A 55,552-nucleotide genomic window follows, 5' to 3' on the forward strand; every position below is an offset into this window, starting at 1 on the left:
GAGCCAGCGCGGGGTGCCGGGCGTGATCTCGCTGGCCTTCAGCCACGCCTCGTAGCTCGCGGCCGGGATGCGCACGCCGCGCTTGCCCGCGCGGACCGCGCCCTCGAACTCGCCTGCGTTGACGGCCCGGTAGATGGTCATCGGGGCGACGCGGAGCTGTGCGGCGATCTCGGCGACGGTGAGGTACTTGTCTTCGCGCGCGGGCTCGTCAGCCAACGTTGTCGGTGCAACGTTTTCCGTTTTGGAAATTGTTGATTCAGAAGAGGGGTTTGTCGTCATGGTGCGCCTCGGTTTTCTCTTCGGGAAGCTGGATAAATGAGGCTAGGGGTGTTCCGCATTTGTGGGTGGCGAATACGGAATATCGGCGTTTTTTCGATATGAAGTGCGGGGTGCGGATGTGTAGTTCGCGGCCTGTTTTTGCGGGGAGGAGGTCGTAGGTTGTGCGGCCTTGGAGTAGTGCGGCGGCTTCTCCGAATTCGGTGAGGGGTGTGGGGTCGCATCGGATGGGGAGGGCGGCGCGGTCGGCGTCGAGGCCTGCGAGGACCGTGGCTTTGCATTGGGGGCAGGTGCGGAGGTTGGCGGCTCTGGCCCACTCGATGCGGCGGGCTTGGAGCCATGCGGCGGTCACCGTGGTGTCTCGGTGGGGGTGAGGTCGTCGGGGTGGAGTTCGCCGGTTCGGGGGTCGACGCGTTGGCCGTCGATGATCGTCCAGGCGACTAGGTCGGTGGGGTCTCGGGGGTCGTGGGCGGGGGCGTGTGCGTCAGTGCGTCGGCCCCCTTTAGGGGGACGCACTGACGCACTCCCCGCCCTGTGCGTTGACGCACTGGGACGCACTGACGCATTGGGGCTGTGACCTGGGGTTTGAGTGCGTTGCAAGATCAACGCACTCGTTTCAGTGGGAAGATCGTTTTCAGCTATTGACTGCGAGTGCGTCAACGCACTCGATTCCATATCGCTAGCTGCGGAAATGCTATTGACATGATCGACAAGCCAGTGCAGGTTCGCCTTGCGTGAGCCCGGCGACGTCTTCACCCGGCCATCGGCGATGAGAGCCTTCAGCGCCTCCCTGACAGCCTTCTGGGGGTGCTGCTCGCCGCTCACCGCATCCTCGATCTGCCGGCCGGAGGCGCCGGGGGACAGGACCAGGAAGTCGATGATGGCGCCCGCGGCGCCGCGGTGCTTGGCGTCCTTCCGAGACCCGCCAGCGAGCACCAGGCGCCGCGTGGACGGGTCGAACGACAGGAGCCCCTCGGCGATGTCAACGTCACGCCCGAACGCGGAGAAATAGCGGGGTGCGTTTGGTTCGGATTCTCCCTCGTCATTCTTTTCGCGCACGAGCCGCCATTCCACATCGGGCCAGTCGCGCAAACGTGACGCACCCCGTGCGCGCTCCCCGCTATGCCCCATGTGGTGAACCAGTACGGCCTCTTGGACGCCTGCTTCTTTCAGCATTTCGTCGAATGCGACGAGAAACCGTCCGGCTTCCTTGTCCTCAGAAAGGCCGAGGGCGTCGAGGATCGGCGCGAGGCAGTCGAGGACCACCACCGTGGCACCGGAGGCGCGGAGGTCTGCGGCCCATTCGGAGCGGGTTTCGGGGTCGAGCAGGTCGAAGGAGGACAGGCGTCCGCGGAGGCTCACGACGGCGGCGGCCTGCGTGTGCTGGATGCCCTGGTCGCGAAGCCAGCGGCGCACCATGGTCTCGTCGAGTTCGTCGTCGAGCAGCACCACCTTGCCGGTGAACGGCTCCACGGCGAAGGTGTCGAGGAACGGCACGCTGTCTACGAGGGCGCGCATGAGGTTGCCGACGAGGGTGGTCTTGCCCGCCTTGTACTGAGCGGACAACACCACCCGGCCGCCCTTGGGCCACAGCCGGTCGATCCGGTACGCCACGGGTTCGTCGGGGACAGCGAGGAAGGCGTCCAGGGCGATGATGGGCGGGCGCGGGGCGGCGGCCTGGCGGGCTTTCCGGGCGCGCCTGGCGGCTTCCTCGCGCACCTTGATGCGGCGCACCTCGTGGGCGACTTCCCGCTCGAACGCCAGGGCCTCGAGGTCGACGCCGTCGACGGGCGGCTCGTCACCGTCCACGGCGGTCTCGAAAGGGGGTGGCGCCTGAGGGTGGCCAGGCGGCAGCAGGTCCGAGAAGTCGTCGTCGCGTGGTGCACGCTCCTCAACCGCGTCGCGGATCGTGCCCGGGTCAGCGTGGCTGGTCTGGGCGATAGCCCAGGCGAGGATGCCCTGGTACTCGGCGTGCGCCTGCGAGGGTGTCAGGGTGCGTTCGTGGCCGTCGCGGGAGGTCTGCATGGTGAGGCCGAACGCGGTTGCGAGGGTGCGGGCGGCTTCGATGGCGGGGTAGAGGCCGGCGGCGGCTTCGCGCATGGCCCAGGCGGCGGCGGCGAGCATGCTGCCGTGCCGGGACTCTCCGGCCTGTACGGCGGTGTCGAAGCGGCGCAGGACGCCGTGGAGGAGCGCGGGGCGTGCGGATCCCTGGTGGGTGTCGAGGAATGCTTTCACTTCGCGGTCGGTGGCTGCGTCGGAGGAGTCGCCGGTGTCGGGCAGCTGCTCGGCCAGTACGGCGGGGAGTTCGGGGAGCGCGCCGGTGCGCGCCCACTCGTACCGGCCGCCCTGGGCCCGCTTCTCGTGCTCGGAGGGCGCGACGATGATGATGCCGTTCTTCCCCCGCACCTCTCCCCACGCCTTGCCGAGGTGCCCGTTCGAGTTGCCGAGCGTGCGCCCGGGCGGGACGGCGTACAGGTAGTGCCCGCGATCGGGGTCGTGCTCGCGTGTGGATTGGAATGGGCCGGGGACGGTGAGGAGGGCGGCGCGTAGGAGGGGCGGGAGGTCGGCGGGCCGGTCGACGTCGAGCACCACGGCGCCGCTGCGGCCGACGTGGAGGGCGAGGGCGTGGTCCTGTCCGGCGAACCACGCGATCAGCGTCTCGGGGTCACGTGAGGTCTTGGCTGGCCAGCCCTTACCGAGCACGCTCCCGGCGTGCTTCGTGGCCTGGTTGACGGGCAGGACGTACCAGCCGTCGCGGGCGTAGGCGAGGGCGGCGGACAGGGTGTCCTGGTCGGGGGTGATGGCGGGCACGGACAGGTTGGTCACGCGGTCGCCTCCCCGAGCTTGCACAGGCACCTGACGCGGCCGTCGACGACGCCGAGTTCGCGCCAGGCGTGGAAGGGGCAGCCGGGCACGAGGGTGGGGCCGGGCGGGTGGTTGGTGAGCCCCCATCGCGGGTTGTAGGGCCCGCCGGAGGCGCGCATCGGCGTGACGGCTCCGCAGGCGAGGCAGCGGCCGACGTTCCATGACAGCTCCTCGCACCACGTGGTCCGCGATCCGGGGCAGCGCTTCGGTGGAGTGAGCCGCATGGGGGAGAAGACGAGGGGGTTGGCGGTGCCGGGCCATGTGTCTTGGCCAGCGCCGATCGCGCGGCCTTCACAGGTGCCGCATAGGGGCTCACCGGCGGGCAACTGGTCGGTGGTGAGGAGGGATTCGTGGCGGGCGTGCTGGCCGCACCACAGGCTGTAGGAGTTGCCGCCGTTGCGGTGTACGCCTGAGCGGGGGCGGTGCCAGCGGGTCCCGTTCGGGGTGCGGACGTAGCGCGGCCCCGTGGTGAGCGGTGTGCCCCAGTCGATGGCGCGACCGGCGAGGGTGACGCCGGAGCGGGTGAGTGGGGGTTCGAGGGTGACGCTCATGCGGGGGCCTGCTGGGGGTGGTTCATGGTGGGCCCCTCTCGTCGTGGTGTTGGTGCGGTGGTCCGAAGTGCCGTCCTCCGGGGCTCGAACCCGAGGCGCCTGCCAGTACGGCTGGGTGGTGTCGCCCAGCGCCGGGGAAGGGCGCTGGGCGACAGAGGGGTTAGGCGTAGCCGAGGGCGGCGCGCTGCTCGGGGGTGAGGGCGGCGAGCGCTGCGGCCTGGGCGGGGTCCATGCCGGTCGGCGGCGTCCACACCCCCGATGCGGCGGGCGCCGCCGGCTGCGGGGCGGCCGGGGCGGGTGCCTGAGCGGGCTGCGCCCACTGCGGCGCGGGCCCCTGGTTGGCGGGCGTGAACCCGCCCGGGTGCGCGGCCGGGGCCTGCGGTGCGCCGCCGTTCAGGAACTCGTTCGCCTGCGCGGCCGACGGCGGAGAGTAGGTGGCGGAGTACAGCTTGGGCGGGTTCTTGCCTGCCTTCTTCTTCTCGCCGTCGCCGGTGTAGGTCAGAGCCAGCATGCCGCCGACCTCCAGGCTCTTGGCGCCGGACCGGCGCACCGCGTCACGGACGGCCTTGAGGCTGTTGGCCTTGATGTAGAAGGCGCGCTGACCGTCGTCGTCCGCGACCGCGGGGTCGCGGAGGTCGGTCTGGACGGTGACGATCATCTGCATCATCGGCTTGCCGTCGTTCCAGAACTTGAGCTCGCCGGTGTCGAGGTCCTTCTGCTGCTCGACCCTCGGCGGCTGCGTGATGGGACCGCCGACGGTGGTGCCGTACGCGCCGTCGGGGAACTTGGCGGAGGTGATGCCGCCGCCCATCAGGAAGTCCTGGGCCGTGATGTCGATGCTCATGCTGTGCTCCTGTGATGTTGGGTTACTGGGCGATGAGGTCGAGCAGGTCCGACGACGCCTCGGCGGCGACGTCGGGGTCACCCGGGCAGCCCCGGGCGAGATCGGTGGACCCCGGCAGCAGCCAGGGGCAGGACCGGCACCACGAGGCGCGCCGCTTGAGCAGCGGGAACGCCTGGGGGCCGAGGGCGGCGACGAGTTTGGCGATGCCGTCCGCCCGGGAGAGAGCGTCGAGTGCCCGCTGCCGGTCGTAGGGCGCGCTCCAGAGGTAGCGCTGCTTCCACTCCTGGTCGCGCGGCAGCATGTAGATGGCCACGTCGGTAACGGGGTAGCCGCGTAGTTCCCAGCCGAGCCCGTACGTGTGGGCCTGGACTTCGTACTGTTCGCCGGGGTGGTCGTCCTTCTTGTACTGGCGCAGCGTGCTGCCTCCCGGGATCTTCCAATCCCAGACGACGCCGTCGATGTACAGGTCGCTGTTGCCGGAGATGTCTTCGCCGTTGACTTGGCCGACGGTGACGCGCTGTTCCAGCTGGTAGCGGTCGACGCCTTCTTCGGTCCAGCCGGGGGTGTTCATGTTGGCGAGGGTGAGGAGCTCTTCGAGGCCGCGGTGGACGTTGGTGCCGATCCACGGCTTCCACGGCAGAGCCTGGCCGGTGTTGGTTTCGGGGTGGCCGGCGAGCTTGTAGCCGAGGCGGAGGTCGCAGGGGATGCCGAGCTCGGATGGGCCGGGTTCGCGTTGCAGCGAGCGGGGCTGGTTGAGGATGTGCTGTTCGATCAGCTTGTCGAGCTCTTGCTGCTGGTCGAGCACCTTGCGCGAACTATTCATTCCGGGTCTCCGGAGGTCTGGCGTTCGCGTTCTGCGCCCGGTCCGTTGAGGAGGCCAAACGTGATCTTCATAAAGGGGATAGGGAAGATCCTGATCATGGGGAAGCGGCGGTCCTTGTAGAAGCCCCACCCGATGTGTTCTCCCGCGAACTCCAGCTTGATGACGCAACGTCGGAGCCACGCCGGGCCCCAGTTGCCTCGGTAGCCGATTCGTGCCATCACTGGCCCGTCCTTCTCGTCACAGTGCAGATCTCCAACAGGTTGTGCGGCGTGTACCAGGGGCATTCGCCGCAGTAGCAGCGCTTGGGTGCGCAGTGTCCGCCGGTGGGTTCGGGTCGGCCTTCGAGGGCTGCGGGGGTGTGTGCGGGGCAGCGTGGGCCGGGGAGGTAGGGGCGTGTGGGGGTGGCGCCGCAGTGGGTGGCTGCGGCGCCGTTCCAGTGGGTGCAGGGGGTCATCCGGCGGCCGGGGTGCCGCGCATGATGACGACGCCCAACTCCTCCTGGAGATGGGTCACGACCTGCTTGACGGCGTCGCGGCGGACGCTGTCGGCGTTGTCGAGCAGGTATCCCATCTGCAGGGCGCCGCCCTGGATGCGGTAGCGGAACCGCGCGGTGACCACGTACGGCTCGCTGTCGTCGAACGGGGTGAGCCCGAGCTCCAGCTGGCCGGGAACCTCGATCTGGCCCTTGGCGCCGGCGCCGGCGTCGGTTTCCTCGGTGAAGACGAGCCGCTTGTTTCCGTTGGCCAGCACGGTCGCGCTGTTGAAGGTGACGCGGGTCTGGGTCTGGAAGTGCTGGACGAGCTCCAGCATGTCGGCGGCGGTGGGCTTGCGGATGTCGGCGCGGTTGTCGTCGATGAAGTCGGCGAAGTCGGCCTGGCGGATCAGTTTGCGGTCGTGGTAGGTCCAGCGCTTCCAGGCGTCGGTCTCGGCGAGGGTGAGGATGAGCTGGTGGTCGCCCCAGCGAGCGGAGGCGTCGGCGTCGAGGTTCTCGGTCTCGCAGTGGGCGTTGAGGACTGCGGTGATGGTGCCCGCGTCGATGTTGACGTAGGTCTCGGAGTAGGGGTCGGCGTGCTTCTTGTAGTAGGTGAGGAAGCTGGCTGCGTCCTCGACGTGCACGGTGCCGGTTTTGCGGCGGGGGTGTTCGAGGTTGCGGTCGAGGAGGTCGATGGTGGTCACGTGGTTGTCGTGCTTGAAGGCGTAGATGCCGCCGGGCTCCAGGCGTTCGGTCAGTTGCGCCTCCTGGAGGGCTTCGATGAGGGCGTCGTTCTCGGTCCGGGTGGCGGTGGTGGTCACTGGGCGAGGTCCTTCGGCTGGTTGGTGGGGAGGTCGACGCGGCGCAGGCCGGGCAGGGCGATCTGTCGGGGGTCGTCGCGGAGGAGGTTTCCGGAGTCGTCGGCGAAGAAGATGGCCGCGCGCGGCGGCGCCTTGGGTGCCTTGAGGGTGACGTCGCCGCTCACCGCCAACGCGTCCTCGTTGCCCTTCATCGGTTCGACGACGATCTTCAGGGTGAGCTCACCCTTCTTGCCGTGCTCGCGGACGGCGGCCACGAGGTCCTGCATCAGGGCGGCGGCCTGGTCGGCGACTTCGCCGGCGCGGATCTCCTGGAGGATGGCGGCGAACGGCCTGGTCTGGCCGGGATCGTTGTCGGGGTGGTCGGTCACTGGGTTCCTTCCGAGGTGATGGTGGTGGCGCGGTCGGCCTCGGCCGACCGGCGCTTGTGGTAGTCGAGTAGGACGGTCATGCCGCCGCCTGGGCCTGGGCCTTGAGCCTCGCCTCGTAGCGTTCGGCGGTCCGGACGCTGACCTGGAGTTGGAGGGCGGCCTCGTGGACAGAGACGCCGTGGGCGCGGAGCGCGGTGTACTCCTCCAGGCGCCAGAGGCGGGGCAGGCTCGCACGCAGGAGGGGGTATTGGTCGAGGGTGCCCGCCACCATGTGGCGCTTGTAGCAGGAGGCTTGCAGGCCGCGGCCGCCGTGGATGCCCACCTCCTGGCAGCAGGCGCACATGACCTCGATGTTGTGGCTCATCGGGGCACCGCCTCGTCGAGCGGCTGGCCGTACCCGGCGACGCGCAGCAGCGCGCACGCGTCGCCCAGGTGGACGCGGGAGGGGAAGCGCAGCAGGTCCTCCCACTCGATTCCGTCGCTGAGGAGCGCGTGGTCACGCAGCAGCAGGCGGGGAATCCAAAGCGTCGGCAGGTACGCCCACCAGCGGCTGGCGTGGCCGGGGCCGACGCCGTGCCGCTGGAGGACCAGTACGCCGATGTCCGCGCGCGCGTTGAGCCGCTCGGTCTCGGTCTCGCGCATCCAGGCGGCGATCTGCTCGTCTGAGGGTGCCTTGGTCTGCTGGCCGCCCTTGACCTCCCAGCAGATGCCGGGGGTGCCGGTGATGTCGCCCTGGTCGAGGGCGCCGGTGAGGGCGCGCCGCTCGGCGTGCGGGAAGCCGAGACCCCAGAGCGCGCGGACGACCGCGGTCTCGGCCGCGGTGCCGATGTCCTTCGGGCGGCCCATCACACCTCCAGCACGGGGGAGTAGGAGGAGGGGGCGGCCGGGGCCGCGCTGACCGTCACGATCAGCGCGAGCACGGCGGCGGCCAGCAGGCCGAGGAGGACCCCGGCCAGCAGGGCGACGACAACAAGGCGGGTCACGGCGCGGCCCTCCACTGCTCCAGCGAGGTGCGGGCGTCGTGGAGGATCTCGACGAGATCGGCAGTTGTGCGAGCGTGGGCGGCGCGGTTGAGCAGGTCACGGTAGGTGTCCCGCTCCGCCTCCAGCGCGACGCAGGCAGCCTCGTGGACGCACTCGTCGGAGCCGTCGCACTCGGCACGCTCGGCGGGCGGGAGACCTTGCTCGGCCTCCAGCACGCTGACACCGGCCGCGACCGCAGTAAGCAGGTCGCGCGCCCAGGCGAGGTCGTCGAGGATCAGGTCGTCGCCGTTCCCGAAGGACACGGGCACGGCGGGCTGGCCGGTCTCGTGCCGGATGAGGTCGCCCGCGAGCGGCTTGCCGAGCGGGTGCCAGGTGGTGCGTCGGATGGTGCTCACGCGGGCCTGCTTTCTGGGACCGTGAGCCCGCCCGCGTCGCGGGTGCCCTGCGGCCGGTTGTAGGGGTGGGCCCCCGCCGGGCGGGCGGGGGCAGCGCTGATCGCGTCCTGGAAGTCGCGGAGGTCGGGGATGGGCGTGCGCGGGTCGAGCCCGTAGCCGAGAGCACCGCCGACGGCGAGGTAGTCGTGGGCCAGGCAGTCCTCGCCTGCGTCTCCGGCGGGGCACTGGTACATCTCGTTCTCGGTACGGCCGGGGTCTGCGCACCAGCAGCGCGCCGGGGTGTCCTCCTTGAGGAGGGCGAGCCAGTCATCGGCGTCGTTGTCGACGGCGGCGTTCTGGTCGTCGCGGCGGGCGCGGCGACGCGCCAACAGGCCGGTCACCGGTCGCCGCCGATGTAGCGGTAGCGGCGGGCCGGGGCGACGCTGGGAGCGACTCCCCGATCGCGGACGCCCGGCACCAACTCGGCCAGACCTTCGGCGATCAGGTCGCGCATGACGGCGTGCACCGAGTACGTGTGGTCCGTGGCCAGGCTGAGTTTGCGCTGGAGGTCGTAGGCGCTGAGCTCAACGCCGGGCCGCTGCTGGAGGCAGGCCAGGATGCGCGGCTTCAGCTCTGCGGAGCGCTGACCCCACCAGGAACCGATCCCGGAGTGCTTCCTGTAAATGCGCTGGTAGCGCTGGACGGTGCCCAGACTGACGCCCATCCGCTGGGCGATCGCCTCCGGCTTCAGCCCCTGCTCGCGCAGTTCGAGGTACGCCTCGTAGCGGGCCTGCGCCTTGGCCAGCCACCGCTGCCGCGCGGCTTCCATGGCCTGGCTTCGGGCGGGCGGCGCGTAGCCGGGCTTCTCGACGCGGAGCTGAACGTCCCAGCGCCGGGCCTGCTCGTACGACACGCCCATGCGCTCGGCGCCCTGCGCGATGGTGGCGCCGCCCTGCCTCAGCCGGCCGAACTCCTCCCGGCGGTCCGCGGCCTGCCGGGCGTACGCGGCCCTGGCCCTCGTGGCACCGCGTTGCCGGGCCCGCGTGGCGGCGGTCACGGCTTGCCGTCCAGGGCGGCGATCGTGGGGCACGGCCACGTCGGACAGGTCAACCCGTGCTCGCGGCCGCGGCACTCCGGGGCGTGGCCCTCGCAGAGCTGCGGCGGGGCGCAGCAACCGTGCCTGGGGCTTTCCACCTTCAGGTGAAGGTCTCGAACGCGCTGGATCGCCGCTTCCGCCTCCCGGAGGCGCACGAGCACAGCGCCCATACGCTCGCCCATGTACGAGGTGAGGTTGAGGCAGAACAGGTCCTCGCCACCGCCGGGCTGCGGGTGCTCGTGGGCCAGGCGCTGCCGTACGGTCTCGGCGAGGTGTTCGATCAGGGCATCAGTGGCTGAGATGCTGGTCAGCCGCGCGAGCTCGCTCACCGGCCACCGCCGACGCAGCCGCCGGAGATGAGCGTCAGCTCCATCCCCACCTCGACCACCGTCCGCTGCGCCCGCTCCCGGCAGGCCGCATCCCGGTAGAGCACCGCCACGTGCCCGGCGTCCGACCGGCGCGCGTACCCGATGCGCACCGGGTCGCCGTGATTCCACTCGGCGGCGGAGACGAGCTGGCCCTGGTGCAGGTCGACGGCCACCATCACGCACCAGCCGAAGCGGTCTCGCGCACCTGCTCGGCCTCGCGGACGATGCAGTAGACGCTGACCGGGACGCCCGCGAACGTGCTCGACGACCGCACCGTGGTGCAGCCGCCGTCCGTCCGCTCCGTGCACTCCACCATCAGCAGGGCGGCGAACTCGGCGACGGTCTCCCGCTTGAACGCGTGGCCGGACAGCTCACTGGGGGAGTGCGTGGACAGGAACCAGTCGATCTGGGGCGGGCTGGTGCGGACGAGACTCGCCAGCGCGACAGCGGCGCGCTGGCGGGCAAGCCGGTCGAGCAGCTCATCGGACACCGGGCTCCACACGCCGTCGGCGCCCTTGACGACGAGTACGGAGTCAGGGAAGCGGGTCGTCAGGGCGCGGTGCATGTCGCGGGCCTCGGCCTGGTCGGTGGTTGGCTCGGTGCTGCTGATCTGGTCGCCGTCTCGCCAGATGTGGACGGCGTAGCTGATGTTCATGGGGTCGAGCTGCTGCTCGGTCTGGGGGATGATGTTCATGAGACTCGTGTCCCTTCGTAGGTGGGGATGGCGGGTCAGCGAGGTCCGGCCCTGCACGGCTGGGCCTCGCCGCAGTTCAGGCGGCTTTTTTCGCCGCGGCCTTGGCCTTCTTGGCCTCACGCATCAGGCGGGCACGCCGCTGCCAGTAGGCGGACTTGGCGCTCTCGGCCCGCTTGAGCCGTTCGGCGTACGGCAGGCGGGCGTCGACATCGCGCAGGAAGTACTCGATGGAGGCCGGCGAGTTGCTGCGGGCTTTCGCTGTGGCCCGGACTCGGTCCTCTTCTCGGGCCCAGCGTGTGTGGGCGGCGATGCGGGCGATGGTGCTGCGCTGCTCGGGGGTGCTCATCGCGTTCCCGCCTCGCTTCCCGCGAGACTGAGGGCGCGCTCGTAGGCCTCGCCGGAGACGATCGCGGCGAGGGGGACGTTGAGCAGTTCAGCGATCTGGCGGCACAGCTGCGGGTGGGCGTACTTGCGGCCCGCCATCACGTTGCTGATGTAGCCGTGGCTCTTGTCGAGCGCCGCCGCGAGTTCGCCCACCTTCCAGCCGTGCGCGGTGGCCAGCGCCCGGATCGTCGCCCCGACTCGCACGTTCTCGGGGTTGAGGTGGTCTGTCATGGGTCCACCGTAGGGAACAATCAGGAACATCTCAAGCGTGATCAGGGAAGAAACAGAAACTGTCGGGAAAGAGTGAAGGCACAATGTTGCGGTAAGTGCCCTGAGCTTCCCGAAGGTTACGGATCTCTAGCCATCAGGCGTTGTGGATTGTTCCCTACGGTTCCCGCATGATTAGGGGCCATGAAGCGAGGACGGGACATCGCGCGAGCAGGCGAGTTCGTCGCCTCCCGCCGGGGCGAGCTCGACCTCACGCAGCAGGAGCTTGCGGAGACGGCAGGCGTCGACGTCAAGACCATCTACAACCTCGAATCAGGGTCCCGCTGGCCCCAGGCTGGCACGAGGGCGGCGATCGAGAAGGCTCTCCACATGCAGCCCGGCCAGCTCCAGCGCGTCTCTGAGGAGAGGGCCACTGACCCGGTTCTCACGGTTGTGCGCCCCGTTGCGGCCGTCGAGACGGTCAAGCGTTGGTTTGCGGCTGAGCTCGACCGGCGGGGTCTGGGCGCGGTGGAGCTCGTGGCGCCGCTCGACACTCTCCGGGCGATGGCCGATGCCAACCGGATGACCTTGGGGGAGCTGCTTGTGGAGTCCGGCCTGGCCAACGCTGAGGAATTGATGGTCCGCCCAGCGTCGGGCGCCGGCTCGGGCCCGGTAGAGGAATTCCGTCGGGAATTCGAGCGCATAAAAGCGTCCCCGTTCCTTTCTCGGAGCGAGAGACGAGCTCTTGAGGAGCAATACCAAGAGATCATGAAGTCGCGTGGAGAAAGTTCCGGGGACGGGTAAACCGATCGGGGTATTCAGGCGACGCGTTCGAGGCGGGTTCGTGCGAGTTCTTCAAGTCTCGCCTGCTCCTCCGCGATCGCTGCGTCGTGTCGGAGCGTGGCGATCCTCAGGCGGACGTGGCTGAGTACCCCGTGATCAGGTCGGATCATCCAGAGTGCTGCGGCGACGAGGCTGGCGATGAGTGTTGCGAGCCAGGACGTCAGGTAGACCCGGATGTCGACGTGGATCAGCATCGCCGTGAAGGTTGCCCCCCACAGCACCGCAGCAACGGCGATGGCGATCCGGCGATTCTTGCGTTCTTTCACGTGCTTCCCCTCCAGGCCGATGGTGCAGGGCGGCCAGACTGCAGCATTCCTTTTCCCGAGGCGTTCGCAGCAGTGGTTGAACTTTAAGTGACGACCCGTGGTTTTGGAACGGGCGAAGCGGCCGAATTTTCGCACGGAATATCGAGTGCTCCGGCGCGAACACGAGTTATCACACAGGGTTACAGTTGCTGCTGGTTGCAATGCGGGATACGAGGCCTATGGGCGCATCCGCGAAGATTGTCCGGTAAGGCTCTTGCTACCCGCCAGGTAGGGCCCGTGACCCAACCGTTAGATGCGGTCGCCCGGCGACAACTTGGCGTGAGCCATCTGAGCGCGTCGGGCCGCCGCTGACCGGCCGTATCGCAGGACCATGCTCAGGCTCTTCCAGCCTGCGATCTCCATCAGGTCTTGCGGATTGCCTCCGCCTTCGAGCCAGTCATCAGCCATGGTGTGCCTGAAACGGTGGGGGTGCGCGCCCTGGACGCCCGCCTCGTCGCCGCGCCGGTACACCATTTGGCGGATCCCCCAGCTGGTGAACTGGCCTTTGGGGCTCAGCCACAGCCATTCGGAATCGGCGCGGGGGTGCCGGCTTCGCGCGCGGATGTAGCGGTCGAGCGCTTGAGCGGCCTTGGCGGCAATCGGCACGAAGATCTCGTTCCCGCCCTTGAGCCGGATGCGCAGCAGGCCGTCCTTCAGCTTGACGTCGGACCGTTCGGGATCGGTCGAGTAGCGCAGGCCGGCCAGGCCGGAGATGCGCATGCCGGTGTCGATGAGGATGCGGAAGATGGCGGTGTCGCGGCGATCGGCGAACGTCGACCCCGAGCACGCCTTGAGGAGCGCGCGGAGTTCGTCATCGTCGAAGACGGGCTTCGCCTTGTCGGGAACGGTGGGCGGTGCAACATTGGCCATCGGGTGACCGACGGTGCGCTCCTCCTCGCGGATGAGCCAGTTGAACCATGCCTTGAGGTTGCGCCAGTGCTTGTGCGCGTTGCCGGGCGAGGTGGCCTTGGCGCCGCACGAGCAGGGCATGGTCTGATCGTCGTCGGTCCAGCAGCCGCTGAGGGTGGCGGCGAGGAAGATCCGGATGTGGTCGGCGGCTACGCCGTCGACGGTGATGGGCATGTCATGCTGATCGAGGTAGTTGCAGAACTGCCTGCCGGTGAGGTTGTAGGAGGTGATCGTGCCTGTGGATCGGTTGGCCGATTTGAGCGCCAGCGCCCAGGAGTCGATCATGCTCCGCAGGGGTGCCGAGGTATCTCGGCTGCGCTTGGGAGTCACGCGCGGATACTATGCTGTGGTCTTAGTGTGCCCGCCAGTGTCTGAGGGGATTGCTGTGCCCTCGCGCTGGTCCGGGCACTGATTTCTAGGGGCGTTAGCTCAATTGGCAGAGCTGCGGACTTTTAATCCGTAGGTTCCGGGTTCGAGCCCCGGGCGCCCTACCCTTAAAAACCGTGTCTGACCTGGGGTTTCTCGATTCTCGCCGCCTGCTGCGAGGGCCGAGGTTGGCCCGTGGTTGTCCGGCGGTTGCTCTTCGGCACGGTCCCGGCACACGGACGGGCGTCACGCGTCCCGGTTCGCCCTTGATTGTCAGGCCAGACCCATAGGAAGGCCGGGAAAGCATTCATCCGGAAGATCTGGTCGGCGCCTCGATCTAGATTGTGTGCCTGGAACCGCGTCAAGATTTGATCATGCCTGTCATCTGTCTGCGGCCTGTACCGCTTCAAAACTCGTACACATGGCCTGAGCTGGTGTTTCTTTGGGCTGGCTAGGCTGCTCGGTGGTACTCGTTGATCGCTCCGCTGAGCACCCTGCGGCGCTGAATCCGGCCTTCCAGCGCGACAACAACGTGCTCGTCTTGATTGGGTGGGCATTGTTGGCGGGACTGGTGCGGGCGATGGTTGTTGTAGTGCTCGGCGTACTCCTCCAGGACCGATCTCAGGTGACGTTCGTCGTAGATCAGCATCCGGTCGGTGCATTCGGCTCGGACGGTGCGCACCCAGCGTTCGGCGTAGCAGTTGGCCCGAGGTGTCCGCGGTGGCGTCTTCATCACCGTGATCCCCTCGTCGGTCAAGATCTGATCGAAGGCGGCGGTGAATTTGGCATCCCGGTCTCGGATGAGGAAACGGAACGAGGTAGCCCGGTGCCCGAGATCCATGAGCAGGTTGCGGGCCTGCTGCGCGGTCCAGGCTCCGGTGGGATGGGCGGTGACGCCCAGGATGTGTACGCGTCGGGTCTCCACCTCCATCACGAACAACACGTACAAGCGCTTCAAAAAGATCGTGTCGACGTGGAAGAAGTCACAGGCCAACAGCCCTTTCGCCTGCAGGCGCAGAAACGTCCGCCACGAGGTGTCGAAGCTTCGTGGCGCCGGCGGTTGTCGGCGTGAACGCAGAATCCGCCGCACCGTCGCCGCGCTGACCTGCACACCGAGCCGCACCAGTTCGCCGTGGACTCTCCGATACCCCCACCTCGGATTCTCCTGGGCCAGACGAAGGACCAGCTCCCTGACCTCTCTGCTGGCTCCGGGACGGCCGGTGCGGTGGGGGTAGGTCCAGGAGCGTCTGATCAAACGACGATGCCAGGCCAACAAAGTGCCGGGGGTCACAAGCCGATGAGACCGCAGCACCGACGGCAGGAAGCGGGCCAAGGCCGCGAGAAGCGCCCGATCGACCCAGTCCGGCTTCGGCCGGACGACCTGACGCTTCAACACGGCCACCTCATGGCGGAGCACCATGATCTCCACATCCTTGGAAGCCTGACCACGACCCAGCAACACCAGCCAGCCAAACACCCGGATCAAGGTCAGATACAGCAGACGAACCGACACAGACCGCGATCTTGCCTGCGCGGCTCCTGGAGGTCAAAACCGCAGATCAAGCACTACACGATGAGTTCTGAAGCAGTACAGGGAGAGGAGTTCGCCATCGACACCGGCCTGCCAACGTCGATGACCGACGCTCTGAACCTTTGAGGTTTGAGACCCACGAGAGGACCATCCCCGCGTGCGCGGGGCAGACACGTACTCGCCGGGCGCGACCAGAGTGGTCGGGGGAACATCCCCGCGTGCGCGAGGCAGACGGGCCGTTACCGGTAGAGCCCTGTCACCCTTGAGGAACATCCCCGCGTGCGCGAGGCAGACACTTGCTGACCTGCGATGTTGTGAGCCGAAGCGGCGGTTTTCGTTCGGGTGGATCCGGCGGAGGGTTTGGGGAGGATGAGGCTGTGGTTGATGGGGTGCCAGCAGTCGTCGTGCGGGGAGCTGACGTGTACCGCTTCAAAAGTCGTCCACATTGGTCTGAGCTGGCGTTTCTTCGGATCAGCTAGGCGGCTCGGTGGTACTCGTTGATGGCTCCGCTGAGCACCTCTCGGCGCTGAATCCGGCCTTCCAGCGGTACCACGACGTCCTCGTCTTGATCAGGTGGGCGTTGCCGGCGGGACTGGTGCGGGCGATGGTTGTTGTAGTGATCGGTGTACTCGTTCAGAACCGAGCGAAGGTGGCGTTCGCTGTAGATCAGCATGCGGTTGGTGCATTCGGCTCGGACGGGTGCGGATCCAGCGTTCGGCGTAGCAGTTGGCGCGGGGCGTTCGTGGGGGTGTCTTCATCACCGTGATGCCTTGGCTGGTGAAGATCTCGTCGAAGGCGGCGGTGAACTTGGCGTCCCGGTCGCGAATGAGGAAGCGGAATGAGGTGGCCCGGTGTCCGAGGTCTAGGAGGAGATTTCTCGCCTGCTGAGCGGTCCAGGCACCGGTGGGATGAGCGGTGACACCCAGGATGTGCACTCGTCGTGTCTCCACCTCCATCACGAACAGCACATACAGGCGGTTCAAGAAGATCGTGTCGACGTGGAAGAAGTCGCAGGCGAGCAGCCCGTTCGCCTGCAGCCGTAGAGACGTCCGCCACGAGGTGTCGAGATTTCGTGGCGCCGGCGGTTGTCGGCATGAACGCAGAACCCGCCGTACGGTCGCCTCACTGAGGCTTTTCCAACCTGAGCGCGCAGGCCAGAGCGGGTGCGTGAGGGTGGGTTGAGAGAAGAGAAGGCTCCCGGTAAGACAGCAGTCGACCAAGATCCGATGCCCTGATCAGGAGCCCTGGGTGCTGCCTTACCCTGCCGCGATCTCGCTGTCCACTCGCACGCTGTCTCGCCTGGCCGATCTCCTGCGAGCTCGCCACGCCGAACAGCGTTCCCGCTGGCGACGCCTGCAGCCCGCCCGTCAGGCGTTACTCGTCCTGGCCCACCTGCGCAACGGTGACACCTACGTCCGTCTGGCCTGCGGTTTCGGTATCGGGAACCACCACCGCCTGGCGCTACGTCCGTGAAGCCGTCGACCTGCTGGCCATCCTCGCCGACGAGGTGCACGCCGCCATCACCCGAGCTGCCCGACTGGCCTACGTCATTCTGGACGGGACTCTCATCCCGATCGACCGACTGGCTGATGAGAAGCCCTTCTATTCCGGCAAGCGTCGCCGTCATGGGGTGAATGTTCAGGTCCTGGCCGATCCGGCAGGCCGCCTGGTGTGGGCCTCACCCGCGCTTCCCGGCGCCACCCACGATCTGACCGCCGCCCGCACCACCGACGTGATCGATGCCCTGACCGTGGCTGGGATCAAGGCCTTCGCCGACAAGGGCTATCAGGGTGCCGGCGGGACGATCCGCACGCCATTCAAGCGGCACCGTCACCGTCCACGGCTGTCCCGCCACCAGAAGTCGGTCAACCGAGCTCACGCCCGCATTCGCGCCATCGGCGAACGCGCCGTGGCCACCCTGAAGACCTGGAAGATCCTGTCCCGCATACGCTGCTGCCCGCGTCGAGCCACCGCGATCGTGCAGGCCATCCTCGTCCTTCAAGCTGCGGAAGACGGCCGCTGATCAAGATGGAAAAGGCTCACTGACCTGCACACCGAGCCGAACCAGTTCACCATGGATCCGCCGATACCCCCATCTGGGGTTCTCGCGCGCCAGGCGGAGAATCAGATGCCGGACCTCTTTGCTTGTCCAGGGACGCCCGGCACGGTGTGGGTGGGTCCAGGAGCGTCTGACTAGACGTCGATGCCAAGCCAAGAGGGTGCCTGGGGTGACCAGCCGATGAGCTCGCAGCACTGCCGGCAAGAAGCGAGCCAAGGCCGCCAAGAGCGCCCGAGCGGCCCAGTCCGCTCTCGGCCGGACGACCTGCCGCTTCAACACGGCAACCTCATGTCGGAGCACCATGACCTCGACATCCTTGGATGCCTGGCTACGGCCCAGCAGGACCAGCCAGCCGATCACACGGATCAAGGTCAGATACAGCAGACGAACCAGCACGAACTGCGATCTTGCCCGTGGTGCCTCTGGAGGTCAAAGCCGCAGATCAAGCATCACGCGATGAGTTGTGAAGCGGTACACCCAGCCTCGCCGCCGCCAGGACCCGGCGGACCGTCCCCTCTCCCACCCGCAACCCAAGACCAAGTAGCTCGCCCCGGATCCAGAAGCCGAACCAACACGAGAGACGAGCCTAGAAGACCAGATCAAACCCTCATTGCCGGTTTCTGGCACCGGACAAGGCCAGACGAAGGAGCACGGCCGATCATCATGCCGCATGCGTTCGCCCTCTCCCGGTGGTTGGAGCTCGCGCCGCGACGCGAAGCCTCCAGATGGCCACGACCTGGGCGGATGTGATTATCGGCAGGCGCACAGCGGTCAAACGGTAGATGCTGAGCGTCACATCGCAGGCAAGTCCAAGTCATCATCTTCGCTGATCCGTGGAAGGCGTCTGGCGATGTCTCCGGATGTCACTATGTCGCGAACCACGTCGACCATTTCTGACGCGCCTTTGTTCTTGATGATGACCAGGTCCGGCATGCTCAAGTATCTGCCGCTAAGCGACTGACCCGATATGACCTCGCGTTCCATAATTCGCGCGACCTCCTCTTTGGTCATCATACAGGCACTATATCTAACACCGTCAGGCAAAGTGATAATAGAGTCTCCAAGCTCCACGCATTCCGGATCCATTTCTCCTAGCCGGAGAATGTCAATGGTGAATGATTCTTCGCCCCAGGAGTAGTATGCGCTATTTGCCGTAGAGCTGTTGGAGTCTTTTGATGACTTTGGATTCATTTCTTTTGTTAGCCTTTCCGACAATCACAATCTTGTCGCCGACCTTTCTAAAGAAGAAGCCGCCCGCCGTTTTCGGCTCGCGCGTAGCTTACATCGGTCCCCGTCAGATATTCGTTCCCCTTTCCGGAGTTCATATTTCCTTTCGAAAGTGACATGCGGCGGATTGCCGATCACCACCATCACGGGCACCCTGCGCTTGATGTCGTTCGCCCTGTCCCGTGCCTCCTCCATCACGCGGTATGGCGCGCCCAGCGTTCCCTGCGCATGGTTCGGATCGGCTAACGCGTTGGTGAGAAACCGCAGAGCTTGAGGCGGGGTCTCCACCCCGAACCGCCTCTGGAACGATCCATGAATACGCAGTTCAGCGACCGCGTACGGGGCAACCTGGATCTCGAACCCGATCAGCCGATCGGTCACTAGGTCGTTGACATAACCTGATTGATCCTCATGTCCGAGCGTCAGGTAGCGAGACCGTAAGCGCATCGCCCTGAGTCGCTGCCGCTTGAAGCCCTGTGAGAACTCTCGGCGGGTACCTAAACTCGCTCGCGACCATGAACCTCAGAGAGCGCCAACTGACACCGGAACTCATTCGGACATGGTGCAGAACTCACTTGTAGAACCGCTCTGCGGGTCATGATCGAGGTCATCGGTGTCCGTAGCCGTCCATGCACTTGCGGCGCGTAGAGCCTGTACACGCGGCCTCCCCGAGCCATGCAGCGAATTTCCCAAACGGCGTGCTGTTGCTCACCACACGGCTACGTCTCTAGCTTCATAGCCCTCGGGATCGTTCGAAGGAGACGGGTTCGGGTGGACGACAAGGTTTGGGTTGTGATCGTGATCGGGCTGTTCTCGATCATCGTGGCGCTGGCCGCCGCCATCCTGCGGAGCATCGGTGGTGACCGGGTTCCCGTGGCGATTCAGGGCGGAGCCGTAGCGTTCGTCGCCACGATGACGTTGGGGCTGGTCGTGGCGAACGCGCTGGGGATCGTGTGAGCAGCACGCGGGCCGCTATGGCCGAGGGCCACCGGCTGGCCAAGGTGTGGGACGCGGTGGACGGCCTGACCGGGCTCGTCTCCCCGTTGGTCGCGTATCATCTGGCGCTGCGTGTGTTCTTCCTGCACGGCTTGAGGAAGCTGCAGGAGGCGAACCCGGCTCCGTCCTGGCCGACGTGGGCGACTCTGGTCGCCGGTGCAGGCGGCCAAGGTACGGGGCAGTCACTGGGTCACCTGCTTTCGGAAGTACGACTACCGGACGAGAGCCTCCAGGGACGTTCCCACTCGAGGGAGGACATTGTCTCGCTCAGCCCATCCCCCGCAGCAGACCGACAGTTGGGGACGCTCGTTTTGGCGCTGGATTCGGTGAACGAGTCTCGTGACCTTTTCGAGGACTGTTTGGAGCGGTTCTCCACTCGGCACGGGGTACGCGGCGAGTACTACACCCCCCGCGCGATCGCCCAGCTCATGGCAAGCATGCTCGCGCCGCTGGAAACGGACCGGATTCTCGATCCGGTGTGCGGATCGGGAGGATTCCTCATCGCAGCGGCACAGCATGTAGCGGCAAGGCCCATCGCAGGAGACCCTCCTGCGATGCATGGCCTGGACGTCAATAACGAAGCCCGCCGCATTGCCATGATGCGTTTGGTCCTGCAAGGTCTCGATGCGGAGATCGGCGTCAACCCCGTGGATACCTTGCATAGCGGCCTCACGCCCTCCTCGTTCGACGTAGTGCTCGCCAATCCGCCGTTCAACATGTCCAACTGGGACTACACCGGCAAGCTCCGTAACCGCTCGTGGGGCTATGGCACTCCACCCAAGGGGAACGCCAACTTCGCCTGGCTGCAGCGCATCCTGGAGACGCTCAACGCCACGGGACGAGCAGGTGTGTTGCTCGCCGCTGGCGCAGCGACCGGCTCGCGTGTTGGTGAGCGGCTGATCCGTCAGCGGTTGCTGGAGGACGACGTGGTGGCCGCGATCGTGGCGCTGCCCGACAAAATCTTCCGACACACCAAGACAGCCGCGTGTGTCTGGCTGCTGAGCAAGAACAAGAGCGCGAACCCGCATTGGGGACGTCGTCCTCGCCAGGAACACGTCTTGTTCGTCGATGCCAGTCGTACGGCGGAACGCGTCGCCGGCAGGCAGCACGTGCTGTCCCGGGTTGGAGCAGACCGAATCCATCGCACGGTGTCGGCCTGGCGTGGGATCGGTGCCGAGGCCTATGAGGACCAGGAGGGCTGGTGCCGCTCCGTCACGCTGGAGGAAATAGCCGCCCGAAACTACGACCTGCTGCCGATCCGCTACGTCAAGGCCACCGTGCCCCAATCTAAGTCCACGGAGATCGAGAGGCTCACGCGTGAGTTGTACGGGCATTTCGACCAGGCCGCCCAGCTCGAACGGCGGCTACGCGAACTTCTGGAAAAGGGCTGAGCGGACGCCAACATGGACAGAAGGGTTGTGGACGAGCAAGGGTGCGTCTGGTATCGACTCGGCGCTCTGCCGGGGGTTGCCTCGATCACCTACGGCGTTGACCGTGCTGGGTTGAACCTGCAGGGCGGAGTTCCGCTGTTACAGGCGGGGCACATCAGCGACGGCCGCATCCGGGTTCACCAGCCCGCCTTCATCAGTCAGGACGAACACGCGGCGTGCACCCGGTCGTGGCTCCATGTCGGGGACGTTGCGATCGTCCTGGTCGGCCGGGTCGGCGATGCCGCCGTCGTCACACCGGGAGAACACGACTGGAATGTGGCTCGCTCTGTTGGCGTCGTCACCTGCACCGAACAGGGACGCCACGACGGCATCGGCTCGTGGGTGTCCTTTTGGTTGAGGAGCCCTGCCGCGCGGGCCTGGTGCCTCGAACATTCCGCGGGTACGGCTCGGGCTTCGCTCAGCGTGACAGCGCTGAGAGATCTCCCCGTGCCCATGCCGTCGACGGCCGACCGCACCCGGATTCATGACCTGCTGCGCGTCATCGATGAGAAGAAGGCCGTCAACGAGCGGATCGCGGAGGGAGCGGTGAAGCTGGCCGACGCCTACTTTGCCGACATACTCGCTACGGATCTCAGCCGGGATCGAGCGCCCCTTGCCCACGTGGCGAAAGTGGGTACCGGCTTGGCCCGCCCGACACAAGATGATCAATCACCAGCAGTGGGCTGGGTTACATCGGCTGAGGTCCTGCAGAGCACCTCTCCCCACCTGGACCAGGTCGCTCGTATGATCGCTGCGTCACCGGAGCACATCGTTCAGCCGGGAACCCTCTTGGTCGCCTCGACGCCCGGCGGAGTACAGACTGTCGAGACCCTTGTTCCCGTAATTCCCAGCCGCGGCATGCTCGCTGTTAGTCCGTTCCACGAGTCTGATCGCATGTGGCTCCTGCACGACCTGCGGACCAGGGCTTCTGAGCTCGTGCTGACGGCTCAGGGCAGGCAGGCACGTGAGCTCAGTAGGGGGATCTTTGAGCAGCAACCTGTCCGATGGCCTGATCAAGCGGTGCGAGAGTCGTTCGGGCGCATTGCCGGACCGCTCCATGAGCGGGCGAAGCTGGTAACCACGGAGAATCGCACCCTGAGCTCCCTCGCCAGAGCAGCATGGCATGGAATGACTCCCCCAAGCGGCTGGCCACCTGGCGACTCGTAGCTTCCAACCCCGACGACGAGGAACAAGTGAGCGATGGAGAATCACTCAGGATCTTACATCGGAAAGCGGTTGCGATAAGCGTGTAAATGAGATCTCAGATTCGAGGCTAATTATCGATGGCAACAGGCTTCCAGGAGCGCTGCTGCGGATGCTGTCGAGGGCTCGGATTGCGATTAGTTGCGCCGACTACCATGCGACTGCTCGTCCGTTGAGCAACGAAAGCTAACAATTCAGGATAATTCGCCATCCCCCTTGTTTCATCGTCATCCGTATGACAGGTTCCGAATGGTCTGGTGTAGAAGGGCAATGTATGTACGAAGAAGTCCGGCCAGCTGTCGAGCCACGCGCGTGGATGATTCGCGGTGGCCGAGAAGGGCAACGCGAAGCGCGGGCGCTGCACGAGGGACTGGTCATCGTGGGCTGGCATGAGGCCGGAGACCTCAGCCGCTACCCGAATCGAGAACAACTGGCCGAGGCTCTACGCCTGGCGTTCCCCACGGAGGCTCCAAACGTTATCCCCAACTGGACTGGGCAACTCTGGCGATTCACCACCGAGATCCGTGCCGGAGACCTGGTGGTCATGCCCCTGAAATCGCCCGCCAGCCACATCGCCATCGGCAAAGTCACCGGCGCCTATGAGTACCGAGCGCACGAGCCGGAAGACTTCCAACAAGTGCGCACGGTCGCCTGGCTCCGCTCGGACGTGCCCTTAACAGCCATCCGACCTGACCTGCGCGCCAGTCTGAGCTCATTGCTTACCATCTGCGGGCTGACGCGTAACAACGCCGCCAGCCGTATCGCCGACGTCGCCGACACCGGCGTCGATCCCGGCTTGGCAGGCGAGGAAGAAGTCACCAGCGCAGACGAACTTCTCGAAGACGCGGCCTCTCGCGACCCGGCCAGTCCACGCCAGATGACCATTCGCAGTCTGCTGGAGCACTGGGGTCAACGGCGACGTACCGGACCCGTCATCGCCACTATAAAAGCCGATCTGGCCAACAAAGGACTGACCACCCGCCCGCCCTTCACCGAAGGCTCGGTCAGCGACGAGATCGCCCTCGTCCCCCTCGGCACCGAACCAGGCTCCGGCGCCACCACCGTCGACGACACCACCAACACCGAGGACGTCTCGGAACCTGAGCATATGAGCCTGCGTCTGGGCAGCCTGCCCACGCCGCTAGTCTCCGTACCCAGCACGGCCACCCTGACCTACGCCAAAACTCTGATGGTGCAACGCCGGTTCTCCCAGATCGCTGTGATCGACTCCGACGGCACCTACCACGGAGCGATCAGCTGGGAGTCCATCGGCCGCGCTCACATCGCCGCGAACCAGCCTTCCCTCCAAGCCGCTATTGTCTCGGCCCGGGTCGTAGACCATGACGCGCTTCTGCTCGATCAGATCGAGGCCATCTACGCCGACGGCTTCATCTTCGTGCGCCACGCCGATCGCCTGCACGTTACAGGTATCCTCACCGCCGCCGACCTCACCGGCCAGTTCGGGAGCCTCGCCCGCCCCTTCGTCCTCATCGAAGAAGCCGAGAACAGGCTCCGGCGCGTCACCGACGAGGTCTTCGCCGTGGACGACCTCAGAGATGCCGTACAACCACACCGCAAATCAAAGGTGCACCGAGCCGCCGATCTCACCTTCGGCGACTACATCTTCCTTCTCAAGGACCCACAACGTTGGTCTCTTCTGCAGTGGCAGCTCGATCACCAACTTCTCCTTGCGCACCTGGACGAAGTCCGAGAGATCCGCAACGACCTGATGCACTTCACCCCGGATCCGCTCTCTCATGATCAGTACGGAACCATCGAAGGGCTACTCAGCCTGCTACGCACGGTTGATCCCAGACCATGAACAGGTATGCACGGAGGATCACAGCTCAGCGCGCCCATTTGGCGAATATCACGTGAAGTATCCACACGGTCACAACCTCCGGGTTAATGTCAGTCATGGAGATCGGGGAAGAGTGGGCTTATCGCGAGCGGCCGAGGGCACTGGCCGATCCCGTGCACCGCGTCACAATCGTGAAGATTCGGGATAGCGACGACTCAATCAGGATCCGCCGACTGGACGGCGACGACGCCGGGCTACAGGAATGGGTCTCCTACCCCTCTCTGCTCGACCGCTGGACCGACATCGAACCGCGGCTCAACGACGAGCGGCGCCTTTTAGCCGTCAGAGAAGTATCGTCTGCTGCCGGCGACACGGTGGAGTACGAAGCCGCGCTGCTCGTCGTGAAGACCTGCGGGCTTGGCCGACGGATGATCCTCGGACGAAGCAAGACCGAGACGGGGATCCTGCGGATCGACAAGCCTGCTGGGGTAGCTGATCGCCTGGGATTCACCGTCGAAGAACTAGCCGACGACCCTCTCGCGTTCCATGATCGCCATGGGACGCTGATCAGCCCCTGGCGGGTAGTACGGCGGCTGATGCCGACGATCGCTACGACATTCTCCGAAGGGATCATAGAAGCGATCCACTGGGAAGAAGGAGAACTGCGTTCGGAGATCCTCTGCGGGTATCCTTACCGGCCATCCTGGGAGGATGGCCGCGAGGAACGCAACGTACGGCTGCGCGAGCGCGAACCTGTGCACGCTTTGGTACGGCAGTGGTGCGGGCAGGAAGCTGTTGAGCGGTTCGATGAGCTGATCGCCTTGCGCAGCGAAGTTGTGCGGCTTGGCAAGCTCCTGGACCGGGCGGTCGAGGCACTACGCAAGCGCGGGGCTGCGGCTACCGCCGCCACCATTGAGAGCGACCTGGGCGTCCCCATCGCCATGCTGATGGAGAGAGATAGTCGTACCTGACACTGGCGGGTTCTTCCGGTCGTGATTCTCGTTCGCCTCGACTTTCCTCCTGTAGGTAGCGGTACAGGTCCTCCGGCGTCGGTTCGATGTCGAAGTTCGCCTCGGTCAGCAGGCTCGGCGTGTGCAGGGCATCCATGTGATCTGCCTGTGCTCGCGCCCACGTCACCCACTGCGCAATCGTTGCCCCCTGTGCAGGCAGAGTCGCCGCAAGTGCTTCCAGCCCCAGACAGAATTCGCGGATCGCCGCGGCGCAGGCCCATCCCTCCAGCGCCTGGCCGAAAACTCGCCGCCTGTGCTCTTCCCTTGCCTGGTCGGCGGCCTGCGCACGTTCCTCATCGCGCGCTGCTTGCCGCTCCGTCTCCCGTCGGTACCGTTCCTCCTCCTGGAGTCGCCACTTATCAGCGCGTTCCCGCTCAGCTTTCTCTCGAGCCAGGCGTGCCTGCTGGTCAGCCTCAGCGCACCGCTCAATCTCTTTGACGACCGCTCGTATCTTGTCTTCCAGACGTGAACGCTTGTCGTCCGCCCAGCACTGCAGACCGCGCCCTTCCCCCAGTTCGAGCCTGAGCCGGCCCGAAGGGACCTCGTCGTACTCTGGCGTGACCCGTTGCCAGGTGTAGAGCTTTCGGCTCCGGAGTTCCTCTTCGGTGTAAACATGAGGAACGCGGTCGAGTTCCTCCTTGATGTTCAGCCCGTACTGGTGCCCACGCGCGTGCGCGTGGAGGCCGCGTGGTTTACCCCGCCTGGATATGCCGATGCAATGGCCCAGCTTCAAAAGGTCCTCTGCTAAGGCGCGTACCACTTCCAGCGCGCGGCCGATTGTCGCGTCGGTGACGTCGATCGAACGACGATCTTCCCTCAGCCAGTCCGCAAGCTCGTAAGGATCGGTGATCAGGTCGCGGGCACTCAATCGGATGCGATTCCAGTCCGTCTCGTCGGGATGGGCGGCATCCTCCAGCCGGAGGATGAGATCCCCGCGGTCGCGACCGGTATGCAGGAGACGGAAGCCTTCAGGGATTAATCCTTGGCGCTTGGCCGCGTCCAGGGCCCGTCGATGAAGCGCCCTGGTGGCCTCGTCCGGATCACGGACGTGCAGCGTCCCTCCTTCGTTCTGCAAGCGCTTGATCAGTTCAGCCGCCAAAACGTGAGGTGATGGCGGCCTCAGGTCGGCAGGTCGTCTTCCGCCCTTGGAACTCACGGTGGGAGATGTCAGAGCCGCAGCGCCCCGGTAGTAGCCATGCTCAAGGTAGAAGTGTCCGGCTTCGGTTACTTCGGCGATCCAGACCCCGTCGCTCCGTGGGGTCGAAACCAGTCCCCTGTCCCGGAGTGCGTACACAGTACGAGCTAGATCACTATCCTTGGCGGTGACCGATTCACCCTCCGCGATGCGGCGCAGGGTCGCCATCTGGCGCTCGTTCAGCTTGGCCTGAGGCATATCACTACATGACACCAGGCCGCCACTATGTGCAACCGAATTGCGCGACAACGGGTTCTCAACTCATGAGCATCACAGTCGCGTGAATCACTCGGGTTCGGTGGAGACTCCCAAGGTTGGAAAGCTTGGGGACATTGGTGGCCCGAGGATGCTTGGCCCGCGGCTCGCCGCCGAAACGCGGCGTGAACGGCGTGCCGTGGAGGAGGTCGTGCCCACGTCGAGCGCGTCGGGGGACGAATGCCTGCTCGAACTCCTCTGCTGCCTGGAGCACCCGGGCCAGCTCAGCCGGGCGCAGGGCGGGCAGGTCGGCCTGCAGCGCGCCGATGAAAGGCATGGGCTCTCTGTCACAGTGACGCCCAAGCCGGTGAAGACCTCCGCGAAGACGGCAGCAGGTGACGCACCCACGCCTCTCATGCGATGGTCTCCGCCTCGCCAAGCACCTCGCCACCCTGTCGCGCTGCCCACACCCACTCCACAATCCATCGATGGGGTGGAGGGGCGACTTGGCTCAAAAGTAGATCCACCTTCCGCGCATAGTCGCCCCAAGAGCCGCCGCGAGAAGTGGCTCCGCAACCCTCTGACCACCGGCGAGCTAATGCGATCAACTATTGAAATCGGACGGTCAACTTTGCGCATGCGCCATACGGTTGCTCGGCGGTTGCTCTTCGGCATTCGGTACGGCGTGGCATGGGGCGCCATTCGTGGACATTTCGATAGACGACATTGGCGTCTAGGGTGGTACATTGAAATGCGGACTGACAGGGCTTGGCATTAATGCCATGGACTTTTAATCCGTAGGTTCCGGGTTCGAGCCCCGGGCGCCCTACCCTCAAAAACCGTGTCTGACCTGGGGTTTCTCGATTCTCGCCGCCTGCTGCGAGGGCCGAGGTTGGCCCGTGGTTGTCCGGCGGTTGCTCTTCGGCACGGTCCCGGCACACGGCCGGGCGCCGTGGGTCCCGGTTCGCCCTTGATTGTCAGGCCAGACCCATAGGAAGGCCGGGAAAGCATTCATCCGGAAGATCTGGTCGGCGCCTCGATCTAGGTTGTGCCTGGGACCGCGTCAAGATTTGATCATGGCTGTCATCTGTCTGCGGCCGCTCCACGGCGATCTCCTCGGGGGATCCTCTCCTGAAGCGGCATAGGCCGTGGCGGCTGGCTTTTCCTCGACTTGAAGGGCGTTTGTTGAAATCGGTGGGCAGAGCGGGCCAGGGGGAGATCGGGGAGCATCGCGAGCAACCGTGGGGCGGGCATCTCAGGCCGGGTTTGTGATACTCGCCAGTCAGGTGCAGATCAAGCCCGACCAGGCCGATAAGCGCCACCATGACCACACCTTCGTTCATCAAACGTGCCGCCGGATATGGGTGACAGCCACCAGGAAATGAACGGCCAGATGAACGCGAGAACCGGACATTGTGCCTGCCGAAAATTACGTCCAGGCAGCTCACGCGGCATGTGAGTATTCGTGGAGGACTCCGCCAAGCCGGTCTCGCCGTCGTATGTTCAGCTCGGCGATTCGCGTCGGATCCGTGATCGGGGCCGGGACAGCGCGTAGCGGAGCCGCTTGATCCAAGGCTTGGTGGGCGCGGTGCCGGTTGTAGAAGCGTTCGTACTCCCGTAGGGCGTGCCGCAGTTGGCGTTCATTCCGTACCAGGCAGCGGTCGAGCAGTTCGCGGCGGCATGACTGCACCCACCGCTTCATGACCGCGTTCATCCGCGGTATCCGGATACCAGTGAGCACGGTACGGATACCGGCGTCAGCCAAGATCTCGTCCATGAGAGCGGAAACTTCCCGTCCCGGTCACGGATCAGGAAACGGGCCCGGCAGCCCATGTCCTGTAGGTCCATGACGAGATTCCTGAACGCCTGGCCGACCCAAGCAGCAGTCGGGTGGGCGGTGGTACCCAGCACGTGGATGCGCCTGCTGGTGTGCTCGATGACGGCCAGGATGTACTGGCGCTGCCCCGTGAGGGTGACGGTCTCGATGAAGTCGCAGGCCAGCAGCGCGTCGGCTTGCGAGCGCAGGAAGTCAGTTGGCTCGGGGCGTGCGTGGCGGTGTCTTCATCACCGTGACGTCGGCCCCGGCGAAGATCTCGTCGAAGACGGCGGTGAACCTGGTATCCCGGTCACGGATGAGGAACCGAAACGAGGCGGCTCTGTGCCCGAGGTCCACGAGCAGGTTGCGGGCCTGCTGGGCGGTCCAGGCACCGGTGGGATGGGCGGTGACAACACCCAGGAGGTGCACGTGTCGTGTTTCCACCTCCATCACGAACAACACGTACAGACGTTCCAGGAAGATCGTGTCGATGTGGAAGAAAGTCACAGGCGAGCAGGCCTTTGGCTTGCAGCCGTAGAAACGACCGCCAAGAGGTGTCGAAGTTTCGTGACACCGGGCCGTGCCGGCGTGAACGCAGGATTCGTCGTACGGTCGCTTCGCTGACCTGTATGCCGAGGCTGACCAGTTCGCCATGGACCCGCCGGTATCCCACCTCGGATTCTCCTGGGCCAGCCGGAGGATCAACTCCCGGACCTCCTTGCTCGTTCCGGGACGGCCGACGCGGTGTGGGTAGGTCCACGAGCGTTTGGTCAAACGACGATGCCAGGCCAATAAGGTGCCCGGGGTAACCAGCCGATGAGCTCGCACCACCGACGGCAGGAAGCGAACCAACGCCGCCAAGAGCGCCCGATCAGCCCAGTCCGGCTTCGGCAGGCGCAGACCTGGCGCTTCAATACGGCAACCTCATGGCGGAGCACCATGAGCTCGACGTCCTTGGACGCCTGACCACGCCCAGCAACACCAGCCGGCCAAACACCTGAATTTAGATCAGATACAGCAGACGAACCGGTACGGATTGTGATCTTGCCCGCATGGTCTCTGGAGGTCAAAGCCGCAGATCAAGCACCACGCGATGAGTTCATGCGCACACCTGCGTCAGCCGGTTCATGGCTTCGTGTGGTGTCGCGCCGGCGCCTTGCCGAAAGGCGTGGTCGAAGCCGGTACGGCCGAGCCGGTCCACGAGTGTCTCCACGAGCGAGCGTAGTTCGCTGTCGCCATGGTCGAAGGCGCCGCGGATGGCGTGGCTGAGGCCGAGCGCGGTCGCCGCGCTGGACGGGTCGCCTTCCAGGAGCAGCAGCCGGGCCAGGAGCTGGGCAGCCGAGTGGGCGTCCATGTTCGCCTTCGCCGCGCGGACGGCGCGGGGCAGCAGATCGCGGGCGCGGGCGGCGTCTTCGGCGGTCAGGAAGTTGGCCAGCCGGGCGGGAAGCAGCCGGTTGCCGATGGTCTCGGCCGGGAGGGGCAGGGTGCGGGCGAGTGCCTCCATCCGGTCGAGCTCGTGCTCGGAGCGTTCGATGTCGCCGCGGCGGCGCTGCAGTTCGGCCAGGCAGCCGAGGACGTCCATCTCGAGCATCGGCTGGCCATGGTGCCAGGCCAGGCGTTCTGCGGTGTCGATGTCGTGCCGGGCGCCGGTCAGGTCGCCGGCGCGCATGCGCGCCGTGGCCAGGGCGAGGCGGGTGGAGATCTCGTCTTGGGAACCGAGCTCGGCGGCGAGGGCGATGGCGCGCTCGTAGGCGGTGATGGCCTGGTCGCCGTCGCCGTCGAGGGCGTGGATCTGCGCCAGGCCGGTCAGCGTCTTGGCCGTCCACCAGCGATCGCCCACGTCCTCGAAGGCGCGCAGCGCCTGCCTCATGGCGGCCAGGCCGCCCTCGCGATCGGCGTGGTCGCTGTAGTGCATGGCTTCGATCACGTAGGTGCAGGCGATCGCCCAGCGGTCCGCATCGCCGCGTACCCGGTTGATCTCCCGCCTGACCGGCTCGTCGAGCCCCAGGACCGCGGCTACCAGCAGGACCGTGGTCAGCAATATCGGGTAACGCCGCAGCGCGCCGGTGCGCGCGCAGTCGTCGATGAGCGCGCGGAGCCGCTCCGGGGCGATGCCCGATCCTAGCTGGCCGGCCACCGCGTGGATCGCGGTGAAGGCGGCCCGAGCGTCGGCGGGCAGCGCGTCGCCGAGAGCGGCGACCCTGGCCAGATAGACGTCGGCGCGCGCGTCGTAGCGGAGCATGACCCAGTACCAATACAGCGGGGCGAGGATCGCCGCCGCAGCCGGGGCGTTGTCGTCGTCGATGGCCGATTGCAGGGCGAAGATGAGGTTGTCGTATTCGGCCTCGAACAACCGCAGCGATTGCGCCTGCTCATGTGAGCGCAGCAGCGGCTCGTGGCGGGCGGCCAGGTCGGCGAAATGCCGCGTGAATCTGCGCAGGACGGCGTCGTGTTCGCCCGCGAGCTGAAGCTCGCCGGCCGCGTAGGCGCGGATGGTCTCCAGCATCCGATAGCCGTCGCCAGCACGCTCCACGATCGACTTATCGACCAGCGACTCCAGCACGTACACGACGTCGCCCGCCGAGAGGGCCGCATCCGAGCAGACGGCCCCGATTGCGGCAAGGCCCGTTCTGGCCGGAAATATCGCCATTCGGCGAGCCAGGGTCTGCTCCTCCTCGCTGAGCAGCTCCCAGCTCCATTCAATGACCGCGCGCAGGGTCTGCTGGCGCGGCTGGGCGGCCCGATTACCGGTACTGAGCAGCCGGAAGCGGTCATCCAGCCGCTGCGCGACCTGATCGGCGCTCATGGTCCGCAACCGTGCCGCGGCCAGCTCCAACGCCAGAGGCAGCCCGTCGAGCCGGCGCACGATGTCCATGACCGCGCCGCTCGTCGGCGCGTCCAGGACAAAGCCGGGCCGTACGGCTGTCGCCCGATCGGCGAACAAGCGCACCGCCGCCGACTCACCGGCCCGGATCCAGTCCCCATGCGCCGGAGGCAGCGCGAGCGGACCCAGCCGGCACAGCGTCTCCCCCATGACCTCCAGCGGCTCACGGCTCGTGGCCAAGATGGTCAGGTACGGCTGGCGCTGCAGCAGCTGACCGGCGAACTCCGCGACAGGACCGGAAATCTGCTCGCAGTTGTCCAGCACCAGCACGCCTTCGCCACCGGCCAGCAGGCCGGCCACCCGCTCCAGCGGCGGGCCGGACGGCGGGGCGTCGGCGACGCCGAGCGTGCCCAGCACCGCCTCGGGCAGTCCGTCGGCCGTGCGCACGCCAGCCAGGGAGACAAGCCAGACCCGGCCGCGCCGGTTGGCCCGATGCCGGCTCACCGCCTCGAGCGCCAGCCGGGTCTTGCCTACCCCTCCCGGCCCCACGACGGTGACCAGCCGTGAGCTCTCCAGGAGCCGCCCCAGCAGCCTCAGTTCGTCCTGCCTGCCGACGAAGCTGGTCATCTGGGCGGGCAGGCGTCCCGGCACCGCCCTCGGGTGGGCCCGCGGCAAGTGCAGTTTGCCCCGCAGGATGGTCAGGTGCGTCTTGCGCAGTTCCTCGGATGGGTCGATGCCCAGTTGCTCGGCGAGCGTGCGGCGGATCTGCTCGAACACCGCCAGCGCGTCGGCCTGGCGGCCGGCCGCGTGCAGGGCCCACATGCGCAGTCCGGCCAGCCGTTCGCGGAGTGGATGCGCTGCGGACGCCGTCGCCAGGTCGGCCAGGATCTCGTCGTGGTGGCCCAGCTGTAGTTCCGCCTCGAAGCGGTCTTCGAGGGCCGCGGTGCGCAGCTCCTCCAGGCGGGCGGCAGCCGTACCGGCAAAAGGGGCGTCACGCACGTCGGCGAGCGCGTCCGCCCGCCACAGCGCCAGCGCATCTCTCAGCAGCGCGGCTGCCTCCTGCGCGGCGCCCGCGGACAGTTCACCACGCCCGCGCTTGGCCAGGTCCTCGAACCGGATCGCGTCCACGTCCTCGGCGCGCACGTGCAGGCGGTACCCGGCGGAAGTCCGCTCCACGGCCGCGGACGCGCCCAGCGCCTTGCGCAGCCGGTGCACCAGCCCATGCAGCGCGTTGACAGTGCCGCCGCGCGGCCGCTCCCCCCACAAACCGTCGACGAGCGCATCGGCCGGGACCGTCTCGCCCCCGGCCAGAGCCAGCCGGGCCAGCAGCGCACGCGCCATGGCGCCGAGTTCGATCGGCGCGCCGTCGCCCGCGAAGGCCCGGACCGGCCCCAGCACCTCAATCCGCATGCTGCCCAGGCTATGAGGGACCACGACTCGCTGAGCGCCGCAACGAAGCGCGAACGAAGCGGCTCGTAAGCGGCGGTCTCCATGGTGGAGGGCGTACCGGAAACCACCAGAAAGGCAGTTGTGATGAAGGACGTGCAGAAGGTGCTCGACTGGGTCGTGGCCGAGGTCGGTGTCCCCGGCATCGTGGCCGAGGTGAAGGACGGGGGACGAAGCTGGTTCGGCACCGCCGGTGTGGCCGACCTCGAGACCGGTGCTCCCCGGCAGCAGGGCGAGTGCCTGCATACCGGCAGCTCGGGGAAGGCCTTCACCGCCGCCACCATCCTGGCGCTGGAGGCCGAGGGCAGGCTGAGCCTCGACGACACGGTGGAACAGTGGCTGCCCGGCGCGCTGAACGTCAACGGCTACGACGGCAACACGATCACCATCCGGCACCTGCTCAGCAACACCAGCGGCCTGTTCTCCACCGGGCTGGCGCCGGAGGTGGCCCAGCGCTACGCCACCCGTGCCGGCTTCCGTCGGCACCGCTTCGACGCCTACACCCTGCAGGACATGCTCAAGCTGGCGGTCTCCCAGCCGCCGGTCGGCGCGCCCGGCGAACGCTTCACCTACGCCAACGGCGGCTTCCACCTCGCCGGAGCGATCATCGAGGCGGTCACCGGCAACAGCTACGCCGACGAGGTCGAGACCCGGGTCATCCAGCCGCTCGGGCTGGCCGACACCTACGTCCGCCCCGCCGCGGACATCAGCTACCCCGACCCGCACCCGAAGGCGTACTCCAAGATGTTCTTCAAGGACGGCACTGATCTGGCGACGCTCACTGCGGAGAACTGGGAGTCGCTGCTGGAGGATCCCGGCCTGGCCCCCATGGACGTCACCGAGGTCAACTCCTCCGGCGCCTGGTCGGCCGGCAACATCATCTCCACCACCAGCGACATGATCCGCCTCGTCGACGCGCTCGCCGCCGGCACCCTCCTGCCGCCCGCCCAGCACCGCCACATGTGGACCACCGTCTCCACCGAGGGCGGCTACTGGATGCCGCACGCCCGCTACGGCCTGGGCCTGTTCGAGTTCGACAAGCAAGCCACCGGCGGCACGCCGCTGCGCGGTGTCGCCGGCAGCTTGTGGGGCTCCTGGTTCTTCGCGATCGGCACCGCCGACGGCCGGCACACCATGGCCGTGCACACCAATACCGAGTGGAAGTCCTGGGACGTCCTCTTCAAGCTCATCCACGCCGCTTTCGGCCTCACCATCGGCGCCTGAGCACCCGGCAGACCGGGCGGGGGCCGTGTCCCCCGCCAACACCCCTCACTCCATAGGAAATCACCATGACAACAACAATCCACCCGGACCGGCGCCTGCCACGTCTGGCCTCCGCGCTCGGACTCGCCCTCCTCGCCCCGCTGATCGCCGAATTCCTGCTGGGCAGCTTCCCCCTCACCTCTCTCCATCTGCTGCTCGTCACCGCTCCGTTGTACGGCGGAGCCGCGCTGCTCATCCGGGAAATCGTCCGGCGGACCGGACGCGGCTGGCCCACCATGTTCGCCCTCGCCCTGGCCTATGGCATCTTCGCCGAAGCCCTCGTCTTCCAGACGTTTTGGAACCCGGACTTCGAGGGCCTGCGCATCCTCGACTACGGCTACGTCCCCGCGCTGGGCACCTCCCCACCGTGGATCATGTACGTGCTCGGCATCCACACCATCTGGAGCATCAGCGTCCCGATCGCGCTCGCAGAATCCCTGTCCGGACCCCGGCGCACCACCCCCTGGCTCGGCACCCCCGGCCTGATCGTGACCGCCGTCGTGTTCGTCCTCGGCGCCGGGCTGATCTTCCTCAGCACCACCGCCAAAGCGGGCAACCTCATCACCGCACCCCGGCTCATCCTCGCCTTGCTCGCCGTCGGTGCGCTCCTCACGCTCGGCCTGCGCCTGGGCCAGACCGCCCCCAGCCCCCAGGCGCGGGCGGCGGTCCCCAGCCCATGGGCGATGGGCGCCCTGTCCCTGACCGCGACGACGCTCTTCATGCTCTTCCACGACGCCACCGACCTCAGTGGCCGCCTGCCGTACCGGCTGGCCCTGCCGATCCCGGCCTGGCTCAGCGTCGCGATCTACGCGGCCCTGCTCACCGCAGCCCTCGCCCTCATCGCCCGCTGGTCACGCTATCCCGGCTGGTCCCAGGCACACTTACTGGCGCTCGCCGGCGGAGCCACGCTCACCTACGCCTGGCACTCATTCCTGTGGCCCCCGATCGGCACCCACACCAGCCCGGCAATCGACCTCGCCGGCGACGTCGTCTTCGCGTTGATGGCCCTCGTCTTGCTCGTGACAGCAGCCCGGCGTCTCCCGCGCCACAGTCAGCGGCGCCGGAACAAGTAGACGTCTACCCCCCGCATTTATGTCACACCCGGGCGATCACTCTGTATCCGCCCGAGCACGCTCATAAGTACCGGTGTCGCGAAGGACTACACGCTCCTTCTCCGCCCCTTCAACTCCACCCCCTGATCCGCAAGATGAGCGGGAGTAGCAGCCCGTCCAACACTGTCCCTGTCAACTGCGTCACCAGCGGCTTCTACCTGCGGAAATGCCACAGATGGCGGCTGGTGCCGCCAGCCTTGCCGACAGGCCATCTCGCCCGTCCATAGCAACAACATCGATTTCTTCGGCGTCATCGACGTCAACGTCGAGGCCGAGTTGGCCAAACTCGACACCTCAGGGCGGCGACTGCGCCAGCTGGGGGCTGACCCCTGAAGCGGCTTGGGCTTCGGCTACCCGGCTTCTCCAGAGCGGGCGCGGCGGGCTCGCTCGCGAGCGGCGATTGGGTCGCCCGTATCCACATGAGTGCGGTCTCGGCTGCGCCCTAGCTATAGCGGTAGTCGAAGAGGGGTGCTCGATGGGCGCGTAGGTGACGGAGATGCTCAAGGAAACGCTGGAGGGGGCATCGTCCTGGCAATCCTGTCCAGCTGGCCCGCCTACGGCTACGAGATGGCTGCGGGAACAGGGCTTCTTCGATATCGGCGAGGGCACCTGTACTGCTTCAGAACCCGTCCATGCGCCTGACCTCGGGCTATGGGCGAGGACGTCTATGCATCCTGCGCGAACGCTTAAATATATTGAGCGAGTGCTTAACCTGGGCTCCAGAGGCGTCGCCTTTCGCAGCTCAAGAAGCCGGGTCCCATTCTGAAGCGGTACAAGGCCAAGCGCAGCAGGACGAGAGATCAGCGTGCCGGACTCGGTACAGCCCACCCCCCCGATACGAAGCGTATGATCGCCCATCGAGTCTGCGATCTGCACGGATGAATATGCTGCACCCGCACCATCAGGGTGTAGCCGAGCAGTTGATACCCGGTAGGCAGCGGGAAGTTGTCGACCCTGCGGATGCTCTTGATGTCCACCAGCGTCCCCTCGACGCTGAGATCAGCGTCGGCTCAAAGATCTGAACTGCCGTCGAAGGTGCTGTCTGAGGCGCAGGCTTCTAGCTGGGTGGCGATGCGGAGTCGCTCCAAGGCACTGTTCCGCGCAGCGTGCAGCTGCGAGAGAAGATCGTCAACCAGATGACGATGCGGGACCGCCAGGAGCCGGTCGAGGGTGAACGTGGCCGGGGCTATGACGGCGGCCGTGTGCCGTCGACGGACAAGATGAAGGTCCGGCACGCCCGGTCCAGCTTTGCTCGGCAGAAGGATCAGTCCATATTGATGGCAGATCTGAGTGCCACCCGACGAGAGCGCTGGAAGTGATGCCGGACCGCCTCGCCGACCCAGTCCTTCTCGATGATCGCCGCGATCTGGCCGCCGTCGGCATCGGGGAACAGCCCCACCGCCAGCTCGCACGCGGACAGCAGGGCCAAGAGGGCAGCGGTCCGTCTGCTCGGCGGCTCACCCCCGAGCGCCAGGTCGATACGGCCGCGGATCTCCAGCCTCAGGCTGGGGTCTCGCTCCGGATATCGCTTGTTGCCGAGCATGGTCTTCTGCATGGACAGTGCGCCTCGGGAGATGAGCCGGTCCAGCAGACGTTGCGCCCGCTGCGCGGAATGCAGCCTGTTGAACCACTCTGGGACTCCGATCGGGGCGGTCTCACCCGCCAGAGTGCTCAGCACGTCGTCGAGCTCGCCGTCCCCGGTCGCGGCCGCGTCCCGCACCCGGATGTTTCCGTTCCGCATCTCAATCCGGTTCCGGACGGCAAGCTCGGAGAGGATGCCGGCGGTGCTGACGAAGCCGAGGGGTTCCGAGGTGAGGAGGGGACGGCCATCCGTCTGGTGCGTCAGGAGAACGAGCTCTTCGGCGATCACCAGATTCGGGTCATCCATGGTTCCAGAGTGTGGCCGACGCGGACTGTTCAGGGTAGTCCCGCCACGTCTCCGGGCCTGGACCGCCGTTCCGGATGGGGAAACAATTCGTCGAGCCTACTCTGCATATTCGCGGAAGGGGATTCCAAAGGGTCCGGAGCTCCTCCGTGAATCCGCGGTGGATCTGCCGGCCGTACTGATTCGCGGTGTTGCCCAGGTCCAGCACCTCATCCATGAGGGCGAACGCCTCAGCCTCCGTGGTGCGGACACCCAGGTTCAGCGTGCCCAGGCAGAGGCGGCTCACCTTGAGCGCGGTCCGTCCAAGAGTCGCATATTCCATGACTGCACATCCTTTACGGTGATTTCGCGCCGTCGTTTAGGCCGTAAAGGCAGGCGATATAGCCGCGCAGACCGAGGTTTTGGGCGTATTCCTCAACTGCAGCCACCCCACCAAACCACCTGGGGCTGCCGTGCCTCACGAAATTCCGCACCGCACGCCAGGGTAATGCCGCTGCTACCGGCAAACGTGATGTAAGGGCAAAGCGGACCTCAAGGTCCCATCAGCAAGACACTCTTCCGAGGTAGTGTTTCCGGGGGAGTCGACACCTCTAACCGTCACAAACCATTCCGTCAATGCTGTGTAATCACTGCCGTCGATACTCGAGAATCTCCGCCTCAAGGGATATGCGGCAAGTCTAGTCATGTTGGACGATGTCGTGCTATTACATCCGCATCTAAATCTGATGAGCACTGCTCCTACCTGAGTAGAGGACCATCGCCGCCGCACTGCATGTGTCGTTCAAGATCCCTACCTCTCGATAGAGGTCATGCTGGCATGGTGAGAATGTACGTTCGAGCGCCGGTCGTGACGATCGCTGACTTCGGTACTCACTGAAGGCGGCTGGGGCTGCCCTGGCCTTCCTTCGTCGGGCCTTGCCACCGGTCGACACGGCTAAGGTGACAGCAGCGCTGACTGCAACGTCCGCACACGCCGAGGCGGCCGCGCCACCGTCCACACGCACCTGACCATGGTCTCGATCTCTGGATCAGGGTGATTGCTCTGTCTGAAAGCGGAAGGTCGGCAGTTCGACCCTGCCCCTGACCACCAGCTTTGAACAGCAGAAACACCCCGAACGGATCATCGTTTGGGGTTTTGATGTCTGTTGACAACAACGTCGCGATAGTCCTTCGGCCGCTGTGGCGCTGGCGATCATTGACCGCCTGAAGATGCGTGACTAACTTCCGAGTTTGTGACGCCACAGTGGATTGGTGTGATTGGGACTGCTCTTGGCGCGGCGATCGGAAGCCTGGTGGCGATCGGGTCCGTCTTCTTCAAAGCCCGGCAGGAAGTAGCTGCTGAAGAACGCCAGTACAGGAGGGAGCGAGCCCTTAGGGCTCGTGATCGCACCTGGGACATCACCGTTCAGGGGCTGGACGCGCGGCGAAAGACCTATGCCACCTTGTTACGGCGAGCTGGAGCATACGGTCGGCGACTCGAAGCGATCACCACTCAGACCCCGATCGCGGCTGACGAGGTTCCACATCTTCTGACGGAAGACCTCGACACTGCCAGGGCAGAGCTTGAAGATCTTGTCTTCGAGGTTGATGTTCATGCGCAGCATCCCCTGGTTGGTGATGGGCTGCGGCAACTCCTACAAGAGGGCCAAGCGGTTCAGGACGCCCTCGAAGCAGGAGACCGGGGCAAGGCCAAGGAGTCGATGCCTCTTGTAGGAACCTTGACGGCGAAGCTACGGGATACATGCCGTTGGGATCTTGGGTTGTACGCACCTGATCCGTACGCGGACTCGAACAGCGCGCCAGAATCGATATCCGCTGAGAAGAAGGCGGTCGAAGCAGAACAATGCGCCCCAGCCGAAACGAGCTGAGGCGCAATGGGTAGGGGCAGATCAGCCGAGAGCATCACTGAGCTTGCCTAGGGCTGTCCGCTTGTCGTCGAGCGAGACGAGAGCGTAGATCGTCCTGGTTACATCGATGTCGTCGGCAGCAGCGTGAGGTGATCACGATGGCAGGTGGATTACGGGTTCGGCAACGAGGGCGCCTGGTCATCGTGGCGTTGGGCCCAACGGCCGGCGTGGCGGCCGGGGGGCTCACCAATCTGCTCACCGCAACCTGGAACTGGTGGCTGTTCGGCGGCCTGGTCTTGATAACCAGCCTGGCTAGTGCTGGCACACTGATCGCCCTGCCGCGCGGCAACCCGCCGGACCTGGCGGTGTCTCCGGCGGAAGATCAGCCGCCGGCTTCGGCGCTGCGGCCCCCGTCCGGCACCCGGGTCTTCACCGGCCGCAGCAAAGAACTGCGCCGTTTGGCAACCCCTGTTCCCGAGGGAGACCGGCCTGGGCCTCTCCTCCTGGTGATCGCCGGCATGCCTGGGACCGGAAAGACGGAACTGGCCATCAGCGCCGCCCGGGCCCTGGCCGCGCGCTACCCCGACGGGGTGTTCTGGCTGGGCCTGCGTACCTACGCCGCGACCGAGTCTCAGGTGACCAGCACCGCTGCGCTCCGCACGCTGCTCAACGCCCTCAACGTGCCGCCCGACCCGAACGCCACCAGCGTGAGCGCGCTCAGCCGCACCTGGAAGGCCGCGACCACGGGCAAGAAAATGCTGATCATCTTGGACGACGCCGATACCGCCGAACAGATCCGCCCGCTGCTCCCTGCAGCCCAAGGGGCGGCGATCCTGATCACCACCCGTCACGTGCTGATCGGCATCGATCCCGACCACAGCATCACCTTGCAACCGTTCACCCGCAGCCAGGCGGCCCGGTTGGCCGGAGCGATTCTGCGCCGTACCGGCCTGAACGACCCCCAGGCCGTCGCCGCGATCGCTGCCGCCTTCCGGATCCCGCTCGCGATCCGTCAAATGAGCGATCTGAAGGCGGCGAATCCTGCCCACGAGATCTCCGCCACCCCGGCGGGGACAATCAGCGATGAGACCTCTGCCGCGTTCGCCCGTTCTCTTGCCGCGCTGGCCAAACCGGCCCGCCTCGTGCTCCGCCGAGTTGCTCACTACCCCGGCTCTCTGATCATGGCGCCCATCGCGGCCGTCCTCGCCGACCAGCAAATCGATGACGCCGCCACCCTGCTGGCCACCCTCTACCAGCGCGGCCTGCTCGTCCCGGACAACCGCACCGGCGACGGCGGCTACCGCATGCATGACGCTGTCCGCGCGGCCGCTTTGATCGAATCCGGCAAGCACGACAGCGTGAAGCACCTGGCCGCCGCAGATAGACGACTCTTCCAGTACACGAACGACACGATCGACGCTGCGGTGCTCCCGATCGATTCCAGCGCCTCCGTGACCTACATGAGTACCGATGAAGACGCTTGCCGGGTGCCACCTCCCCGGCACGATTCCGATGTCGCCGCGCTGCGGTGGCTCGACCGGCATCACGCAGATCTTCTCGCCGTGACCCGCCGGTGCCTGTCCGCGCGTTCCCCCCAAGCATGGCGCCTGGTCCACAACCTGGAGGCCTACCAGCGGATGCGCGGCTTCTACACCGAGATCATCGAACTGAACGGCCAGGCGCTGAGCCTGGCCCAGCATGCCAACGACCTGCTCGGCCAGGCAGCCATGCATCAGAACCTCGGCCTGGTGGACATGCGTACAAGCAACTACCACGCCGCGCTCGCGCGCTTTCAGACCTCGCTTGAGCTGTACACCCAAGCCGGCAACCAAGCCGGCCAAAAGGTGGCCCACCACGAACTCTGCAACGTCCACAAGTGGCTCGGTAACTTCGCCCAGGCCCGGGCACATGCCACCTTCTGTTTCGAAGCCTCCTCAGGAGATGACCTCAGCGAACGGGCATTCGCCCATTCCAGCCTCGGCGTCCTTGACCGCTTGGAAGGCAGCTACACCACAGCACGCGAACACCTCACCCGGGCGGTGGAACTGTTCGAGCGGGCAGGGCAGCGTCGTGGCGTCGGTATCTGCCACCGGCAACTCGGCATGCTGGACCAGCACTTGAGCCGATACCACGACGCTCAAGCCCACCTCGGCAAAGCCCTCTTCCTGTTCCAGGAACTGGGTGACCTCATGAACCAGGCTGACACCCATCACAACCTGGCCGTCGTCCACCGCGGGCTGGGCGCTCTGGCTACCGCTCACAAGCACGCCACGACCGCCCTTGCCCTCGCACGTCAGATCAGCCACGTCCAAGGACAAGCCGACGCACACAGCGAACTCGCCCAGCTGGCGCAGACCGCCGGCGACTACACGACAGCGCACATCCACCTCCGCCATGCTCTCGACCTTCACCAGCGCCTCCAGCAAGCACGTGAAGCCGAACAGCTCAATCCCTCACCGCCTCCAGAACGTCGCTAGCCCTGCGTAGCGGACGGGGCATATGGCTGCCAAGCAGACACCCTCGCGCTGCCCGAGTGGGCGTCCTCCTCCCGAGCGTGGCCCCAGCCCCAAGGTGGAGCGATCGTCGCAGGTCATCCCGCCGCGTACTTGACCCGAGGCTCGCGGACGCCGAACGTGAGAGGCCAGAGCTGTCAGGGCGACCGGGCGAGGCGACCGTGAGTGAGTTGAACCGCAGGCGATTACTGGGCGGGCTGGCCGGAGGCGCACTGATGGCGGGCGGCCTGCCCGCTGCGCCCGGCGGGGGCGTCACCGCGCTCGTCCGGGCCACGCTCATCGACGGGAGCGGCGCGCCGCCGGTGCGGAACGCGACCGTCGTCCTGGCCGGCGACCGGATCCTCGCCGCCGGCCGCCGTCCGGCCCCGCCCGGGGCCCGCGTGGTGGACCTGGCCGGCCGCTACCTCATCCCGGGCCTGTGGGACATGCACACCCACAGCGCCGACCTCGAGCGCACCTTCCCGCCGCTGCACGTGGTGCACGGCATCACCGGCATCCGGGAGATGGCGGACACACCGGCCGCCCACGCCGTACGCCGGCGCATCGAACGCGGCGAGCTGCTGGGCCCGCGCATGGTGATCGGGAGCAACCTCATCGACGGCCCGCCCGGCGCCTGGCCGGGCGCCGACGTGGTCACCACCGACGCCGAGGCGCGCGCCGCGGTCCGCAAGGCCCGGCGCGAGCACGCCGACTTCGCCAAGGTCTACACCTACCTCTCGCCCGGGGCCTACGCGTCCGTCGCGGACGAGGCCCGCCGGCTCGGGCTCCCGTTCGCCGGGCACGTGCCCGCCCGTGTCCCGGTCGAAGAGGCCGTCCGGCTGGGCCAGCACACGATCGAGCACCTGTACGGCATGTACCTGTCCACCTCCGCCCAGGCCGCCGACCTGTACGCCCGGCTGGCGGCCATGCCCGCCGACCCCGCCCACCCGGACTGGTGGGGCCGCCAGTGGTGGCGGCTGGAACGCGACGCCGTGGCGACCCACAGCCCGCGCCGGGCCGGGAAGCTGTTCGCGCTGATGAGACGGCGCGGCGCCTGGCAGTCGCCCACCCTGGTGACGCTGCAGCGCTTCCGCCGCGCGCCCGACGACCTGCTCAACGACCCCGGACTGCGGGCGCCGCTGCGCTACATGCCCGCCCAGGTGCGCCTGTGGTGGGAGGAGGAGGTACGCTCCCGCCCCCCGATGACCCCGGACGAGCTGGCCCGGTGGCGCGCGTACTTCGAGGCCCAGCTCCGCCTGGTCAAGGCCATGGACGAGGCCGGAGTGGACATCGTGGCCGGCACCGACGCCGGCGGCGCCTTCATCTTCCCCGGCATCGACCTCCACACCGAGCTGGGCCTGCTGGTGAGAGCGGGCCTGTCACCGGCGCGCGCACTGCGCGCCGCCACCAGGGACGCCGCGCGCTGCGCCGGCCTGGAGCGGGTGTCGGGCACGATCGCCGCCGGCAAGTACGCCGACCTGGTGGTGCTGGACGGCGACCCGCTGGCCGACATCGCCAACACCCGCAGGATCCACGCGGTGGTCTGCCGCGGGCGCTACCTCGGTCCCGGCGACAGGGCACGCATGTTCGCCGAGGTCGAGGCCGCCGCGGTCGCCTCCTAGGAACTGGTGAGGGTGACGAGCTGCCGGGTCACCCTGTATGAGCCCCCGCTGTCGATCGACGCCTCGGCACCGATGAACTGAATCCCCCGCTTCGCCCTCGGCTGCAAGGCGACGGGCCCGCCGATGAGGCCCGCCCCGAGGACGACCCCTCGACTGGCGTTTCATCAGTCCGTTTCAGGAGCTCAGCCACCTACACCGACCCATGAAACAGTCGATGCCCAGGTCAGCATCGGCTTCGGCGGCCGTGCATCATGTGACCGCTCATGAAACACTGCTCCTGGCCGCCCGGAGAGGATCTGGCACCGACCCGGCCTGCCGGTCGAACGTGTGGCCCGGCCTTGCCACCAGGGGGCTTTGAGCGTTGTGGCGCCTGCTATCGCTGGGCGCACAGGGCGGTGTCCAGGGCGGCGTTGACCTGGTCGGCGGCGGGTTTGGTGTAGGGCATCGCGGTGACGGCGATGGTGGCCGCGCGTCCGTCCTCGGTGGCGCCGTTGCGGACCTCGTAGCCGGAGATGTCGCCGCCGTGGGCCCAGGCGTGGCCGCCGCAGCTCAGTTCGATCTTCATCAGGCCGAGCCCGTAGCTCCAGCCTTTCGGGAATCCGGGGGCGGCGATGGTCTGCTTCATCTGCCGCAGCAGGTCGGGCTTGAGGAGCCGGCCGTCGAGCAGTGCGCCCAGGAAGCGGTTGACGTCGCGGGGGGTGCTGATCATCTGTCCGGCCGCCCATGCCCAGGACGGGTCCAGCCGGGTGACCTCGGCTAGTTCGGCGCCCGGCTCGTTGGTCTTGGCCCGGTAGCCCTTGGGGTGGGGGCCGCGGATGTTCCGCTCGCCGGCGCCTGGCCAGTAGGTGTCGCGCAGCCGGAGTGGGGTGATGATCCGGTTGGTGATCTCCTCGCCGAGGGGCCGGCCGGTGATCTTCTGCACCAGCAGGCCGAGCGCGATGTATCCGGTGTTGCTGTAGGCCCAGCCGGTGCCGGGGGCGAAGGCGGGCCGGCGGGTCAGGCCCACGTCGAGCACGTCGCGGGGTTCGAAGTAGCGGTGGCGGGCCTGGGTCCACGATGGCCAGGAGCCGAGCAGATCGTGTTCGTAGTCGGGCAGGCCGGCGGTGTGCTGGAGCGCCTGGCGGACAGTGAAGCGGCGGCCGTCGTTGCCGTTGGCGCGGATCAGGCCGGGCAGATAGGTCTCGACCGGGGCGTCGAGGTCGATCTTGCCCTCTGCGGCCAGTTGCAGGACGAGCGTGGCGAGGAAGGTCTTGGTGGTGCTGCCGATGCGTACCTTCCCGTTGCGGGGGACCTTCGCCCGGGTGGCCAGGTCCGCCACGCCTGCGGTGTAGTCGCGCACGCGCCCGCCGCGGTCCCGCGTCGACGCCAGGGCGCCCGGGAAGCCGCCGGTGCCGACCAGGCCTTCCAGAGCCGTCTGTACGGCGTCGGCCGGGCGGGCCCGCGCGCCGGCCTCGGCGGCGGCCGGGGCGGCGGCCAGGCCCAGGACGCTGAGGGCGACGGCGGCCGCGGTGACCGGGGCCAGAGCGCGGCGCCACCGGGAGGCGTCCGGCGGGGGCGTGAGGGCGGCTCTGGTGGGGTGGGACGGCGACATCGCTTCTCCTTGGTGACGGGAGGGGTGAGGAACCTGCGATCGGGATGTGCAGGGCTGCGCGCGCTCTCAGGGAACGCCTCCCGGGCACGGGCTGACGGCCGGGGGCGGGACGTGGCGATGAGCCTGTGCCGCCGCAAGATCCTCCTCGTGCTGACGGCTGCCCGCAGGTTCCTCCGCCCTGGATGCCGTCAGACGCGCGCCCTGCCCCGAGGCCGAAGCCCTCGGGGCAGGGCCGGTCTCAGACGCAGAAGGCGGCGTCGATCGCCTTCTCGAAGGGAGCCTGGTCGGTTTGCGGCTGCTTCTCGCTGACAGACAGGGCCAGCGTGGTACGGCCGTCGGGGGTGGTGTAGGCGGCGGTGAGGTAGCCGGGGATGCCTCCGGTGTGGCCGATGATCTGCTTGCCGCAGCTGGTGGACTGCACCCTCAGGCCCAGGCCGTACGCGCCGATCTGGGGGTTGACGAACAGGCCCTTCTTCATCTCGGCGAGCTGGGCGGGCTTGAGGACCTTGCCGGTGGCCAGGCTGTGGAGGAAGGTCGTCAGGTCCTTGGTGGTGGTGATCATCGCGCCGCCGGAGCTGGCGATGCTCGGGTTGAGCCGGCTGATGTCGACGTATTGGCCGGTGCTCTTCTTGATGTAGCCGTGGGCGTGCGGCCCGGGGATCGAGGTGGAGTAGGTGGGAGCGGAGGTGTCGCGCAGGCCCAGCGGCTTGATGATGCGCTTGGTGACCTCGCTCTGCCAGCTGTTGCCGGTCACCGCCTTGATCAGCATCCCGGCCACCAGATAGCCGGTGTTGGAGTAGGAAAAGCGCGAGCCGGGCTCGAAGTTCAGCGGCTTGGCCAGCGAGGCCGCCACCAGCTGCTCGTCGGTGAACCGGGTGAAGCGCAGCTTCAGGTACGGCTCGCCGACGGTGGGAAACTCCGGCAGGTCGGTGTAGCTGGGGATCCCGGCGGTGTGCTGCAGGATCATCCGCACCGTGATGTCGTTCTCGCGTGGCAGCAGCCCGGGCAGGTAGGTGGCGATGGGCTCGCCCAACTTGATGCGTCCCTCGCCGGCCAGGTGCAGCACGGTCGCCGCGGTGAAGACCTTGGTGGCGCTGCCCATGCGGAACAGCCCGTCAGCCGGGACGGGGCGGCTGCCGCCGATCCGGGCGGTCCCGGCGCGCAGCACGCGCTGGTTGCCGGCCTCGGTGAGCCTGGCCTGCACTCCTGCCACGTTGCTGGTATCCACCAGTGCGTCCATCGCCTTCTGCAGCGAGGCGGTTGTGCTCGGCGTCGTGGCCTGGGCGGCGTGCGCCGGGACGGTGGCAAGCACTGTGCCGGCGGTGGCGGCGGCGAGAGCGAGGGCGAGGATCTTGGACGTGATGCGCATGAAGTGACTTCTCCCGAAAGGTGATGCAGCGCCATATCGGCGCTGGTCATCACGTTATGGGCGGCGATCACAGTAAACGATCCCGCCAACTGCCCGATGCTCAGTGGCGTGGACCGGTAGCTCCTGGTAGGGCCTGCCCCACCAGCACGCGCCGCGCGCCAGGGCGGGCAGCGCCGGGTGGACCAGGCGCCGGCGACGTGCGCTCACTCCGCTGCCCGGCCTCTGGGCGGCCGGCAGATCGGTATACCCGGCACCAAGCACGAGGCGTGAGGCTCCTGGCGGGGCGCACGTGCGCCGTGTCGAAGACGAGCCCCTCCCGAGGGAAGGGGCGCGCGGCGGGCCTGTCCCTGGCCGTCTCTGCGTTGGCCAGGGATGACGTTGCCGCCCTCTCCGCCACGCGCAGGGCGGAGACGCGGCCAGAGCCGGCGGGCGTCAGGCCATGGCGGCTCATTCGGCCTCCAGCCGGGCCGTGAGCCGGGGCCGGGATGGAGGCGATGCAGGTACCACGGGTCGTCGTCCGGTATGGCCGTGGCCTGGTCAGCGTAGTCGCGGACCAGGCCGCAGGGTGCGGCGCCGGCCGTTAGGTTCCGGCGGCGCGCTCGCGTTCGTAGGCGGCGTTGATCCGCAGCGCCTCGGCCAGTTGGTCTTCCAGGATGATGATTCGGCAGGCGGCTTCCACGGGAGTGCCCTGATCGACGAGTTCTCGGGCCCGCCCGGCCAGGCGCAGTTGGTAGCGGGAGTAGCGGCGGTGGCCGCCGCTGGAGCGTTTCGGCTCGATCAGATGGGCGGCGCCCAGGGCGCGCAGGAAGGTGGCGGTGACGCCGAGCATGTCGGCGGCCGCGCCCATGCTGTAGGCGGGGTAGTCGTCATCGTCGAACCGGTCTTCGGCCGTGGGTTCGGCCGTCGTTTCCGTAATCCTGCCGTGAACGGGTGTGTCATCCCCGGCAGCCGAGCGGCGTTGATCCATGCATTCCCTTCTCTTCACGCGCACAGGGGCCCCGGCGCCTGTGCGCCGGGGCCCGAAAGAGTTCAACACCATCTACCGGCCATCCGGCCGGCCTACTGTTGTCCGCATCTGCCGCAGCGAGCGGCGGTGATGCGCGGATCGCGGATGTGTGACCGTAGACCACCTTCTTTCTGTGGAACTGCGGTACCCGAGCGGCGGGAACTTCAGCCGGCAACGGGCGATCCCGATGGCGTCACCACTCCCTTCATCTTTCTCTTCCGGAACACTTGCCAACTTCACCTTCGGCAGCGCGTCCACGATCAGGGCCCCTGTCTGTTGCGCTGGCCCGTCACATCCGACCTTCTGCCGTCAACCTCTGACTTCATCGTGCTGCGGGCAGTTCGTCGTGATGCCAGGAACTACTTTCGCTGCCCGGTGAATCCGTTCTTGCGATGTCACAAACTATAGTGCCCGCACATGCGGATGTCTACCATCGCCAATACAGATTTTCGGCTCCGGGTGGGGCAGCTCCGGTCGCGGCGGATGACCTGCCCGGCGGCGAGGGGACTGGCGGACGGTGGCGTCGTCGGCGGTGCGCAGGTGGTCGGGAAGATCGAGGACCACGACAGCGTCTGGTGCGCACATCCGCCAACGGACCCATCGGCAGCCATTGGGACGGAACAGGGATCAGGAGTCGGCGTCCCGTGTCCGCGGTTTCGCGGCCAGCGTGCGGCGGGCGGTCTGGAGTTCGCTGTTGAGGTGCCGGACCTGCTGTTCGAGTTCGAGGATGCGGCGTATCGCGTTGAGGGTCATGCCTTCGTCGGTCATGGCCACGACGTGCTGGACGGTGCCGATGTCGTGGCGGGAGTAGCGGCGCTGGCCGCCGGGTGAGCGGCTGGGGCTGACCACGTCATGCTGGTCCAGACGGCGCAGGTAGGCCTGCTGTACGTGGAGCATGTCGGCGACTTGGCCCAGCGAGTACAGCGGGGCGTGCTCGTCGTCGAAGGGCAGGGACATCTGCTTGCCTCCTGGCTGGGGCGGGCCGCGGGACCATCCCGGTGTCCCGTCAGGGTCGGTCACGAGCCGGGGCCCGCCCTGGCCGGCGAGTCAGGCCTTGATCGCCTTGGAGTCACCGCGGCTGATCTCGACCTTGCGCGGCTTGGCGCGCTCCAGCACCGGGATGCGCACGACGAGCACGCCGTTGTGGTAGCCGGCGTCGATCCTTTCGCTGTCGAGGTGCTCCGACAGATAGACGCGCCGGGTGAAGGTCCCCATCGGACGTTCGCGGACGAACAGCCGCTCGTCCTCGACGAGCTCCTCCTCGCGCCGCGCGCTGACCGACAGGACGCCACGGTCGACGGTGACCTCGATGGAATCGGGGTCGATGCCGGGCAGGTCGAAGCGCAGGACGACGTCGTCCTTACGGCGCAGCCCGTCCATGGGCATGGCCACGCCGTTGCCCTGTGCGGCCTGGCGGGCCAGCCGGTCGAACTGGCGCTCGAACTCCTGCACGAACGGGTCGATCGACGTGAGCAGCATCGTGCTCCACCTCCGAAGATCCCCCGGGGCCTCCTGGTCACCCGGGACGCTTGTCCTCTACGAGAGGAAACCTACGAATCGGATTATAGGTTTCCTACGAGCAGAGGTGTCAAGTCTGGGAGGCCGTCGCACGGGGCTGGACGTTCATCCGGATCGACGTTCAGGTCAATGGCGCGGTCGCGGCGGACGGTACGCGCACAACTCGCGCCACCCTGCCGGGTGAGGGGCTGTTGTTCGCCAACCCCTTGCGGGGCGGGCACCTCAGCGGCCCAATAGCGTTCCGGGCCATTCCCCTCCGGTCGCGCCGCACTGAGACCGCCCGCCGAGCCGCTCGGACACGGGCTCATTCGCGGGTCGCGCGGAGGGTCGTGGCTCGCGGGGCCAGGCGGCGCCCTTGATGCGATCTGGGCTACTGGCCCAGACCAGCCGGTTCCGCACGTCGGTGGCCTAGACGAACACGGCGGCGAGGGTGCGCGCCCGTAGTGCCGCCCGGCGATGACCGCGGCCAGGTCGGCGGCGGCCGCCCAGCCCTGGGCCTGACCGCACAAGACCAGGCCCACGACGGGACCGTCAGCGAGCACGGCTTCGATGGTCCCATCACCGTGCCGGCTCACCTCCTGCGGGTCCCGCGGGCCAGCGCAGCTTCACTGCCGGCCCGCAGGCAGCTGAACTGGGCCGGCGCGGATCATCGCGCGGGGGCGGAAGCGCGGATTCACACCCCGCCCAGCCCGCCCGCCTCGCCACCGACGGCGCAAGAGTCACTGCTCACTCTCATGCGACGCTGCGCCACACCCGGCCGAGGGTAGGCAGATCCCTGCACGTCGCCGTCCGGTCCCCGGAGATGTCGCGGTCCGGCAGTTCTATGGCTAGAGCAGTGGGTAGCGGCCGTAGTAGTCGCCGACCTGGCGCTGGTAGGCGCTGTCGCGGTAGGTGTTCTCGTCGAACTCCGGCGCGTCCTTGATCTCCTGCTTGGTGCGGGCCAGGTAGACCTTCTGCTCCTGCGGGTCGATGCGGGTAATGGTGCTGGCGGGTAGCACCACCTTCTTGCCGAAGATCCAGAACCCGGTGTCGACGACCAGGTAGCTGGCGCCGGCCTCGTTGCTCTCCTCATCCACCGATCCGATCTTGCCGTCGGTGGCCTCGACGTCGTATCCGACCAGGCTCGTGGTCAGGTCGGGGACGACGTTGTCGCGGTAGTGCCAGGTGTTGCCCATGTATATCCACTCCGAAGTAGCCGAATACGGCGATCAGGTTGCGGTCGGTCAGGTACCCGGGCCGTCCTCCCGAAACGCCCCCTCGCGGCACATCACCCGGCATGCACGCGGAAAAGACTTGCCCCCCGTGCGCCCGATCCAGGCCGACGCCGCAGACGTCCAGGGTTGTCGAGCCCTTCCAGCAGGTCAGAGGATGATGATCTCTCCTTTCACGTATGCCAAGTTGACTGAGCTCAGATCCGCATGGGTCAGAATGTGCCGATGACGATCTCCGCTGACGGCTCCGGTCCGGTCCGGATTGTGACGGCCGTTCTTCGCGACGGCGATCGGGTGTTGCTGTGTCATCGAAGCGCCGGACGCCGTTGGTATCCCGACGTGTGGGACCTGCCGGGCGGTCATGTCGAGGAGGGGGAGGATCCGAAAGAGAGCCTCGTCCGCGAGCTTCGGGAGGAGTTGGGAATCACGGCATCGGAGCCGTCCAGCCCGCCGATGCATGAGATCCGGACGGCGACGTTCGACATGCAGATCTGGTTGATCGACAGGTGGACCGGAACACCCGTCAACGCCGCGCCGGACGAGCACGACGCTGTGGCGTGGTTCGAGACGTCCGACCTTGACAGCCTGCCTCTCGCCCATGAGCCGTATCTCTCAATGCTCACCGCCGTGCTCGTCAGGTGACGTCGCTCATCTGAGGGCCGACCTTGGTGATGCACTCGTCGACGGCCGTGGCCATGGTGCCGAACTCCTGGCGCGTGATCGACTTGGCGTTGGCGGGCCTCGAAGGTGGTGGCGCGGTGCATGTCCTTCATCGCGGTCATCGCGGTGCGGGCTGTCGGCGTACTGGTGTGTGCTCCACCGGGTACGGAACCGTGTGCACCAGCGGGTGAGGTGTGCGGCGATCATGGACGAGCGCGCCGGCACCGTGGAATGACGTCAGTGCCGTACGGTCACGACGACTTTGCCGAGCTGGCTGTTGGACTCCAGATGCCGATGCGCCTCGGAGATCTCCTCCAGCTCGAAGATCCGGTCGATGGCGGGTGTCAAGGTCCCGGCGCGGAGCCCGGCCTCGATGAAGGGCTTGGCGCGTGCCATGCGCTCGGGATCGGAGGTGATGAGATCCAGGTTGAACCCGTGGATGGTGAGCGGCCAGTTCATCGGTAGGGGCGCGGGCCGGGGGTCCAGCCAGCCGTACACGATCAGCAGGCCGTCGGCCCGCACGGCGGTGGCGAGCTCGCTGAGGCCGGGACCGCCGATGGAGTCGAAGACGAGCCGAGCTCCTCCTGCGCCCGTGAGCGCCCGCACCCGGCCGGGGACGTCGCCCTCATCGGCGGCCAGGACGTGCGCGGCGCCCGCGCGACGCAGGCGTTCGGCCTTGGCGGCGGTCCGGGTGACGGCGATGGGGACGGCGCCGAGGTGGTTGGCGAGCTGAATGGCGGCCAATCCCACCGCGCTGGAGGCGGCGGTGATGACGACGGCGTCGCCGGGGTTCATCCGGCCCACCTCCATCAGCGCGCCGTAGGCGGTCAGCTGGGTGGTCCAGACGGCTGCGCCGGTGACCGCGTCGACCCCGGGCGGGCGGGGCAGCAGGGAGCGGACGGAGATGGTGATCCGGTCCCCGTAGACGCCGTGGCGCGACATCTCCTCACCACTGATGACGCTGACCGCGTCTCCGGAGGTGAACTCCTGAACGTCACGGCCGACGGCCTCGACGGTGCCGGCGGCCTCGAAGCCGAGCCGGGAGCCGGGCAGGGTGGGCGGGTAGTAGTAGGTGCCGGCGCGGAAGAGGGCTTCGGCGCGGTTGAGCCCGATGGCCTCGACCCGGACCCGGACCTCGTCGGGTGCCGGGGGGTCGAGCCGGACCTCCTCGATCTTCAGGACCTCGGGGCCGCCGATCTCGTGGAAGAGCACCGCACGTGCGTGATCTGTCATGCCGAGGACACTATGGACCGGTGACGAGACTATCCATGCCGGAGAATCTCACTTTTATGTCCGGCCGTCTTGCCGTACAGATGAAGAGCTATGATCGGCCGCATGGATGTACTGAGCGACGCGATCACGGCGATGCGCACCGGGGTCCCCCACTCCTCGCGCACGCTCCTGACCGCGCCGTGGGGTATGCGCTTCGCCCCTTCAAGCGGAGCGGGCGTCCATGTCATCCTGCGGGGCTCCTGCTGGCTGCTGCTCGCCGGGCAGGAGCGAGAGCCGATCCCGCTCGCCCCAGGTGACGTGGTGTTCCTGCCCCACGGGCGGGGGCACGCGATCGCGGACACCCCCTCGACACCCCTGACCGACGTCGTCCAGAACCAGGCCGGCGACTGGGTGATGACCGAGGCGCCGCCGGCGGGCGCAGGTCCGGCCACGCTGCTGTTGTGCGGCGCCTACTCCCTCGACCGCGCGCGAGCGCATCCGCTGCTCACCGGGCTTCCCGACGTCGTCCACCTGCCGGCCAGAATCGGCGCCGAACCCGCGCTGCGCGCCGCCGTGGAACTGCTGGGCGCCGAGCTGGAGCGGCCGGGACCCGGCTCGGACGCGTTGATCCCGGCGCTGCTCGACTCACTGCTCCTCTACGTCCTGCGCTCCTGGCTCAACGAGCACGCCGGGCGGGAGTCCACCGGATGGGCCGCCGCGCTGGCCGACCCCGAGATCGCGCGGTCCCTGCACGCCCTGCACGACGACCCGGCCCGCCCCTGGACGGTGGAAGAACTCGGCGCGCGGGCGGGTCTGTCACGGGCAGCGTTCGCGCGCCGGTTCACCACTGTGGTGGGCAGTCCCCCGCTGGCCTATCTGACCTGGTGGCGGATGACCCTGGCCAGCCGGCTCCTGGTCACCGGCGACGCCCCGCTGCGCGTCGTGGCCGAGAGCGGTGGCTACACCTCGGAGTTCGCCTTCGCCAAGGCCTTCAAGCGGGAGTTCGGTCTCTCGCCGGGCCGTTACCGCCGCGAGCACGAGAGCAGGGGCCGTGCAGAGGTGACAGTCAGGTCGTCCGGGCCCACGTGAGACCTGACAACTCCCCGACATCCGTACGCCGACACGCCTGAGGCGGCCTCCCCGCGGGCGACTACCCCGGTCACGGCCCCCACGCCGAGCCGTGCCACGCCCGTCGGCAAGAACACCTGGAGCGCGGTGCACGGTCTCCCGATTACGCGCCTCCTGGCGGTTCCGCGACCGGTTCCAGCGGATAGGTCGCCGGCCAGAAGGCATCACGCCCGGGCTCGGCGAGGACCGTGGTGACCCCGGTGTCGGAATCGTGCCGGCGGAACTCCATGGTCACCACCAACCCCTCGTCGTCCTCCTCGCCCTCCTCCTGCGGGCCGACGAGGAGGACGCGCACCTGGGCGCGTCCCTCCATCCGCCACCGGAACGCAAGCGGCTCGTCCTCGCCGAAGAGGGCCGAGTACGAGCGCAGCAGGCCCGTCCCGTCGGCGGCGAACACCACCTCCTCGCCGACGAGCGCGGTCGCCGTACCCAGGGCCGAGCGCCAGCGCCCGACCGGTCCACGCTCCAGCATCAGCTCACGCCACGCGGATTCCCGCAACGCGCCACCACCCTGCCCCGCTCCGTTTGCCCTGAGTCTCTCGCACCGCCCCGGGTTCCCGACGCAGGATGCCGCCGCTGGACGGACCGAACCCGGAGACGCCGAGGCCGCCCTCACCGCCTGGCGCCGGCATGTCATGCAGGGCAAGTTCTCGCCCGCCTCGATCAACCAGGCGCTGGCCGCGGTCAAACTCCTGTATGCCCAGAGCGGGCTGCGCGTCGACGTCAAGCCCGCCCGGCTGCCTGAGCGGCGGCCTGCCGCTGCTGGGGCGCAGCCATGGCTGGGCGGCCGACCGGGTGCGGGCCATGGATGTGGTGACCGCGGACGGACGCCTGCGTCACGTCACCCCGGACGGTGAGCCCGACCTGTATGGCGCTGCTCGGCGGACGTGACAACTTCGGCATCGTCACCGGCATGGAGTTCGACCTGGTCCCGGTGCGTTCCCCGACGACCCACGGCTGCCCGAGCCGATGCGCGGCCGCCACGTCTATCACGTGCGCATAGCCTTCACCGGATCGCCCGAGGAGGGCGAACGCCTCGTCCAGCCGCTGCGCCTGATCGGGCCGCGGCTGATGGAGACGCTGGCGGACCTGCCGTACAGCCGGAGTTCCTCGATTCACGACGACCCGCCCATCGCCATGCCGTGGGCCGCCGACAGCGCCATGCTCACCGACCTGGACGGCAAGGCGATCCACACACTTCTCAGCCACGTCGCGCCGGATGCGCCACTGCCCGCGATCATCGAACTGCGTCATTTGGGCGGCGCACTGGCCGAACCGCCCGCCCACGTCAACGCCGTCGGACATCGAGACGCCGCGTACATGCTCGCGGTTCTCACCCCGCTGATCGGGACCGATGTCGCGGCGGCCCATCGCTTCCTCGACCTCCTGTTCCACGACCTTGAGCCCTGGGCGGCGGGCCGGTTCGTCAACTTCATGGGTCACGGTGACAACGCCGATCACGCTCGGGTCCGCACTGCCTACGAGCCGCACGACCATGAACGGCTGGCCGCGCGGTCAGGTGGTAGTAGGCCGGCGCGGTGGGTTCGGCGGCGTCGCGGCTCAGTCGCTTCGTCTCATACACGGTCAGGATGACGCGGCAGTGCGGGGCGTGCGCCTTGATCTGCCGGGCCGGCGCGAGTGCCGCCTCGAACCGCGGACGCACCTTCACCCGGGTCGAGATCTTCTCGGAGAAGATTTTCTCGCGACCGATCCCGTGCGCGGCCAGCGCGTCGAGCTGCGACCGCAGTTCCTGGTGAAGGCGGAGCAGCGGGCGTAGGCCGACGGTTCATCGTCATTGCGCGGGGACGAGGTGCTTATGTGGGTGACGGCTTCCATTCCCGTCTGAGCAGCCCGTATACCCATGAGTCGGATATATCCCCGTTCACGATGCAGTCTTCGCGCAGGGTTCCTTCCCGGATGAATCCGACCTTCTCCAGGACTCGAGCAGAGGCCATGTTTCGCGTATCGGCCTCGGCCTGAACTCGGTTGAGGTCCAGGGTGTCGAAGGCCCACCGCAGCAAGGCCTGCGCGGCTTCCGTCGCATAGCCGTGCCCCCACATCGCCTCGCTGAGGCAGTAGCCCAGTGAGGCACTGCGGTAGTCCGGGTTCCATGAGGTCAGACCGCACCAGCCGACGTAGGCCCCGTCGCAGGCGCGGTCGATGGCCACTCGTGCTCCGGTGCCTTCTTCCGCCATCTTGTGGCACATCATGATGAATCGGTCGGAGCGGGCCGGTTCGGTCCACGGAGGGGAGTCCCAGTAGCGCATCACGTGGGTGTTGCTGTGCAGGGTGTAGAGGGCGTCCGCGTCGGCGTTGGTGAAGGGGCGCAAGCGCAGGCGGTCAGTGTGCAGCTCGGGGGTTGGCAAGGTCATGCGCATCATTCTTGTGTTCTCGGGGATGGGCGGACACTGAATATCCGGCGGTTCACGCTCCCCGCCCGGCCTCGGAGCTCGTCGGGGATGAGGCGTTGGGCCGCCTGGCACAGCGCCCTGGCCGCCGTCCCAGTCGGGGTCACCGCCCTGCGTCAGCGCTTTTCGTAGGGGGCTATTGAACTTAGGTCTATGCCATCCGGCCGCAAGTGCCAGGAGCGGTTCATCCAGGAGAACGATGAGGGACCGCCTCGCCGCGGCGAGTCTCGAAGGAGTACTCCCTGACACCAGTTGAGAGGCACCTGTGCTCAGAAGACTCGCGGTTGCGGCCGGCCTGCTGGCGGCGACCATGGTGGCCGTCCCTCATACTGCCACGGCAACGGCGCGCGCCGGCGCGGATCCCGTGCGGGCCGCACTGGACAAGGCGTTCGCCGAGGCGACCGGCGGCGCGGACGGCCCGGGCGTCCAGGCCGTGGCGATGCGGAACGGGAAGGTCATCTGGTCGGCGAGGACCGGCCGGGCGGTGGACGACCCGCCCGCCCCGGTGACCGGCCGGACGCTGTTCAGCCTGGCCAGCTTCGGCAAGCTCATCCTGGGCGCCTACGCCCTCCACCTGGCCGACAAGGGCACCCTCGCCCTCGACCGGCCCATCTCTGCCCACATCGGGACCAAGCTGCCCGGCGCGAACGTGGTCACGCCGCGGATGCTGCTCACGCACACCTCGGGCTACCCGGACCTGTACACCCATCCCAGCACCGCGCCCCTGCTGCCGCAGGGCGCCGAGTACGACCCGAACCGGCCGTTCACGTTCGCCATGCTCGCGCCCGGCGTGAGCGAGCCGGTCAAGCCGGGCAGCCGCTACGAGTACTCCAACACCGGGTTCATCATCCTGGCCCACGTGCTGACCGAGATCGCCGGCGGCGAGAAGGCGCTGGAACGAGACGTGCGGCGCTTCCTCGCCAGGGCGGGCGAGCGAGGCGAGCAC

The 55,552-nt window shown here is 67.3% G+C and carries 55 protein-coding genes, 2 tRNA genes and 2 pseudogenes (1 of these 59 cut by a window edge); 19 read left to right on the forward strand and 40 right to left on the reverse strand.

Translation table 11 applies throughout. The features are described 5' to 3' along the window. The 19 genes from ACIBKY_RS53390 to ACIBKY_RS53480 all read right to left on the reverse strand — a co-directional run. Nucleotides 1-216 (reverse strand): helix-turn-helix transcriptional regulator (locus tag ACIBKY_RS53390; protein WP_397110101.1); only part of this gene is annotated, 216 nt, incomplete at its 3' end. A gap of 408 nt (nt 217-624) precedes the next feature. Then, nucleotides 625-3,102 carry an AAA family ATPase gene (locus tag ACIBKY_RS53395; protein WP_397110103.1) on the reverse strand — a complete coding sequence of 826 codons (2,478 nt, stop codon included), beginning with the start codon at nt 3,100-3,102 and terminating at the stop codon, nt 625-627. Continuing rightward, nucleotides 3,099-3,692, reverse strand: coding sequence for a hypothetical protein (locus ACIBKY_RS53400; protein ID WP_397110105.1), 594 nt, complete (start codon nt 3,690-3,692; stop codon nt 3,099-3,101). The genes ACIBKY_RS53395 and ACIBKY_RS53400 overlap by 4 nt, the downstream gene beginning before the upstream one ends. A 160-nt stretch (nt 3,693-3,852) precedes the next feature. Beyond that, nucleotides 3,853-4,536 carry a hypothetical protein gene (locus ACIBKY_RS53405; RefSeq protein ID WP_397110107.1) on the reverse strand — a complete coding sequence of 228 codons (684 nt, stop codon included), beginning with the start codon at nt 4,534-4,536 and terminating at the stop codon, nt 3,853-3,855. A gap of 22 nt (nt 4,537-4,558) precedes the next feature. Next, nucleotides 4,559-5,359, reverse strand: a complete 801-nt coding sequence (locus ACIBKY_RS53410) for a hypothetical protein (RefSeq protein WP_397110109.1) — start codon at nt 5,357-5,359, stop codon at nt 4,559-4,561. After that, a complete protein-coding gene (locus ACIBKY_RS53415) occupies nt 5,356-5,577 on the reverse strand; it encodes a hypothetical protein (RefSeq protein WP_397110111.1) in 222 nt (73 codons plus the stop codon). The genes ACIBKY_RS53410 and ACIBKY_RS53415 overlap by 4 nt, the downstream gene beginning before the upstream one ends. A 232-nt stretch (nt 5,578-5,809) precedes the next feature. Then, entirely contained in the window at nt 5,810-6,652 is an 843-nt protein-coding gene (locus tag ACIBKY_RS53420; protein ID WP_397110113.1) for a DUF2303 family protein, read from the reverse strand. Beyond that, complete coding sequence (locus tag ACIBKY_RS53425) at nt 6,649-7,020, reverse strand: hypothetical protein (protein WP_397110115.1); 372 nt, start codon at nt 7,018-7,020, stop codon at nt 6,649-6,651. Before ACIBKY_RS53425 ends, ACIBKY_RS53420 begins: the two co-directional genes overlap by 4 nt. 76 nt (nt 7,021-7,096) lie before the next feature. Continuing rightward, the gene (locus ACIBKY_RS53430) at nt 7,097-7,384 is read right to left on the reverse strand and encodes a hypothetical protein (RefSeq protein ID WP_397110117.1); all 288 of its coding nucleotides are present in this window, start codon (nt 7,382-7,384) and stop codon (nt 7,097-7,099) included. Then, the gene (locus ACIBKY_RS53435) at nt 7,381-7,866 is read right to left on the reverse strand and encodes a hypothetical protein (RefSeq protein WP_397110119.1); all 486 of its coding nucleotides are present in this window, start codon (nt 7,864-7,866) and stop codon (nt 7,381-7,383) included. Before ACIBKY_RS53435 ends, ACIBKY_RS53430 begins: the two co-directional genes overlap by 4 nt. After that, entirely contained in the window at nt 7,866-8,003 is a 138-nt protein-coding gene (locus ACIBKY_RS53440) for a hypothetical protein (RefSeq protein WP_397110121.1), read from the reverse strand. Before ACIBKY_RS53440 ends, ACIBKY_RS53435 begins: the two co-directional genes overlap by 1 nt. Further along, nucleotides 8,000-8,398, reverse strand: coding sequence for a hypothetical protein (locus tag ACIBKY_RS53445; protein ID WP_397110122.1), 399 nt, complete (start codon nt 8,396-8,398; stop codon nt 8,000-8,002). Before ACIBKY_RS53445 ends, ACIBKY_RS53440 begins: the two co-directional genes overlap by 4 nt. Then, nucleotides 8,395-8,778 carry a hypothetical protein gene (locus ACIBKY_RS53450; RefSeq protein WP_397110124.1) on the reverse strand — a complete coding sequence of 128 codons (384 nt, stop codon included), beginning with the start codon at nt 8,776-8,778 and terminating at the stop codon, nt 8,395-8,397. Before ACIBKY_RS53450 ends, ACIBKY_RS53445 begins: the two co-directional genes overlap by 4 nt. Then, nucleotides 8,775-9,434, reverse strand: coding sequence for a helix-turn-helix domain-containing protein (locus ACIBKY_RS53455; protein WP_397110126.1), 660 nt, complete (start codon nt 9,432-9,434; stop codon nt 8,775-8,777). Before ACIBKY_RS53455 ends, ACIBKY_RS53450 begins: the two co-directional genes overlap by 4 nt. Continuing rightward, on the reverse strand, nt 9,431-9,802 hold the full coding sequence (locus tag ACIBKY_RS53460; protein WP_397110128.1) for a hypothetical protein: 372 nt from the start codon (nt 9,800-9,802) through the stop codon (nt 9,431-9,433). Before ACIBKY_RS53460 ends, ACIBKY_RS53455 begins: the two co-directional genes overlap by 4 nt. Beyond that, nucleotides 9,799-10,017: a hypothetical protein gene (locus ACIBKY_RS53465; protein WP_397110130.1), complete on the reverse strand. Its 219-nt coding sequence runs from the start codon at nt 10,015-10,017 to the stop codon at nt 9,799-9,801. Before ACIBKY_RS53465 ends, ACIBKY_RS53460 begins: the two co-directional genes overlap by 4 nt. Further along, on the reverse strand, nt 10,017-10,535 hold the full coding sequence (locus tag ACIBKY_RS53470) for a hypothetical protein (protein WP_397110132.1): 519 nt from the start codon (nt 10,533-10,535) through the stop codon (nt 10,017-10,019). Before ACIBKY_RS53470 ends, ACIBKY_RS53465 begins: the two co-directional genes overlap by 1 nt. A 76-nt stretch (nt 10,536-10,611) precedes the next feature. After that, the gene (locus tag ACIBKY_RS53475; protein ID WP_397110133.1) at nt 10,612-10,881 is read right to left on the reverse strand and encodes a hypothetical protein; all 270 of its coding nucleotides are present in this window, start codon (nt 10,879-10,881) and stop codon (nt 10,612-10,614) included. Next, entirely contained in the window at nt 10,878-11,150 is a 273-nt protein-coding gene (locus ACIBKY_RS53480; RefSeq protein ID WP_397110135.1) for a helix-turn-helix domain-containing protein, read from the reverse strand. Before ACIBKY_RS53480 ends, ACIBKY_RS53475 begins: the two co-directional genes overlap by 4 nt. A 180-nt stretch (nt 11,151-11,330) precedes the next feature. On the opposite strand from ACIBKY_RS53480, the gene ACIBKY_RS53485 reads away from it, so the two are divergent. Further along, nucleotides 11,331-11,930 (forward strand): helix-turn-helix domain-containing protein, encoded by a 600-nt coding sequence (locus tag ACIBKY_RS53485; RefSeq protein WP_397110137.1) that lies wholly within the window; start codon nt 11,331-11,333, stop codon nt 11,928-11,930. 14 nt (nt 11,931-11,944) lie between these two features. On the opposite strand, the gene ACIBKY_RS53490 is transcribed toward ACIBKY_RS53485, so the two are convergent. Beyond that, nucleotides 11,945-12,235 (reverse strand): hypothetical protein, encoded by a 291-nt coding sequence (locus ACIBKY_RS53490; protein ID WP_397110139.1) that lies wholly within the window; start codon nt 12,233-12,235, stop codon nt 11,945-11,947. A 288-nt stretch (nt 12,236-12,523) separates the two neighbouring features. Then, entirely contained in the window at nt 12,524-13,468 is a 945-nt protein-coding gene (locus ACIBKY_RS53495; RefSeq protein ID WP_397110141.1) for a tyrosine-type recombinase/integrase, read from the reverse strand. 133 nt (nt 13,469-13,601) lie between these two features. Between ACIBKY_RS53495 and ACIBKY_RS53500 the strand changes: the two genes are divergently transcribed. Beyond that, nucleotides 13,602-13,674 (forward strand) — tRNA-Lys (locus tag ACIBKY_RS53500). A 326-nt stretch (nt 13,675-14,000) separates the two neighbouring features. On the opposite strand, the gene ACIBKY_RS53505 is transcribed toward ACIBKY_RS53500, so the two are convergent. Beyond that, entirely contained in the window at nt 14,001-15,062 is a 1,062-nt protein-coding gene (locus ACIBKY_RS53505; protein WP_397110143.1) for an integrase core domain-containing protein, read from the reverse strand. A 493-nt stretch (nt 15,063-15,555) separates the two neighbouring features. Next, a pseudogene (locus ACIBKY_RS53510) lies at nt 15,556-15,765 on the reverse strand (integrase core domain-containing protein); the annotation flags it as partial. A 563-nt stretch (nt 15,766-16,328) separates the two neighbouring features. Between ACIBKY_RS53510 and ACIBKY_RS53515 the strand changes: the two are divergent. Further along, a pseudogene (locus tag ACIBKY_RS53515) lies at nt 16,329-17,103 on the forward strand (transposase family protein). Between the two features lie 828 nt (nt 17,104-17,931). Here ACIBKY_RS53515 and ACIBKY_RS53520 read toward each other — a convergent pair. Both ACIBKY_RS53520 and ACIBKY_RS53525 read right to left on the reverse strand, forming a co-directional pair. Further along, nucleotides 17,932-18,153: a hypothetical protein gene (locus ACIBKY_RS53520; RefSeq protein ID WP_397110145.1), complete on the reverse strand. Its 222-nt coding sequence runs from the start codon at nt 18,151-18,153 to the stop codon at nt 17,932-17,934. 201 nt (nt 18,154-18,354) lie between these two features. Further along, nucleotides 18,355-18,747: a hypothetical protein gene (locus tag ACIBKY_RS53525; RefSeq protein WP_397110147.1), complete on the reverse strand. Its 393-nt coding sequence runs from the start codon at nt 18,745-18,747 to the stop codon at nt 18,355-18,357. Between the two features lie 390 nt (nt 18,748-19,137). Here ACIBKY_RS53525 and ACIBKY_RS53530 point away from each other — a divergent pair, with 390 nt between their 5' ends. The 5 genes from ACIBKY_RS53530 to ACIBKY_RS53550 all read left to right on the forward strand — a co-directional run bounded on the left by ACIBKY_RS53530 (nt 19,138) and on the right by ACIBKY_RS53550 (nt 24,767). Continuing rightward, nucleotides 19,138-19,323, forward strand: coding sequence for a hypothetical protein (locus ACIBKY_RS53530; RefSeq protein WP_397110149.1), 186 nt, complete (start codon nt 19,138-19,140; stop codon nt 19,321-19,323). Nucleotides 19,324-19,340: 17 nt separating this feature from the next. After that, a complete protein-coding gene (locus tag ACIBKY_RS53535) occupies nt 19,341-20,753 on the forward strand; it encodes an N-6 DNA methylase (protein ID WP_397110151.1) in 1,413 nt (470 codons plus the stop codon). A 12-nt stretch (nt 20,754-20,765) separates the two neighbouring features. After that, complete coding sequence (locus tag ACIBKY_RS53540) at nt 20,766-21,959, forward strand: hypothetical protein (RefSeq protein WP_397110153.1); 1,194 nt, start codon at nt 20,766-20,768, stop codon at nt 21,957-21,959. 310 nt (nt 21,960-22,269) lie between these two features. Then, nucleotides 22,270-23,817 (forward strand): CBS domain-containing protein, encoded by a 1,548-nt coding sequence (locus ACIBKY_RS53545; RefSeq protein WP_397110155.1) that lies wholly within the window; start codon nt 22,270-22,272, stop codon nt 23,815-23,817. Between the two features lie 95 nt (nt 23,818-23,912). After that, the gene (locus ACIBKY_RS53550) at nt 23,913-24,767 is read left to right on the forward strand and encodes a hypothetical protein (protein WP_397110157.1); all 855 of its coding nucleotides are present in this window, start codon (nt 23,913-23,915) and stop codon (nt 24,765-24,767) included. Here the strand turns inward: ACIBKY_RS53550 and ACIBKY_RS53555 are convergent. Together ACIBKY_RS53555 and ACIBKY_RS53560 are read right to left on the reverse strand one after the other, a co-directional pair. Further along, entirely contained in the window at nt 24,694-26,199 is a 1,506-nt protein-coding gene (locus ACIBKY_RS53555) for a hypothetical protein (protein WP_397110159.1), read from the reverse strand. The genes ACIBKY_RS53550 and ACIBKY_RS53555 overlap by 74 nt on opposite strands. 58 nt (nt 26,200-26,257) lie before the next feature. Beyond that, on the reverse strand, nt 26,258-26,533 hold the full coding sequence (locus tag ACIBKY_RS53560) for a hypothetical protein (protein WP_397110161.1): 276 nt from the start codon (nt 26,531-26,533) through the stop codon (nt 26,258-26,260). A gap of 398 nt (nt 26,534-26,931) precedes the next feature. On the opposite strand from ACIBKY_RS53560, the gene ACIBKY_RS53565 reads away from it, so the two are divergent. Next, nucleotides 26,932-27,025, forward strand: a tRNA-Lys gene (locus tag ACIBKY_RS53565). A 615-nt stretch (nt 27,026-27,640) separates the two neighbouring features. On the opposite strand, the gene ACIBKY_RS53570 is transcribed toward ACIBKY_RS53565, so the two are convergent. The 3 genes from ACIBKY_RS53570 to ACIBKY_RS53580 all read right to left on the reverse strand — a co-directional run bounded on the left by ACIBKY_RS53570 (nt 27,641) and on the right by ACIBKY_RS53580 (nt 32,246). Next, nucleotides 27,641-27,973 (reverse strand): integrase core domain-containing protein, encoded by a 333-nt coding sequence (locus ACIBKY_RS53570; RefSeq protein ID WP_397110163.1) that lies wholly within the window; start codon nt 27,971-27,973, stop codon nt 27,641-27,643. A 252-nt stretch (nt 27,974-28,225) separates the two neighbouring features. Then, complete coding sequence (locus tag ACIBKY_RS53575; RefSeq protein WP_397110165.1) at nt 28,226-28,519, reverse strand: hypothetical protein; 294 nt, start codon at nt 28,517-28,519, stop codon at nt 28,226-28,228. 592 nt (nt 28,520-29,111) lie between these two features. Next, a complete protein-coding gene (locus tag ACIBKY_RS53580; RefSeq protein ID WP_397110167.1) occupies nt 29,112-32,246 on the reverse strand; it encodes a BTAD domain-containing putative transcriptional regulator in 3,135 nt (1,044 codons plus the stop codon). Nucleotides 32,247-32,369: 123 nt separating this feature from the next. Here ACIBKY_RS53580 and ACIBKY_RS53585 point away from each other — a divergent pair, with 123 nt between their 5' ends. After that, nucleotides 32,370-33,506, forward strand: coding sequence for a serine hydrolase domain-containing protein (locus ACIBKY_RS53585; protein ID WP_397110169.1), 1,137 nt, complete (start codon nt 32,370-32,372; stop codon nt 33,504-33,506). A gap of 65 nt (nt 33,507-33,571) precedes the next feature. Next, a complete protein-coding gene (locus ACIBKY_RS53590; RefSeq protein WP_397110171.1) occupies nt 33,572-34,618 on the forward strand; it encodes a hypothetical protein in 1,047 nt (348 codons plus the stop codon). Nucleotides 34,619-35,921: 1,303 nt separating this feature from the next. On the opposite strand, the gene ACIBKY_RS53595 is transcribed toward ACIBKY_RS53590, so the two are convergent. Further along, on the reverse strand, nt 35,922-36,545 hold the full coding sequence (locus ACIBKY_RS53595; protein WP_397110173.1) for a GPP34 family phosphoprotein: 624 nt from the start codon (nt 36,543-36,545) through the stop codon (nt 35,922-35,924). 1,229 nt (nt 36,546-37,774) lie between these two features. Here ACIBKY_RS53595 and ACIBKY_RS53600 point away from each other — a divergent pair. The 3 genes from ACIBKY_RS53600 to ACIBKY_RS53610 all read left to right on the forward strand — a co-directional run bounded on the left by ACIBKY_RS53600 (nt 37,775) and on the right by ACIBKY_RS53610 (nt 42,503). After that, nucleotides 37,775-38,410 carry a hypothetical protein gene (locus ACIBKY_RS53600; RefSeq protein ID WP_397110175.1) on the forward strand — a complete coding sequence of 212 codons (636 nt, stop codon included), beginning with the start codon at nt 37,775-37,777 and terminating at the stop codon, nt 38,408-38,410. A gap of 137 nt (nt 38,411-38,547) precedes the next feature. Continuing rightward, nucleotides 38,548-40,866, forward strand: a complete 2,319-nt coding sequence (locus ACIBKY_RS53605; protein WP_397110210.1) for a tetratricopeptide repeat protein — start codon at nt 38,548-38,550, stop codon at nt 40,864-40,866. Between the two features lie 197 nt (nt 40,867-41,063). Next, on the forward strand, nt 41,064-42,503 hold the full coding sequence (locus tag ACIBKY_RS53610) for an amidohydrolase family protein (RefSeq protein WP_397110177.1): 1,440 nt from the start codon (nt 41,064-41,066) through the stop codon (nt 42,501-42,503). 373 nt (nt 42,504-42,876) lie between these two features. On the opposite strand, the gene ACIBKY_RS53615 is transcribed toward ACIBKY_RS53610, so the two are convergent. The 6 genes from ACIBKY_RS53615 to ACIBKY_RS53640 form a co-directional block, all read right to left on the reverse strand. Further along, the gene (locus ACIBKY_RS53615) at nt 42,877-44,094 is read right to left on the reverse strand and encodes a serine hydrolase domain-containing protein (RefSeq protein WP_397110179.1); all 1,218 of its coding nucleotides are present in this window, start codon (nt 44,092-44,094) and stop codon (nt 42,877-42,879) included. Nucleotides 44,095-44,332: 238 nt separating this feature from the next. Further along, on the reverse strand, nt 44,333-45,463 hold the full coding sequence (locus tag ACIBKY_RS53620; RefSeq protein WP_397110181.1) for a serine hydrolase domain-containing protein: 1,131 nt from the start codon (nt 45,461-45,463) through the stop codon (nt 44,333-44,335). A gap of 580 nt (nt 45,464-46,043) precedes the next feature. Continuing rightward, a complete protein-coding gene (locus tag ACIBKY_RS53625) occupies nt 46,044-46,310 on the reverse strand; it encodes a MerR family transcriptional regulator (protein WP_397110212.1) in 267 nt (88 codons plus the stop codon). 786 nt (nt 46,311-47,096) lie between these two features. After that, nucleotides 47,097-47,426, reverse strand: a complete 330-nt coding sequence (locus ACIBKY_RS53630; RefSeq protein ID WP_397110183.1) for a MerR family transcriptional regulator — start codon at nt 47,424-47,426, stop codon at nt 47,097-47,099. Between the two features lie 90 nt (nt 47,427-47,516). After that, complete coding sequence (locus tag ACIBKY_RS53635; RefSeq protein WP_397110185.1) at nt 47,517-47,948, reverse strand: Hsp20/alpha crystallin family protein; 432 nt, start codon at nt 47,946-47,948, stop codon at nt 47,517-47,519. 866 nt (nt 47,949-48,814) lie between these two features. Further along, nucleotides 48,815-49,162: a PRC-barrel domain containing protein gene (locus ACIBKY_RS53640; protein ID WP_397110186.1), complete on the reverse strand. Its 348-nt coding sequence runs from the start codon at nt 49,160-49,162 to the stop codon at nt 48,815-48,817. 261 nt (nt 49,163-49,423) lie between these two features. Here ACIBKY_RS53640 and ACIBKY_RS53645 point away from each other — a divergent pair, with 261 nt between their 5' ends. Next, nucleotides 49,424-49,840, forward strand: coding sequence for an NUDIX domain-containing protein (locus ACIBKY_RS53645; RefSeq protein ID WP_397110188.1), 417 nt, complete (start codon nt 49,424-49,426; stop codon nt 49,838-49,840). A 255-nt stretch (nt 49,841-50,095) separates the two neighbouring features. Here the strand turns inward: ACIBKY_RS53645 and ACIBKY_RS53650 are convergent, their stop codons facing one another. Continuing rightward, nucleotides 50,096-51,091, reverse strand: coding sequence for a zinc-dependent alcohol dehydrogenase family protein (locus ACIBKY_RS53650; RefSeq protein WP_397110190.1), 996 nt, complete (start codon nt 51,089-51,091; stop codon nt 50,096-50,098). 102 nt (nt 51,092-51,193) lie between these two features. Between ACIBKY_RS53650 and ACIBKY_RS53655 the strand changes: the two genes are divergently transcribed. After that, nucleotides 51,194-52,159, forward strand: a complete 966-nt coding sequence (locus ACIBKY_RS53655) for an AraC family transcriptional regulator (protein WP_397110192.1) — start codon at nt 51,194-51,196, stop codon at nt 52,157-52,159. 142 nt (nt 52,160-52,301) lie between these two features. Here ACIBKY_RS53655 and ACIBKY_RS53660 read toward each other — a convergent pair whose 3' ends face one another. After that, complete coding sequence (locus tag ACIBKY_RS53660) at nt 52,302-52,697, reverse strand: hypothetical protein (protein WP_397110194.1); 396 nt, start codon at nt 52,695-52,697, stop codon at nt 52,302-52,304. A 197-nt stretch (nt 52,698-52,894) separates the two neighbouring features. Here ACIBKY_RS53660 and ACIBKY_RS53665 point away from each other — a divergent pair, with 197 nt between their 5' ends. Next, the gene (locus ACIBKY_RS53665) at nt 52,895-53,089 is read left to right on the forward strand and encodes a hypothetical protein (protein ID WP_397110196.1); all 195 of its coding nucleotides are present in this window, start codon (nt 52,895-52,897) and stop codon (nt 53,087-53,089) included. 78 nt (nt 53,090-53,167) lie between these two features. Then, nucleotides 53,168-53,791 (forward strand): hypothetical protein, encoded by a 624-nt coding sequence (locus ACIBKY_RS53670; protein ID WP_397110198.1) that lies wholly within the window; start codon nt 53,168-53,170, stop codon nt 53,789-53,791. Nucleotides 53,792-54,012: 221 nt separating this feature from the next. Here the strand turns inward: ACIBKY_RS53670 and ACIBKY_RS53675 are convergent, their stop codons facing one another. Next, a complete protein-coding gene (locus tag ACIBKY_RS53675; protein ID WP_397110200.1) occupies nt 54,013-54,570 on the reverse strand; it encodes a GNAT family N-acetyltransferase in 558 nt (185 codons plus the stop codon). Nucleotides 54,571-54,871: 301 nt separating this feature from the next. Here ACIBKY_RS53675 and ACIBKY_RS53680 point away from each other — a divergent pair, with 301 nt between their 5' ends. Beyond that, on the forward strand, nt 54,872-55,552 hold the 5' portion of the coding sequence (locus ACIBKY_RS53680) for a serine hydrolase domain-containing protein (RefSeq protein WP_397110202.1). The gene runs 483 nt beyond the window's last position; 681 of the gene's 1,164 nt are visible here — the first part of the coding sequence; it begins with the start codon at nt 54,872-54,874; its stop codon lies beyond the right edge, outside the window.

Source organism: Nonomuraea sp. NPDC050394 (assembly GCF_044459065.1).
In the GTDB taxonomy this organism is placed as follows: Bacteria; Actinomycetota; Actinomycetes; order Streptosporangiales; family Streptosporangiaceae; genus Nonomuraea.

Coding starts and splice junctions, on each gene's coding strand:
- ACIBKY_RS53590 (WP_397110171.1), top strand. CDS start 33,572: ATGACAACAACAATCCACCCGGACCGGCGCCTGCCACGTCTGGCCTCC.
- ACIBKY_RS53520 (WP_397110145.1), bottom strand. CDS start 18,153: ATGATGACCAAAGAGGAGGTCGCGCGAATTATGGAACGCGAGGTCATA.
- ACIBKY_RS53605 (WP_397110210.1), top strand. CDS start 38,548: ATGGCAGGTGGATTACGGGTTCGGCAACGAGGGCGCCTGGTCATCGTG.
- ACIBKY_RS53475 (WP_397110133.1), bottom strand. CDS start 10,881: ATGAGCACCCCCGAGCAGCGCAGCACCATCGCCCGCATCGCCGCCCAC.
- ACIBKY_RS53655 (WP_397110192.1), top strand. CDS start 51,194: ATGGATGTACTGAGCGACGCGATCACGGCGATGCGCACCGGGGTCCCC.
- ACIBKY_RS53585 (WP_397110169.1), top strand. CDS start 32,370: ATGAAGGACGTGCAGAAGGTGCTCGACTGGGTCGTGGCCGAGGTCGGT.
- ACIBKY_RS53670 (WP_397110198.1), top strand. CDS start 53,168: ATGCGCGGCCGCCACGTCTATCACGTGCGCATAGCCTTCACCGGATCG.
- ACIBKY_RS53580 (WP_397110167.1), bottom strand. CDS start 32,246: ATGCGGATTGAGGTGCTGGGGCCGGTCCGGGCCTTCGCGGGCGACGGC.
- ACIBKY_RS53665 (WP_397110196.1), top strand. CDS start 52,895: ATGCCCAGAGCGGGCTGCGCGTCGACGTCAAGCCCGCCCGGCTGCCTG.
- ACIBKY_RS53635 (WP_397110185.1), bottom strand. CDS start 47,948: ATGCTGCTCACGTCGATCGACCCGTTCGTGCAGGAGTTCGAGCGCCAG.
- ACIBKY_RS53675 (WP_397110200.1), bottom strand. CDS start 54,570: ATGACCTTGCCAACCCCCGAGCTGCACACTGACCGCCTGCGCTTGCGC.
- ACIBKY_RS53625 (WP_397110212.1), bottom strand. CDS start 46,310: ATGGGCGCGGCCGCCGACATGCTCGGCGTCACCGCCACCTTCCTGCGC.
- ACIBKY_RS53550 (WP_397110157.1), top strand. CDS start 23,913: ATGGAGATCGGGGAAGAGTGGGCTTATCGCGAGCGGCCGAGGGCACTG.
- ACIBKY_RS53470 (WP_397110132.1), bottom strand. CDS start 10,535: ATGAACATCATCCCCCAGACCGAGCAGCAGCTCGACCCCATGAACATC.
- ACIBKY_RS53415 (WP_397110111.1), bottom strand. CDS start 5,577: ATGGCACGAATCGGCTACCGAGGCAACTGGGGCCCGGCGTGGCTCCGA.
- ACIBKY_RS53640 (WP_397110186.1), bottom strand. CDS start 49,162: ATGGGCAACACCTGGCACTACCGCGACAACGTCGTCCCCGACCTGACC.
- ACIBKY_RS53495 (WP_397110141.1), bottom strand. CDS start 13,468: ATGATCGACTCCTGGGCGCTGGCGCTCAAATCGGCCAACCGATCCACA.
- ACIBKY_RS53535 (WP_397110151.1), top strand. CDS start 19,341: ATGGCCGAGGGCCACCGGCTGGCCAAGGTGTGGGACGCGGTGGACGGC.
- ACIBKY_RS53595 (WP_397110173.1), bottom strand. CDS start 36,545: ATGGATGACCCGAATCTGGTGATCGCCGAAGAGCTCGTTCTCCTGACG.
- ACIBKY_RS53630 (WP_397110183.1), bottom strand. CDS start 47,426: ATGTCCCTGCCCTTCGACGACGAGCACGCCCCGCTGTACTCGCTGGGC.
- ACIBKY_RS53555 (WP_397110159.1), bottom strand. CDS start 26,199: ATGCCTCAGGCCAAGCTGAACGAGCGCCAGATGGCGACCCTGCGCCGC.
- ACIBKY_RS53620 (WP_397110181.1), bottom strand. CDS start 45,463: ATGCGCATCACGTCCAAGATCCTCGCCCTCGCTCTCGCCGCCGCCACC.
- ACIBKY_RS53400 (WP_397110105.1), bottom strand. CDS start 3,692: ATGAGCGTCACCCTCGAACCCCCACTCACCCGCTCCGGCGTCACCCTC.
- ACIBKY_RS53570 (WP_397110163.1), bottom strand. CDS start 27,973: ATGGACGAGATCTTGGCTGACGCCGGTATCCGTACCGTGCTCACTGGT.
- ACIBKY_RS53435 (WP_397110119.1), bottom strand. CDS start 7,866: ATGGGCCGCCCGAAGGACATCGGCACCGCGGCCGAGACCGCGGTCGTC.
- ACIBKY_RS53615 (WP_397110179.1), bottom strand. CDS start 44,094: ATGTCGCCGTCCCACCCCACCAGAGCCGCCCTCACGCCCCCGCCGGAC.
- ACIBKY_RS53540 (WP_397110153.1), top strand. CDS start 20,766: ATGGACAGAAGGGTTGTGGACGAGCAAGGGTGCGTCTGGTATCGACTC.
- ACIBKY_RS53545 (WP_397110155.1), top strand. CDS start 22,270: ATGTACGAAGAAGTCCGGCCAGCTGTCGAGCCACGCGCGTGGATGATT.
- ACIBKY_RS53465 (WP_397110130.1), bottom strand. CDS start 10,017: ATGGTGGCCGTCGACCTGCACCAGGGCCAGCTCGTCTCCGCCGCCGAG.
- ACIBKY_RS53480 (WP_397110135.1), bottom strand. CDS start 11,150: ATGACAGACCACCTCAACCCCGAGAACGTGCGAGTCGGGGCGACGATC.
- ACIBKY_RS53410 (WP_397110109.1), bottom strand. CDS start 5,359: ATGAATAGTTCGCGCAAGGTGCTCGACCAGCAGCAAGAGCTCGACAAG.
- ACIBKY_RS53485 (WP_397110137.1), top strand. CDS start 11,331: ATGAAGCGAGGACGGGACATCGCGCGAGCAGGCGAGTTCGTCGCCTCC.
- ACIBKY_RS53405 (WP_397110107.1), bottom strand. CDS start 4,536: ATGAGCATCGACATCACGGCCCAGGACTTCCTGATGGGCGGCGGCATC.
- ACIBKY_RS53560 (WP_397110161.1), bottom strand. CDS start 26,533: ATGCCTTTCATCGGCGCGCTGCAGGCCGACCTGCCCGCCCTGCGCCCG.
- ACIBKY_RS53645 (WP_397110188.1), top strand. CDS start 49,424: ATGACGATCTCCGCTGACGGCTCCGGTCCGGTCCGGATTGTGACGGCC.
- ACIBKY_RS53650 (WP_397110190.1), bottom strand. CDS start 51,091: ATGACAGATCACGCACGTGCGGTGCTCTTCCACGAGATCGGCGGCCCC.
- ACIBKY_RS53430 (WP_397110117.1), bottom strand. CDS start 7,384: ATGAGCCACAACATCGAGGTCATGTGCGCCTGCTGCCAGGAGGTGGGC.